We start from the raw sequence: 55,052 nt of genomic DNA on the forward strand, positions 1-55,052 counted from the left end.
GCGGGGCGGCCGGGGAGCTCGGGGTCGCGGAGGGCCAGGGGGGCGGGGGCTCGGAGGGGCGGGATGGGCATGGCAAGGGCTCCGGGGCGGGTGGGCGAGGGGGTGAGTGGAAGCTGGGGGGGGAGCGGTGGCTACTGTCAGATCTGACAGGGGTGGGCGGGATTCCGATGAGCGGCAGCGCAGCTCGTTTGCAAGCCGTCTGCGATGGCACATACCCGGATTGAAAGATCGCGCGCCCTTTTCGACGGGCGGGAGCAACTGTCTTGGCCCTGCCCTGCTGCCCCCCACTGACCGGGCAACGGCGCCTACGCCACCGGAATGTCCAGCTCCGCCGACATGAACTGGCTGATCCGCGACCGGAGCCAGCGTTCCGCCGGGTCGTTGTCGTGCACCCCGCTCCACGCCATCGACAGTTGCGCCGCGTCGATGGGGAACGGCGGATCCTCGGCCCGCAGCGCGCAGCCTTCCACCAGTGCGCACGCCGCGTAGTCGGGCACGGTGGCGATCATTTCGGTGCCGGCCAGCAAGGCGCGCAGGCCACTGAACTGCGGCACGCCCAGCACCACCCGGCGGGTGCGGCCGACCTTGGCCAGGTCCAGGTCGATGTTGCCGCTCAGATCGCCGGAGAACGACACCATCGCGTGGGGCCGCGCGCAGTACTCGTCCAAGGTCAACGGCCCCGGACGGTCGTCGCCGCGCAGCACCTTGCAGGGAATGTCGCGCAGTTTCTTGCGTTTGGCGTTGGCCGGCAGATCCGTGGTGTAGCTAACGCCCACGGAGATTTCCCCGGAGGCCAACAATGTCGGCATCAACAGGTAGTTGGCGCGGCGGACCACCACCACGATCCCCGGCGCCTCCTCCTGCAACTGGCGCAGCAGCGGCGGAAACAGGCCGAACTCGGCATCGTCCGACATCCCGATGCGGAACACGTCGCAACTGGTGGCGGGGTCGAAGGCCTTGGCCCGGCTGACCGCGCCGCTGATCACGTCCATGGCCGGCTGCAGCTCGTCCAGGATCGCCAGGGCCCGGGCGGTGGGCTCCATGCCGCGACCGTTGCGCAGCAGCAACGGGTCATCGAACAGATCCCGCAGGCGACCCAGCGCGGCGCTCACCGCCGGTTGGCCCATGAACAGTTTTTCGGCGACGCGGGTCAGGTTCCTTTCGAACATCAGCGCTTCGAAGATCACCAGCAGGTTCATGTCGACGCGGCGCAGATCGTTACGGTTCATGGACGTGTTTTCCTTATGGAGTCAGGCGCAAGTGCTGCGCACTTTACCCGAACGACGGTGACGGGCCATGCGCGTTTGCGGCGGAATTAACAACGTTTAACTCGCAAGCCTCCGCCCCGCCGCCGAACAATGAATCCCTCTGCGCAGCGTTGTTTTTTCGACCTGAGGGAAGGCGCTGACCGTGCGTTCCCCCCGACACGGATTCTGGCCATGGCTCACCTACAGCAAACGCTCGCCCGCATGCCTGCCGGCGATGCGCCCAAACCTCAGACCGGCGGCCTCAGCCCGCAGCGGGAACGGTTGGTCAAACAGCTGATTCTCGAACGCCTGGACCAAAGCCTCGAAGTCACCGAACTGGCCCGCGCCTGTGCGCTGTCGCGCAGCCACTTTTCCCGCGCCTTCAAGTGCAGCACCGGGCTTTCGCCCCAGGACTGGATCCGCGCCCAGCGCATCGCCCGGGCCAAGCTGCTGATCCAGCACACGGACCTGAGCCTGACCCAGATCAGCCTCGAATGCGGCTTCTGCGACCAGGCGCATTTCTGCCACATCTTCACCCGCAGCGAAGGGATCAATCCGTTCGCCTGGCGCTGCCGGGTGGTCAAAGGGCTCTGATCCCTGCTCAACGCAGCGCCATGCGCTGAGCCAGGCGCGCCACGCGTTCGCCCAGGTGGGCGGCGGTGCGGCGGTCCTCGACCGGCGGCACCTGCCCGGGCGGCCGTTCGACGCACGACTGGGACATGGCGCCCAACGAACTGCCGAGCCGGTTCAGTTGCCCGTCGAACGATCCTTGGCACGAACGCGCCGGCAACAGGTCCAGGCCGACCCAGATCATCGAGTGCTGCGCGGCGAACACGGCCATTTGCTGGAGGGTGCCGAGCTTGTCGCCGCACAGGCTGCCGGAGTTGGTGAAGCCCGCCGCCAGCTTGTCGCGCCAGGGCCTGGCCAGATAGAACGCGGCCGTGGCTTCCATGAACTGCTTGAACGCCGCCGACGCGCTGCCCATGTAGGTCGGCGCACCGAAAACGATCGCGTCGGCGCGGTGCAGCCATTCCCAATGCGCGTCCACGTCCTCCACGGCGATCAGCCGGCAGGTGCTGCCCGAGTGGCGCGCAACGCCCAAGGCCACCGCTTCGGCCATGACCCGGGTATGCCCGTAACCACTGTGATAGACCACCACCACTTCGCTCATCGCAGCGTCCTCCGGACGTATGCATTCCTTCGCCCGCAGTGTTGGGGCGAGGCCGGCCAGGGACGAGTTAATCGTTGTTAATTTTTTCCGGTCGTCGGACGGGCCGGTGCAGGTTTCGGCCTTTAAATACAGTGGGTGCGACCCCGGATCGCCGCCGGAGCCCTTCGCCAGCACATTGCGCTCGCGGGCAATCATGGGGAATATGCCCGGAAACAGCGGACTAGACGCCCCGGCAGACCCTGCCGGCCACCGTCCGCCCCGGCCCTCGCCCCGTGAACGCGTGCGGCCGGGATCACAAGAAAGCGGTACAGGAGTGAGCGGTTGAGTCTTTCCCCGGATCAGGCCATCGGTTTCGGCCCCTATCGGATCCACCCCGGCCAGCGGCTGGTGCTCGAAGGCGACCAGCCGTTGCGCCTGGGCCGGCGTGCGCTGGACATCCTGCTGATCCTGCTGGCCCACGCCGGCGAGGTGGTGAGCAAGCAGCGGCTGATCGCCGGGGTCTGGCCCGACAGCGTGGTGGAAGACATCAACCTGCGGGTGCACATGGCCGCCCTGCGCAAGGCGCTGGGCGACGGCCAGGCCGGGCAGCGCTACATCGTCACGGTGGCCCAGCGCGGCTACAGCTTCGTCGCGCCGATCATCCTGCAGGCCATCGAGCACACGCCATCACCGAGCGCGACCGGCCGGCACAACCTGCCGTTGCGCCGCACGCGGATGATCGGGCGTCAGGCGCTGGTCGACAACCTGATGGCCCAGCTGCCGCGCCAGCGCTGCATCACCCTGGTGGGGCCCGGCGGCATCGGCAAGACCACCGTCGCCCTGCGCGTGGCCGAACAATTGATCGGGCGCTACCGGGACGGCATCCGCCTGCTGGACCTGGCGCCGATCAACGATCCGCAACTGATCGGCTCGCACCTGGCCAATCTGCTGGACCTGTCGCTGCACGACAATGATCCGTTGAGTTGCCTGATCGCCAGCCTGCGCGACCGGCACATGCTGCTGGTGATCGACAACTGCGAGCACCTGATCGACGCCGTGGCCCTGCTCAGCGAAGGCATCCTGCGGGGTGCGCCCCAGGTGCACATCCTGGCCACCAGCCGCGAAAGCCTGAGGATCGAAGGCGAGTTCGTGCAGCGTCTGGAATCCCTCGACTGCCCGCCGCCGATCGCCGTGCCCGACCTTGCCCAGGCCATGAGCTTTTCGGCGCTGCAACTGTTCGCCGAACGGGCGATGGCCGGCCACGACAGCTTTGAACTGGGCGATGCCGACCTGCCGCTGGCCATCGGGATCTGCCGTCGGCTGGACGGCATTCCGCTGGCGCTGGAACTGGCGGCCGCGCAGGTCGCGACGCTCGGACTGGAAGGCTTGCTGATGCAACTGCAAGGCCGCTTGCCCGCCGGCGAGCGGATCGGCCAGAACCGGCACCAGACGCTGCGGGCCACGCTGGACTGGAGCTTCAACCTGCTCAGTGCCTGCGAACAGGCCTGCCTGCGCCGCCTCAGCGTGTTCCGCGGCGGCTTTACCCTGGAGTCGGCAGCAGCCGTGATCGTCGGTCGGCACATCGAACCGCACCACGTGTTCGGTTCGGTCACGCAACTGGTGGCCAAGTCGCTGCTCAGCGTCGAGGTCGGCGATGAAGAAGTGTTCTACCGCCTGCTCGACACCACCCGCCGCTATGCGCTGGAGAAGCTCGACCACGCCTTGGAACTCGACCAGACCCGCGAACGCCACGCCGAACGTTGCCTGGCGCTGATGCACCAGGCCCAGGCCGATTGGGAAATGACCCCCACCGTGCTGTGGATCGAACGTTACGCCCGTGGCCTTGAGGATCTGCGCGCGGCGCTGGGCTGGGCGCTGAACGGGGAAGGCCCGCAGGATCTGGGCGTACGCCTGACCGCGACCTCGGCGCCGCTGTGGCAAGAACTCTCGCTGCTCAAGGAATACGGCGGCCATGTGCGTCGGGCCCTTGAGTTGCTGGCGTCTGCCGCCTCGCCCTGCCCCCGCCTGGAAATCGCCCTGAAGCTGGCGCTCGGCAGTGCCTGCTACCACACCTTCGGCGGCACGCCGGAGACCATCGACGCCTTCGTCGGCGCCCATGCGCTGGCCCGGCAGCACGACGACATCGCCGGGCAACTGCGCGCCGTGTCCGGGCACATGGCGGTCAACCTCAGCTGCGGCCATTACCGGATGGCGCTGGAGCAGAGCGAGCAGTTCGAGAACCTGGGCCTGCACGGCGATCCGCTGTTGTCGTTGAGCACGCACCGCTTGCGGGTGCTGGCGCTGCATTACGCGGGGGATCAGCCGCAGGCCCGGATCCATGCCGAGCAGGTGATCCAGCGCATGGCCCAGAGCGGCCACCGCAACCGTTTCACCCATGGTTTCGGCGTGCAGTACGACCAGAGCGTCGCCTCGCTGACGGTACTCGCCCGGGTGCTGTGGCTGCAGGGCTTTCCCGAACAGGCGTGGCGCACGGCCCGGCAGGCGCTGGACATCGCCGTGCAGATCGACCATGGCACGTCGATCTGCTACACCCTGGCCCTCGCCACCTGCCTGATCGCCCATTACAACGGCGACCGGCAGAACGCCCGCGCCCTGCTGCGCCAGCTGCACGAACAGGCGCAGAAGCATTCGGTGCTGCTGTTCCACACCTGGGCCCGGCAGTATGCGCAAGTGATCGACGCCGACACCGCCGTCGCCGTGCCGCCGGCCGACAGCGGGCTGGTTCGCGAGATCATGGTGACGCTCGACAGCGGCTTCATTGACGATGCCTTGCTGGAGCGCGCTCAGAGCGGCGCGGCGGGATGGAGCACGGCGGAGATCCTGCGGGCCCGGGCCGAGCAGCTGTTGCCTGAAGAACCGCTGCGGCTGGACGGACGCCATCGCCAGCAGGCTGGCGATGGCGTCGAGACAGACACGGCCAGAACCGAAACCGCCGAAGCCGTTCTGCTGCAAGCGCTGGACATCGCCCGAAACCAGGGCGCGCTGGCCTGGGAACTGCGTAGCGCCACGTCGCTGGCCCGGCTGTGGCAGCGTCAGGCGCGCCACCACGAGGCGCTGGCGCTTCTCGATCCGGTCTATCGGCGCTTCACCGAGGGCTACGCGACGCCGGATCTGCGCAAGGTGCGCCTACTGCTGGACGAGTTGCGCAGCCAGACGGACGTCTGAGGCATCGTGCGTGCGCCCCCTGTAGCGGGCATGGCGCCGCTCCAGTTCAGCCAAGTCGCCGCTGTCCGCCGGCTGTTCGCCGAGGTAGCGCCGGGTGGTGTTGAGCAGGCGGTAGCGCACCACCCCGCTGCCCCGCTCCACCGTCAGCAACGATTTGGCCGCCAGCCGTTCAACCGCCGCCGCCAGCATCGACGGCGGCATTTGCGCACAGCTGATCACGGCCATCGCCGCGTCCAGGGTAAAGGCAGTCTTGAACACCGCCAGGCGTTGCAGCACGCGCCGCTCCTGGTCGCTCAGGTGCCGGCAGCCCCAGTCCAGCGCGGCGCTCATGGACTGATGGCGCGGCACCGCCGTGCGCCTGCCGAAACTCAGCCATTGCAGGCCGTTGTCCAGCTGGGCGTGCAGCCCGACCAGCGCCAGCGCATCGATCTGCGCAGCCGCCAGTTCGATCGCCAGCGGCAAGCCGTCGAGCCGCTGGCAGATCTCGCGCACCGCCGGCAGATCCTGCTCACGCAGCGCAAAGCCGTGCTGCCGTGCCCGGGCCCGGCTGACCAGCAACTGCACCGCCGAAAACGCCATGGCCTCAGCGACATGGCAGCACGCCGACACACCGGGCACGGCCAGCGGCGGCACGTTCTGCACGGTTTCGAGGTTGACCTGCAACGCTTCGCGGCTGGTGACCAGGATCACCAGCCGCGGGGCCGCCGCCAACAGCGTCTCCAGCACCTCGCGGCAGGCTTCACGCCAATGGTCGGCGTTGTCCAGCACCAGCAGGGCGTGGCGGGCGGTCAGGGTGCGATAGTCGGTGTCCAGGGCTTGCAGCAACGCGTCGAGCAAGGGGGCGCTGGCGTCGATCAGCGAAAGATCCACCCGCCACACCCCGTCGCGAAAGTGCTGCAGCAGCAGCTCGGCCGCGCGCAAGGCCACGGTGGATTTGCCGACGCCGGCGGGGCCCGTCACGGTCATCAGCCGGCACAGCGGCAATTGGCGGACCAGGCCACCCACCAGTGAATCCCGACCGGTCACCGGGGTCAGCCGCGCCGGAAGATTGTGCTGGGGGGCCTGCAGGCTTTCGAACACCACCTGCGCAACGCTGTCGCCCTGCACCGGGGCGACGAAGCTGTAACCGCACTGCGGCACGTTGACGATGTAGCGCTGGCCCTTCTCACCGTCGCCCAGCGCCCGGCGCAAGGCGGCGATGTGCACCCGCAGGTTGATGTCTTCGACCACTGACGTCGGCCACACCAGCGCGATCAGCTGCTCCTTGCTGACGACGCGGCCGGCGCGCTCGACCAGCACCTGCAGGATGTCCAGCGCACGGCCGCCCATGCGCAATTGCCGATCCCCTTCGAGGATCAGCCGCTGGCGCAGGTGAAAGGCAAACGGGCCGAACCGCAGGACCGATGCCGTGCTCAAATCAACGAGGCTGTTCATGCCCGCTATCTTGGCAGGCCCCCATGACGGCACAACCGCCACACGGGGCGCAGCACGGACATCCGGGTGCCCGGGACGGACAGAAACGCTCTAGCTGAACTGTTCGCGGTACTGCAGCGGCGTCAGGCCCAGCTTTTCGCCAAACAGAAAGCGCATGTGGCGCACGCTGCCGAAACCGCTTTTGAACGCCACGGTCTTGAGCGGAAGGTCGCTGGTTTCCAGCAGATTGCGCGCACGGTCGATGCGTGCGTTCTGCAGGAACTCCATGGGCGTCATGCTGACCTCCCGGGCGAACACCCGCGCAAAGTGCCGCGGGCTCATGTTCGCGATCCCGGCCATCCGCTCAACGCTGAAGGCCTCCTCCAGGTGTTCCAGCACATGGTTCTGCACCCGCGTGACCGGCGTCTCCTGAGGGGCCACCGCCGCCATCAGCGGACTGAACTGAGCCTGTCCGCCCTGACGCTTCATCACCACCAGCAGCACCTTGGCCACGTCCTGGGCGAGCTTCTTGCCGTGGTCCCGGGCGACCACCGCCAGGGCCAGATCGATGCCGGCGGTGACGCCGCCGGAGGTGATGAGGTTGCGATCCTCGACGTAGATCCGGTCTGTCGCGACGATGGCCTTGGGAAACCCCTTGATCAGCCGCTCGGTGTAGTTCCAGTGGGTGGTGACGCGATAGCCGTCGATCAGCCCGGCATGCCCCAGCACGAATGCCCCGGTGCAGATGGAGCCGTAACACCCCGCCCGACCGACCGCCCCCGGCAGCCAGGCCTGCAGCGACGGCAGCCTTTCGTTGTAGGCACCGGGCCCGCCGGGCACCAGCAGCAGGTCGTAACGCTCGTTGTCGTCCTCGATGCACCGGTCGGTGTGCATCAAGACGCCATTGGATGCACGCAACGGCCCGCGTTCGGTGCCCAGGGTGGTCAACCGATACTGGTTCTGGGGCTTCAGGTAGCGGTTGGCCACCGAAAACACTTCGAGGGGGCCTGCCATGTCCAGCAGGAGAAACTCGGGAAACAGCACCATTGCCACGCTTTTCATGGGAGACACATCACTGAAATCTATGATTCGGCATAAATTGCCGCATTTTGCCGCAGTACACCACGAGCGGCCCGAAAGACGCCGTGATCCGCAGCACAAAACTGTCAACTTGAGCAGGACAGTATTTCAATTTTCACCTACTTATTGCTCAAACCGGTAAATATTAATCTTCTCCTCAAGCGGACGAATCAACGTCCCGACAGGAGATTCCATCATGCTGACCCTTCGCAAAGCTTCCGACCGCGGGCTCGCCAACCATGGCTGGTTGAAGTCGTTCCACACCTTTTCCTTCGCCAGCTACCGTGACCCGCGCGAACAGGGTTTCTCGGACCTGCTGGTGATCAACGACGACCGCGTCGCCGCCGGCAAAGGTTTTGGCCAGCACCCGCACCGTGACATGGAGATCTTCTCCTACGTGCTCGAAGGCGCACTGGAACACAAGGACACCCTCGGCACCGGCTCGGTGATCCGCCCCGGCGACGTGCAACTGATGAGCGCCGGCAGCGGCGTGGCCCACAGCGAGTTCAACCATTCGACGAGCAAGCCCGTGCACTTTCTGCAGATCTGGATCGTGCCCGATGTGAGCGGCGCCAAGCCTCGGTATCAGCAGGAGCATTTCAGCCCGCAGAAAAAACGCGGCCGGCTGCAACTGATCATCTCGCCGGACGGCACCGACGGCTCGCTGAAGGTGCGCCAGGATGCACGGGTGTTTGCGGGACTGTTCGACGGCCACGAAAGCGCCACGCTGGAGCTGCCGGCCCATCGCTATGCCTACGTGCATGTCGCTCGCGGCAGCATTGAGCTGAACGGCGTGCAGTTGCAGGAAGGCGACGGCGTGCGAGTTCGTGAGGAACAGGCGCTGACCTTGAGCAACGGTGCTGATGCCGAAGTGCTGGTGTTTGACTTGAGGCCCCAAGAATTGCCAGAAATGCCTTGAGACAAACGCACCACCCAAAAACGGCCTTCATTTGAAGGCCGTTTTCATTGTTCCAAGGTGACCGGCGTGGCAACAGGCACGGGTGCGCTGGCCTCCTTGACCGACTGAACCGCCGCCAAGGTCGTCTGTATCGCGACCATCACGTTGGCCTGGTTGGTGTAGATGGCCCCCACCAGAATGGCCACTCCTGCCAGAAACTGCACGGCAACACCTGCCCAATAGCTGGTTCTGAAATTGATCACTTGCCTTGCCGCTTGCTGGGCCCCTTCGGCAGCCTTGAGCGTTTGCTCCGCGATCAGCTCCAGGCGCTTGTCTCTCTCCTGCTGGACCTTTTCACGCTCCAGCTGCGTTTTGTCCCGCTCCAACTGTGCCTTGTCTCGTTCCCGCTGTGCGACCTCCTGTGCCTTGTCTCGTTCCCGCTGTGCGACCTCCCGCGCCTTCTCCCGATCTTGCCGGGCCCTTTCCTGAGCGGCTTCCCACTCCTGCCTGGCTCGCTCCTGTGCGGCTTCCCGCTCCTGCCGTGCTCGTTCCTGCGCTTCGTCTCGCTCCTGCCTGGCTCGTTCCTGCGCTTCGTCCCTCTTCTGCCTGGCTCGTTCCTGAGCGGCTTCCCATTCTTGCCGTGCTCGTTCCTGCGCTTCTTCCCTCTTCTGCGTGGCCCTTTCCTGAGCGGCTTCCCATTCTTGCCGTGCTTTATCCTGTGCTGCGCCCTGCTCCTGCCGAGCCCTTTCCTGAGATCGCTCCCACCTCAGCCGTGCGCGCTCCCAGGATCGCTCCCGCTCCAACCGGGCTTTTTCCTGAAGCCGCTCACGTTCCAGACGGGTTTCCTCCCGGGCCCTTTCGCGCTCCAGGAACGCCTTGTCCCGTTCCGCCTGCACCGCGACGAACTCATCCAGTTTCGCGGACATGGATTCGATCCGGGCATCCATCCTGACTTCGATGGTCTCGATCCTGGCGTTGAATTCCTCTCGGCTGACGTGGTTCATGGATTCGGTCTTGTCGGTGGCTCTGGACATGTCGCATTCCTGAAACGGGCTGATTTCCCTTGCAATCAATTCCACACCTCTGCGGCTATCAATTCGTCCCTGATTGATCCCTTCAGAACGAGGGGTTTGTCTCGTCCGAGGTCTGGAAAACGATAGAGCCCGGCCCGAAAACCCACAAGCCGGCGAATTCCGCCCTTAATGTAGGCAATGTCGCCACCCGACGTAGCCTTGCCAAGTCCACGCATTCAGCGCGTCTGGCCTATCCGTTCTCCGGTGCGAACGCGTCCACGATCTGCTCGATCACCGCCCTGACCCGCGCCGTGTGACGCAGATCCGCATGGGTCACCAGCCACACTTCATAGGCTTGTGGCCGCGTGCGCTCCGGCCAGAGCCGAACCAGCCCGTCCCGCTCCCCCATGTAGACGGGAATTTCTCCTACACCGATGCCGGCGGCAATCGAACGCCGCACCAACAGGCTAGAACTCAGACCTGCCACGATACGCCCGCGCCCCACCGGTTCGGACGCCAGCGTCACCTCTTTTCCGGCCTTCACATAGGGTTGATACACCACCAGGTCATGGCCCTCGAATGCAGTGCCCGGCGACGGCACGCCTCGCGCGTCGACATAGGCCTGCGAAGCGAACAGCCCCACCGGCCAGTGCGCGATGCGGCGCGCGATGAGGTCGGGATCGTCAGGCCGAGCGTTGCGCACCGCGATGTCCGCTTCGCGTTTGGCCAGGCTCGAGAATTGCGTGGAGGCGTCCAATTGCACACGCACGTCAGGATGCAACTCATGCAAACGCGCGATGGCCGGAATCAGAAAGTCGATGGCCAGAGAGTCGGTGGTGCTGACCCGCACGTTTCCGCTCAGCCGCTCGTCCATGCCCTGGATCCGGCGCTCCAACTCCAGCGCCGAATGCTCCATTTTCTCCACGGACAAGAGCGCAGCCTCACCCACCGTCGTCAACGCATAGCCATCGGAGGTACGCAGGAACAGCTTGGCGCCCAACGACTGCTCGAGTGCCGTGACGCGCCGTCCCACCGTGGCTTGATCAACCCCCAGGACCCGCGCCGCACCACGCAAGGTCGACTCGCGGCAAACCGCCAGAAACACCTTGGCATCATCCCAGTTCATATTGCCTCCCCCACTGATGCACCAATGCATCATCACTCAGCAAAATCGCTGCGCATGTGCAGCGACCTTAGTCGATATGCTCAGCGCCATAAACCTTTTGAGCAAAGGAACCGCGCGACCGTTTCGTTCGCCACGTTTCAGGCGCTGGCCGGGTTCGCGTCATCGGCACTGTTCGAGGCCAGCGGAGGCAACCATGCGCTGCTGTGTTTGACGGCCGCCGGCTCATTGGCGGTGGCGCTGCTGCTGGAACTCGCCGCGATAGGGTTGCCTTACACCTTTGCGCGACACCGCTGCCTGAGTTGACCGACCTGTTTTCATCACCGAACCACACCTTGCGAGGCACCGAACATGACCCTGCCCACTGAAATGACCCGAATCGAGATCACCCGCCCCGGAGGTCCGGACGTCCTGCAACCCCGGCGCGTGCCGTTGCCGACCGTGCCGGAAGGCGAAGTGCTGATCCGGGTACGCGCGGCCGGCATCAACCGCCCCGATGCCCTGCAACGGGCCGGCCTGTATCCGATGAGGCCCGGGATGAACCCGATCCCCGGGCTGGAAGTGGCCGGAGAGATCGTCGCCCTCGGCGCCGGGGTGGATACGTTCGCCATCGGCGACAGGGTCTGCGCTTTGACTAATGGCGCAGGCTACGCCCAATACTGCAGCGTGCCTGCCGGCCAGACATTGGCGATGCCTGCGGGGCTGGACTGGGTGCAGGCGGCAGCGCTTCCCGAAACCTTCTTCACGGTATGGGCCAACCTGTTCGGCTTGGGCGGCGCCCGGCCAGGCCAGCGAGTCCTGATCCACGGCGGCACCAGCGGCATCGGCACTACCGCGCTGATGCTCTGCCGCGAATTCGGCATCGAGGCCTTCGCCACCGCCGGCAGCGCCGACAAGTGCGCGGCCATCCGCGAACTCGGCGGTGAACCGATCAATTACCGCGAGCAGGAATTTTCCGCGCTCATCGCCGAAAGAACCGCTGGCCAGGGCGTCAACGTGATTCTCGACATCATGGGCGGCTCTTACCTCAACGCCAACCTCCAGGCACTGGCGATGGACGGACGTCTGGTGATGCTCGGCTTCCTCGGGGGCGCCCGGGCCAACGACGTCGATCTGCTGGCGATCCTGGCGAAACGGGCGGTGGTCACCGGCTCGCTGCTGCGCGCCCGCACCGGCGACGAGAAAGCGGCCATCGCCGCGCAACTGCGTGAACACGTGTGGCCGACACTGGCGGCCGGGCGCTGCCTGCCGATCATCGACAAGGTCTACCCGCTCACCGAGGCAGCCTTGGCCCACGCCCACATGGAAGCGGGGAACCACATCGGCAAAATCGTGTTGACGGTGGACTGAGCCACCGTCGCATCTTGCAATCATTGCTGGTGCGCGGCGGTCGAAAATCTCGCGCGCGGACGAAGGCTTCTGGTACAAAGCGTTCTTTGTCCGCGCTCCGGTGAAACGCTTAATGCTCCCCGCTTTCATGACCCGTCTGCGACGCCGTCGGCTGACGTTCGCCTGCATGGCTGCCCTGATCATCGGCTTGCCGACAAGCTGCGCCGTGCTGGAGCATGCCGAGCGCAAGCTGCTGTTTCGCATCGAACCCGGCACCGCAGGCTGGTATCACGGCTTGCCCGACAGCGTGCAAGAACTCGACCTGCAGCCGAAGCGCTTCAGGGCCGGGCAAAGCATTCACGCCTGGTGGTGGCCGGCGGAACGGGCCAACGCTCCGGCCATCCTTTATCTGCACGGCGTTCGCTGGAACCTGACGGGCCAACTGTTCCGCATCGAACAATTGCGCGCGGCCGGCTATTCGGTGCTTGCCATCGACTATCGGGGTTTCGGCAAAAGCCAGGGCGACCTGCCGTCGGAAAGCAGCGTCTATGAAGACGCCCGAGTGGCCTGGGAACGCTTTCAACAACTGCAGCCCGATCCGGGCAAGCGCTTGATCTACGGCCACTCGCTGGGAGGCGCGGTGGCCATCGACCTGGCCGCCGAACTGGGCCGCAACGCCGCCAGGGACCATACCCCCCTGCCGGTGCGCGGGCTGGTCATCGAGTCCACCTTCACCTCCTTGGCGGACGTAGCCGCCGCCGTGGCCGACACCTCATTGCCGGTGCGCTGGCTGCTGTCGCAGAAATTCGACTCCATCGACAAGATCGCCGATATCCACATGCCGCTGCTGGTGGTGCATGGCCAGGCAGATGCGTTCGTGCCGCCCCGGTTCAGTGAGCAGTTGTTCGCTGCCGCCCGGCAGCCCAAACGGCTGTTGCTGGTGCCCGGTGGGACGCATAACAACAGCATGGCCCTGGGCGGGCAGAGCTATCGCAAGGCCATCGATGCCCTGATGCGTGCGCCTAGGGTGGCCGGTTCGGCGCCAGGGCAAATCGCCCGGGACTCCTGACGTCCGACCGGGCATACTGCCGCCCCCCGAACGTCACGAAAAGGATCGCGTGTGTTGCCCCGCCCCATTGCCCTGTGGTTTTACTATCCCGTCTGCTGGCTCGCCTTGCTGGCCTTGATGGCGCACATCGCCTTTTATGACTGGAGCCTGATCACGCCCATCGACGTCACCGGCACCTTCATGGGTGGCTTGGGTGGGCAACTGTTCGCCACCGGCTGGCTGATCGCAACCTCCGGGTTGCTGCTGACAGTGCTGCTGCGACTGCCCGGCTCGACCGCCGCCTGCATCGGCGCCGGACTCCTGCCCCTGTCCATCGGCGCCTGGTGGCTGGCGAACTACCCTGAAGATTCCGACAACCTCATCTACAGCACCAGCCCGCAGGAAATCAAAATCGCCATGCTCATCGGCGTGGGATTCTTGCTGCTGGGCGCGTTCCAGCGCTCACGGCGCGCCCCATCGCTTTCCCGCTTCAAGTTGATTGTCCGCAGCGGGGTAGCGATTCTGCTGTCGCTCCTCTTCATCAGCGCGCCACTGATGGTCGCCAAGCAACGCTCGCTGCCGTATTGCGCATTCGACAAGGACGGGCAGCAACTGACCGTGTGCCTGGGCGACGAAGATGAGCGGGTGATCGTGGACGGATAAGCCTGGCGCCAACCATGCGCAAAACATCTGGAAAAACACCGCCGCTCCCGATGTCCAACGCTTTGCTATGGTTCATGCGTCGAACGCGCTGCCGGGTGAACAATCGCCGCCGCCCGCGTTTCGACTTCCGGGAGCACTACCATGAAAATCAACCCTTACCTGATCTTCAACGGCGACTGCCGAGCCGCCTTCACGTTTTACGAGCAATGCCTGCAAGGCAAGCTTGAAGCGATGATGTCATTCGGCGAAACGCCTGCCGCCGAACACGTACCGAAAGACCATCACCACCTGATCATCCATACGTGCCTCAAGGTCGGCGACCAGATGCTCATGGCCTCGGACACCACTCCCGACCGCCCGACCCCGGGCATGAGCGGCTGCTCGGTGTCCCTGAACGTCGACAGCGTCGCCGAGGCGGAACGGGTCTTCAACGCTCTGGCCAAGGACGGACGCATCGACATGCCGCTGGAGGCGACCTTCTGGGCCGCTAGTTTCGGCATGTTGACGGACCGTTTCGGCGTGTCCTGGATGGTCAACTGCGAAAGCGACAAGTGACTTAGCACGGGCGCCAGGCATGAAAAAGCCCGCCCCTGAGGGCGGGCCGTGTGCTCAGCGCTGCGCCAGCTCATGCCGCACGCATTGCTCGTAATAGGTCTGCTTGACCGCCGCCGGCTTGAGCCGGGAAGTGCTGTTGTAGGTCTGCTCGGTAATGCCCATGGCCGTCATGCGCATCCATGGCTGCTGGAACTTGCGAACCTGCAAGCGCTTGCGCGCGCCATACAGGGAAATCCCCGACAGTTTCGATTGCTGTGCGCCTGCGGCGATGTCCGAGCCCCACGCGCATGCAAAACGATGGCTCTTGCTCAGTTCTTTCGCTTGAGCCCCCAGCGCAAGGGCAGCCAGGGAAAGCGTTGCAACGGTGATGACAATCGTCCGCATATAGCCCACCTAACCTTTTGAAAAAAGGCGAGTTTGCCGATACGGAGATCATCCGGGGGCCAGCAGTTTGCCGTCTGCTGGCACTTTGAAGGCAGGCGGTACGGTCAGCGCCGTCCGACGCTGCCTATCCCTTGACGCACACCACCTGACGCAAGGTATGCAGCACTTCCACCAGCTCACGCTGCGCATACATGACCTTCTCGATGTCCTTGTAGGCCATCGGGATCTCGTCGATCACGTCCGCATCCTTACGGCACTCGACATGAGCGGTGGCGCGAACCTGATCCGCGACGGTGAAGGTATTCTTGGCCTTGGTGCGGCTCATGGTTCGGCCTGCGCCATGGCTGCAGGAGCAGAACGACTCTTCGTTGCCCAGACCGCGCACGATGAAGCTCTTGGCCCCCATCGACCCTGGGATGATGCCCAACTCGCCCTTCTTCGCCGACACGGCCCCCTTGCGGGTGATCAATACGTCCTCACCGAAATGCCGTTCCTTCTGCACATAGTTGTGATGGCAGTTCACTGCTTCCAGGGCCACTTCGAACGGTTTGCGGATGACGGTCCGGGTCGCACGGACCACCGCGTCCATCATCATGACCCGATTCTGCCGGGCGAAGTCCTGCGCCCACCCGACTGCCTCCACATAGTCGTCAAAGTGCCGGCTGCCCTCTTCGAAGTACGCCAGATCGCGATCCGGCAAGTTGGCGATGTGCTGGCGCATGTCCTTCTGGGCCATCTGGATGAACAGGTTGCCGATGGCGTTGCCCACGCCGCGGGAACCGCTGTGCAGCATGAACCAGACCCGGTCGGCCTCATCCAGGCACACCTCGATGAAGTGGTTGCCGCTGCCAAGCGTGCCGAGGTGATTGCGGTTGTTCGTGTCGGCGAGCTTCGGGTATTTGTCGGTGATCGCCTTGAACCGCGGAAACAGCGCCGCCCAGGCCTGGTCTGCCTGTGGCGGTATCTGATCCCACGCCCCTGTATCGCGCCTTGAGCGGGTCAGGGTTCTGCCGTGAGGGACGGCCTGCTCGATGGCACTGCGCAGGCCATGCAGGTTGTCGGGCAGATCGGCAGCCCTCAGTGAGGTGCGCGCAGCGATCATGCCGCAACCGATATCCACCCCGACCGCCGCCGGAATGATCGCCCCGACCGTGGGAATCACGCTGCCGATGGTCGAGCCCTTGCCCAGATGCACATCCGGCATCACGGCCAGGTGCTTGAAAATGAACGGCATCTTGGCGGTGTTCAACAATTGCCGCCGCGCTTCCTCTTCCACCGGGACGCCCTCGGTCCACAGTTTGATCGGCTTGCCGTCAGCGACTTCCAGCAGTTGGTAGGTAGGTTCTTTCATCGTCTCTATTCTTCGTTTCGTCACCCGGTCGGGCTCAGGCTTCGTTCCCCCCCCCAGAAGCAGGAGTCTCCCTTCGGCATGGGCTAAGATAGACTGCTCCAGACACCTTCATGCATACAGAGTTGTATCAATGCTTAAGAAACACCCGGAAAGCAAAGCAGCCACCGCTGCCGAGATTGAACGCTCTATCCAGGCCTTGAACAAAATGGCTGAGCGTCTCTGGGGGGAGGGTCGGGAAGCTGAGGCAAAGGCCCTTCTGGATGCCTTGGATGCGCTGAACCGTGCCTTGGATCGAATCAGGATCGGAGAAAGTCGCAAGGTGGTGACGTTGCACTGAAATGAAGGTTTGTCGGGTGACAGTGACATTTTGCGCGCGTTTTGCGCAGGCACAAAAAAGCCGATCTGACTGATCGGCTTAAGTGTCTGATTTTACTCAGGAATAATGGTCGGGACGGAGTGATTCGAACACTCGACCCCTAGCACCCCATGCTAGTGCGCTACCGGACTGCGCTACGCCCCGACTAGGCGTGAATCTTGTTCCTAATCTCGAGGAACGCTCAAGAATATATCGCAAGCTTTTGAAAACTGGAAGTATTTAAAAGCAGTAATTTATTGCTTGAGTACCACCAGCACATCTTCAAGCTCGGCGATCATCTGGCGGATCATCTGTTTGTACTGCGTGGTGTCGTCTTTGGCCTCATCGCTGGATAGCCTTAGACGTGCACCACCGATGGTGAAGCCTTGATCGTAAAGGAGTGCGCGGATCTGCCGGATCATCAGCACGTCCTGGCGCTGATAATACCGGCGGTTTCCGCGCCGCTTGACAGGGTTGAGCTGAGGAAACTCCTGCTCCCAGTAGCGCAGCACGTGCGGTTTGACCGCACACAGCTCGCTGACTTCACCGATGGTGAAGTAGCGTTTGCCCGGGATGACGGGAAGTTCGTCGTTATGACTTGGTTCCAGCATAAGCCTCAACTCGGGCCTTCAACTTCTGCCCTGGACGAAAGGTGACCACACGGCGAGCCGTGATCGGGATTTCTTCCCCCGTTTTCGGGTTGCGGCCAGGCCGCTGGCGTTTGTCCCGAAGGTCGAAATTGCCGAAACCCGACAATTTGACCTGCTCGTTGTCTTCAAGAGCGTGCCTGATTTCCTCGAAAAACAGTTCGACCAACTCCTTGGCTTCCCGCTTGTTCAGGCCCAGCTCTTCATACAGACGTTCCGCCATCTCAGCTTTCGTCAAAGCCCCCATACGTCACTTCCTTAACGTGGCGTTCAACCTTTGTTCGAGCGAGGTGAGGATGTTTTGCGTCGTCGAATTCACCTCATCGTCATTAAGAGTGCGCGATGGATGCTGCCAGGTCAAGCCGACGGCAAGGCTTTTTCTATGCGGATCAATGCCTTTACCCTGATAGACGTCAAACAGCCTGAGATCTGTCAGCCATTCGCCTGCATTTTCACGGATTACGTCAAGCACAGCACTGGCGGCGACGTCTTTGTCGGCCAACAGCGCCAAGTCACGACGCACTTCAGGAAAGCGCGACAACTCACGGAATTCAGGCATTTTGCCCTGCGCCACTTCAGCCAGAACCAGCTCGAAAACAAAGACCGGACGGTCAAGACCCAGGGCCTTCGACAGTTCAGGGTGAATGGCACCGATGAAGCCGACTTCGCGGCCGTCTCGCTCGATGCGTGCGGTCTGACCCGGATGCAACGCAGGGTGCTTGCCCGGTACGAACGTGAAAGCACCCAATGCACCGGCAAAGCCCAGCACCGCTTCCACATCGGCCTTGACGTCGAAGAAGTCCACGGCGTCGCGACCTTGCGCCCAGCCTTCCGGCAGACGGCTGCCGCAGACCACACCGGCGAGCATCGGCTCTTGCTTGAGCCCTTCCAACTGACCGACGAAGCGCAGGCCGCTCTCGAACAGACGGACGCGATCCTGCTGGCGGTTCAGGTTGTGCTGCAGCACCTTGACCAGCCCCGGCCACAACGACGAACGCATGGCGGCCATGTCGTTGGAGATCGGGTTGGCCAGCAGCAACGGCTCGACACCTGGATTGAACAGTTCGAACTGTTTCGGATCGATGAAGCTGTAGGTGATCGCTTCCTGATAGCCGCGAGCCACCAGCAGACGACGCAGTTCCGGCAGGTCGCTGCGCGCTTCCGCCTTGGCCTGCGGAGCCAGACGGGCTTGCGGGTAACGGACCGGCAGGCGGTTGTAGCCATACAGACGCGCCAGCTCTTCGATCAGGTCGACTTCCAGGCTGATGTCGAAACGGTGGCTTGGCACCTCGACACGCCACTGCCCTGCTCCTTCAGCCGAGATCTTCAGGCCCAAGGCGCCGAGCAGACGCTCGACTTCGGCCGAGTCCATTTCCATGCCCAGCATCTGCGCGATGCGCTGCGCACGCAGGGTGATCGGCGCGATCGACGGCAGATGCTGCTCGCTGACCGTCTCGATGATCGGGCCGGCCTCGCCGCCGGTGATGTCCAGCAGCAGGCCAGTGGCGCGCTCCATGGCTTCACGGGCCAGTTGCCAGTCCACGCCACGCTCGTAGCGGTGAGAGGCATCGGTGTGCAGACCGTAGGAACGTGCCTTGCCGGCGACCGCGATCTGGTCGAAGAACGCGCTTTCAAGGAACACGTCGCGGGTGGTCGCGGAGACGCCGCTGTGCTCGCCCCCCATGACACCGGCAATCGCCAGTGCGCGAGTGTGGTCGGCAATCACCAGCGTATCGCTGCGCAGACTGACTTCCTGGCCGTCGAGCAGCACCAGTTTCTCGCCCTCTTCCGCCATGCGCACGCGGATTCCGCCATTGATCTCGGCCAGGTCGAAGGCATGCAGCGGCTGACCGAGCTCGAGCATCACGTAGTTGGTGATGTCCACGGCGGCATCGATGCTGCGCACGTCCGCACGACGCAGGCGCTCGACCATCCACAGCGGGGTTGGCCGGGACAGATCCACATTGCGGATCACGCGGCCCAGGTAGCGCGGGCAAGCGGCCGGCGCCAGTACGTCGACCGGACGCACCTCATCGTGAGCCGCCGGCACCGGGGCCACGACCGGGCGCACCACCGGAGCGTCGTACAGCGCACCGACTTCACGGGCCAGGCCGGCCAGCGACAGGCAGTCGCCACGGTTCGGGGTCAGGTCGACCTCGATGCTGGCATCTTCCAGATCCAGGTAAACGCGGAAATCCGCACCTACCGGCGCATCGGCCGGCAGCTCCATCAAACCGTCGTTGCCTTCACCGACCTGAAGCTCGGATTGCGAGCACAGCATGCCGTTGGACTCGACGCCGCGCAGCTTGGCCTTCTTGATCTTGAAGTCGCCCGGCAGTTCGGCGCCGATCATGGCGAACGGAATCTTCAGGCCAGGGCGCACATTCGGCGCACCGCACACGACCTGAAACGTTTCGCTGCCGTTGCTCACTTGGCAAACGCGCAGCTTGTCGGCGTCCGGGTGCTGCTCGGTGCTCAGCACTTCGCCCACCACCACGCCGCTGAATGCGCCGGCAGCCGGGGTGACGCTATCGACCTCCAGACCGGCCATCGACAGACGGGCAACCAGCCCGTCACGATCTACCTGCGGGCTGACCCAGCCACGCAGCCATTGTTCACTGAATTTCATCCTGCTCTCCTAAGAATTCGTTACGACTAGCGAAATTGCGCGAGGAACCGCAAGTCGTTGTCGAAGAACAGACGCAAGTCGTTCACGCCGTAACGCAGCATGGCCAGGCGCTCGACACCCATGCCGAAGGCGAAGCCCGAGAACTCTTCCGGATCGATGCCGGACATGCGCAGCACATTCGGATGAACCATGCCGCAGCCCATCACTTCCAGCCAGCCGGTCTGCTTGCAGACGCGGCAGCCTTTACCGCTGCACATCACACATTCCATGTCGACTTCGGCGGACGGCTCGGTGAACGGGAAGTAGGAAGGACGGAAGCGCACGGCCAGTTCCTTCTCGAAGAACACCCGCAGAAACTCTTCGATGGTGCCCTTGAGGTCGGCGAAGTTGATGTCGCGGTCGACCAGCAGGCCTTCGACCTGGTGGAACATCGGCGAGTGGGTGATATCGGAGTCGCTGCGGTACACGCGACCCGGGCATACGATGCGGATCGGCGGCTTTTTCGACTCCATGGTGCGGACCTGTACCGGCGAGGTATGGGTGCGCAGCAGCATGTTCGCGTTGAAATAGAAGGTGTCATGCATCGACCGGGCCGGGTGATGGCCTGGGATGTTGAGCGCCTCGAAGTTGTGGTAGTCGTCTTCGACCTCCGGCCCTTCGGCGATGCCGTAGCCGATGCGGGTGAAGAACTGTTCGACGCGTTCCAGAGTCCGGGTCACCGGATGCAGGCCACCCGAGGTCTGACCGCGGCCCGGCAGGGTCACGTCAATGGACTCGGCGGACAGTTTGGCGGCCAGCTCGGCCTCTTCAAACAGAGCCTTGCGCGCATTGAGAACCTCTGTGACACGCTCCTTGGCAACGTTGATCAGGGCGCCGACCTGCGGACGCTCCTCTGCCGGCAGGTTGCCCAGGGTCTTCATCACCTGAGTCAGCTCGCCCTTCTTGCCAAGGTAGTGAACCCGGATTTGCTCCAGGGCATTGATATCTTCAGCGCTTTGCACAGCCTCTAGTGCTTGAGAGACCAGCGCATCCAGGTTTTCCATGTACAGACTCCAGATACGAAATAGGGGAAGAGCTTGAAGGCTCTTCCCCTATTTATGACGTTTAACACCTGACCCCACAGATGCAGGGCCGGGTGACTGTCGGGGGTACTTAAGCCAAGGTGGCTTTAGCTTTCTCGACAATCGCAGCAAACGCCGCTTTTTCGTTCACTGCCAGATCAGCCAGAACCTTACGGTCGATCTCGATGGACGCTTTTTTCAGGCCGGCGATGAAACGGCTGTAGGACAGACCGTTGGTACGAGCACCAGCGTTGATACGAGCGATCCACAGAGCGCGGAACTGACGTTTTTTCTGACGACGGTCACGGTAGGCGTATTGGCCTGCCTTGATTACCGCTTGCTTGGCAACACGGAATACGCGCGAACGTGCACCGTAGTAGCCTTTAGCAAGTTTCAGAATTTTTTTGTGACGCTTACGGGCAATGACGCCACGCTTTACACGAGCCATGAGTTACTTCCTCTATTCTTGATCCAAAAATTAACGAAGGCGCAGCATGCGCTCGACTTTTGCCACGTCAGACGGATGCAGCAGGCTGCTTCCGCGCAGTTGACGCTTACGCTTGGTCGACATTTTGGTCAGGATGTGGCTCTTGAAAGCGTGCTTGTGCTTGATGCCGTTAGCAGTTTTCAGAAACCGCTTGGCAGCACCACTTTTGGTTTTCATCTTTGGCATGTTCGGATACTCCGCATTCAGTGGATAAACATAATCAGAAGGCCTGCCGTGCCCTGTTGATTACTTCTTCTTTTTCGGGGCGATGACCATGATCAGCTGGCGTCCTTCCATCTTAGGATGCTGTTCGACCGATCCGTACTCGAGCAGGTCTTGTTCGACCCGCTTGAGGAGATCCATCCCCAGCTCCTGGTGGGCCATCTCACGGCCGCGGAATCGCAAGGAAACCTTGGCCCTGTCCCCGTCACTCAGGAAACGTACCAGGTTGCGTAGTTTTACCTGGTAATCCCCTTCCTCCGTCCCTGGACGAAACTTGATTTCTTTGACCTGAATCTGCTTCTGGTTTTTCTTCGCCGCAGCAATCTGCTTCTTCTTCTCGAAGATCGATTTGCCGTAGTCCATCACCCGGCAAACCGGCGGGACTGCGTCGGCGGAGATTTCCACCAGATCAAGCTTGGCTTCTTCAGCTATACGAAGCGCTTCATCAATCGAGACGATGCCAATCTGCTCGCCGTCAGCGCCAATTAACCGAACCTCGCGTGCCGAGATATTCTCGTTGATCGGGGCCTTCGGTGCAGTTCGTTTATCCTGTCTCATTTCACGCTTAATAATAATTACTCCGAATCTTGGCGACCACGCCGGGAAACCGCTTGCGCGAGGAACTCGGCGAACTGGGCGACCGGCATCGAGCCGAGGTCAGCACCTTCACGAGTACGCACAGCGACAGTCTGCATCTCGACTTCCTTATCCCCAATAACCAAGAGATATGGAACCTTGAGCAAAGTATGCTCGCGGATTTTAAAGCCGATCTTTTCATTTCTCAAGTCAGACTTGGCACGAAACCCGCTTTCGTTGAGAGTTTTTTCGACCTGGGCGACGAAATCCGCCTGTTTGTCGGTGATGTTCATGATCACCGCCTGGGTCGGCGCCAGCCACGCAGGGAACGCCCCTTCATAGTGCTCGATCAGAATCCCGACGAAACGCTCGAAGGAACCGAGGATCGCCCGGTGCAGCATCACCGGATGCTTGCGGCTGTTGTCTTCGGAAACGTATTCGGCACCGAGGCGCACCGGCAGGTTGAAATCGAGCTGCAAGGTGCCGCACTGCCATACGCGGCCGAGGCAGTCCTTGAGCGAGAACTCGATCTTCGGACCGTAGAACGCACCCTCGCCCGGCTGCAGGTCATAAGGCAGACCCGCGCTGTCGAGCGCCGCCGCCAGCGCCGACTCGGCACGATCCCACAACTCGTCGGAACCGACGCGCTTTTCCGGACGGGTGGACAGCTTCATCTCGATGTCCTTGAAACCGAAGTCGGCGTAGACATCCATGGTCAGCTTGATGAACGCAGCGGATTCGGCCTGCATCTGCTCTTCGGTGCAGAAGATGTGCGCGTCGTCCTGAGTGAACGCACGTACGCGCATGATGCCGTGCAAGGCGCCGGACGGCTCGTTGCGGTGGCAGGCGCCGAACTCGGCCAGGCGCATCGGCAGCTCGCGGTAGCTTTTCAGGCCTTGGTTGAACACCTGCACGTGACAAGGGCAGTTCATCGGCTTGATCGCGTAATCGCGGCTTTCCGACTCAGTGGTGAACATGTTGTCGGCGTAGTTGGCCCAGTGCCCGGACTTTTCCCACAGGCTGCGGTCAACGACCTGCGGCGTCTTGATCTCGAGGTAACCGTTGTCGCGCTGCACCTTGCGCATGTACTGCTCAAGCACCTGATAGAGCGTCCAGCCGTTCGGGTGCCAGAACACCATGCCCGGCGCTTCTTCCTGGGTGTGGAACAGCCCGAGACGCTTGCCGATCTTGCGGTGGTCGCGTTTTTCGGCTTCTTCGATGCGCTGGATGTAGGCGGCCAGCTGCTTCTTGTCTGCCCAGGCCGTGCCGTAGACGCGCTGCAGTTGCTCGTTCTTGGCATCGCCGCGCCAGTAGGCGCCGGACAGCTTGGTGAGCTTGAAGGACTTCAGGAAACGGGTGTTCGGCACGTGCGGGCCGCGGCACATGTCGACGTATTCTTCGTGATAGTACAGGCCCATGGCCTGCTCGTTCGGCATGTCCTCGACCAGGCGCAGCTTGTAGTCTTCGCCGCGGGACTTGAACACTTCGATCACTTGCGCACGCGGAGTGACCTTCTTGATGACGTCGTAATCCTTGTCGATCAGCTGCTGCATGCGCTGTTCGATGGCGGCCATGTCTTCCGGCGTGAAAGGACGTTCGAAGGCGATGTCGTAGTAGAAGCCTTCGTCGATGACCGGACCGATGACCATCTTGGCGGTCGGGTACAGTTGCTTGACCGCGTGACCGACCAGGTGGGCGCAAGAGTGGCGAATGATCTCCAGCCCCTCTTCATCCTTTGGCGTGATGATTTGCAGCGTCGAGTCGCTGTCGATGATATCGCAAGCGTCGACCAGCCGACCGTTGACCTTGCCGGCCAGGGTGGCCTTGGCCAGGCCCGCGCCAATGGATGCGGCGACCTCGGCTACGGAAACCGGATGATCGAAAGAACGTTGACTGCCGTCGGGAAGAGTAATAGTTGGCATGGCGCCTCCTCTCCTAGTGGTGACCCCTACCAAAGGTCACGTGGGTTGGGATGAGCCAGTACAAGATCCGATCCAGGCCATTCAATGACGAACGCCTGCCTTACAGCGGCAGGAGCCTTGCGGCCAACCGGAAAACCGAACCAGAGTGACTGGGATTCAAACAGAAAACACGGGAGCCGCATGGGCCTTGGAGGCCTGCGGTCGCCCGAGCCCGGCATGCTAGCACAGATGAACGGCTGCGGACGCTTCAGGGTTGCATTCCAGAGCAGATCATCCGTTTTTATGCCAGAGTGATGAACTTGATCCGTCCTTCGCCCATCTGATGAAGGACATTGACCCACAAGGAGCATCTTCGCATGCGTCTGCACACCCTTTTCGCCGCTCTCGCCCCCGTTGTTCTGCTGCTGCCGCTGAGCGCCCATGCCGACTGGCCCAAAGGCGAACGCGAGAAATACATGGCGCAGTGCACCCAGGCGGCGACACCGCAGATCGGCGCTGCGGCCGCCAAGTCCCATTGCGCCTGCGGCGCCGATGCCATCAAATCCTACTCGGCCAGCGACATCCAGGCCCTGATGGACAACAAGGCCAGCCAGGAACTGCAACAGAAAGCCTTGGGCCAGATCGCCAAATGCAAGGCCAACGTCCCCGCGAAAAAGTGAGCGGACGGCACGCCTGAGGCCCCCGGACACGGGAAAAAGGCTGGCAAATGACGAATTCCCACCTGTTTCGTGCAGGTTTTACAGGTTTTTTACTGCAGCCCCAAAGCCCTTGAAAGCCTTTCAAACCGGGGCCTCCAGCCGAAACAACCTGCAAAGAAAACACGACTGATTGGCAAACAGCACCTGCGGGGGGCTACCAAAGCGAACATTTCGACTATGATACCCCGGTGTGCCCAGTTGGCCTGAGCAGCACAGCACTACTGAAAATATATGTTTCTTGGAGATACACCATGTCTAATCGCCAATCCGGCACCGTCAAATGGTTCAACGATGAAAAAGGCTTCGGCTTCATCACTCCTCAAGGTGGCGGTGACGACCTGTTCGTACACTTCAAAGCTATCGAAGTTGACGGTTTCAAAAGCCTGAAAGAAGGCCAAGCCGTATCCTTCGTGGCTGAGAAAGGCCAAAAGGGTATGCAAGCTGCACAAGTTCGCCCAGAGTAATCTCCCGGCGCACAAAAAAACCCCGTCCATGTGACGGGGTTTTTTATGCCTGCCGAAAAGCCCGCAGCGATCAGCCGCAACTGGCGCGGGTGACGATCAGATCGTTGTCGGTGTTCAGGTTCAGGCGATCGGAACGGTACTCCAGGGTAATCATGTCATTGGGCTTGAGGAACCTGGCGTTCTGCGCACCGGCACGGGTGCGGGCCTGATCCAGAAGCTGCGGCGAAGCCTTTTTGCCGATGGCGAATTGCGCAGCCGATGCCTCGCAGCGGCCATGACCGGCCTCGCTGGCCACAGGATCCTTCGCCGGCTCGCTCGAAGTCGAACTGCAACCGGCCAGCATGGCAATGGCCGCCAGCGCGCCCAGCGAGGTGAATTTCATAGGCATGAAGCCTCCTTTTCCAATGGTTGTTTCGAGATCGTGCGACCACCAATCCTGCGTTTGGTTTCACGGCGGGGCTGACACACCCCTCCTCCACGGACCCCAAAGGCGCCGAGTCTGCCTGAACAGCCGGTCATGCTTCATCACGCAATCGTGACTGAATATTAATCGGCCTCAGTAAACGTCGATGTAGTCGAACGGCGGATTCGGCCAGTTGCCCTTGAGTGCGTTGTAGATCTGCTGCACCCACACGTCATCGCTCGCCGCCACACGCCCGACGTACCCTGAACCCTTGGCCCAGGTCTCCAGACGGAAAGACAGGCCATCGATTTCCTGACCGCCCGTCACGCCAGAAGAGATATAGGCAATCCCGCCTTTGGTCACCCGCAACTGCGTATGCACATCGTCACTGGCCTCAGCCAGCAACCGGCGCACAGCCTCAAGCGTCAGGCCATCGGGGGCATTCAAATCAATCTGCACGGTGCAATCCTGGGTTCGGCCGAAAACGACCAAGTGTCGCACAGCCCTGCGCCCATGCCTAAGTCGCAGTGCCAAACGCCGGGCAACATGATTTACTCAAGGCTTCGACAGACCCGACCTCCAGAGCCCGCCATGACCACCGTAAGCATCACCGCCGACATCAAGGCCATCTGGCCCCAGGGGCACAGTTCCTACAGTCCGGGCAGCCCGGAAGAGCTTGCGCTGATCAGCGTCGACCTGCTGGTCCGGACGCTCGGCACGCAAGGCGCACGGTCATTCATCGACCAGGTCTTCGAAAGGTACCCCGACGACTTCCAAGGCACCCCGGACAGCGAAAGGGAATAGAAGCCCGCAAACTCGATGCCTGCGGGCGCATCACTCATTTCAAACGCTTCAGGCGCTCGGTCAGCAGATCGAAGAAGCCCTGGGCATCGCCGTTCTCCACCCAGAATGCGTTCTTCGGCTGTTTCAGGCCGTCGTACCAGTCAACGATGGTCTGACCGAAAGTCGGCCCTTCACGGCTGTCCACCACCACATTCACCGAACGGCCGGTGAACAGCTGAGGCTTGAGCAGGTAAGCGATCACCGTGGCGTCATGCACCGGGCCGCCCGGGATCCCGTAGTGCTCCATGTCGCCTTTGATGTATTCGTTGAGGATGTCGCCGACGATCTTGCTGGCATTGTTGTTCAGCGCCGCGATCTGCTTGAGCCGCGCGTCGCTGGTGAGCACCTTGTGGGTGACGTCAAGCGGCAGGTAGGTCAGCTTCACGCCGCTCTTGAGCACCACCTCGGCCGCTTGAGGGTCGGCGAAAAGGTTGAACTCCGCCACCGGGGTGATGTTGCCGCCGTTGAAGTGCGCACCGCCCATGATCACCACTTCCTTGATGCCCTGGACGATCTCCGGCTCCTGGATCAGCGCCAACGCCAGGTTGGTCTGCGGGCCGAGCATGGCGATGGTGATGCTGTGGGGCTTGGCCTTCTTCAGCGTGTCGATCAGGTAGTTGACCGCATTGCCTTCGGCCAGGCCTTTTTTCGGCTCGTGGACGGTGACTCCCGACAGGCCTTCCTTGCCATGGATGTTTTCGGCATAGATCGGCGTGCGCATCAGCGGCTTGGGCGCGCCGGCATACACCGGCACGTCTTCGCGCCCTGCCCACTCGCGGGCCAACCGGGCGTTGCGCGAGGTCTTATCCAGGCGCACATTGCCCGCCACGGTGGTCAAGGCGCGGATGTTCAGCTCATCCGGCGACGCCAGGGCGAACAACAGGGCGACCACATCATCGGCGCCCGGGTCGGTGTCGATGATCAGGTCGATCTTTTCCGCCGCCTGGGCGCCGGTCGCGGTCAGTAGGGACAAAAGCAGCAGGCTCCGGAACAGTTGAGGCAGTTTTTTAGCATAGCGGCGCATGGCGCACTCCTTGTGCATGTGAAATCGAATGGGTTCGCGACCCGTCAGAAGGTGACGCCGGCCACCAGCACGATGTTGCAGTACGGCTGGCATTCGCCGGTACGGACAATCGCCCGCGCCTGGCGGCTGAGCGCCTTGAATTGCTCATGGCTGAGCAGGTCGCGCCGACCGAGCGCCCCTGAGCCGTTCAGCTCATCGAGGACGGCCAACGGCGCGGGACGTCTCTCGAGAATCTCCTGGGCCAGCACGTGGCTTTCCACCTGCATCTCGCTGAGCACGACCTTGAGGGTGTCGATGAACGCCGGAACACCGTGGGTCAGCGCCAGGTCGATCAGCTCGACGCCGGGCGGCACCGGCAGCCCGGCGTCCCCGATCACGAGCATGTCGCCGTGACCGAGGGAGGCTATCAGGCGCGACAGGGCGACATTGAGCAATGGGGTCTTTTTCATGAGGATTTGAATGCCTGCACTTCGGAACGTGTGGGAATGGACGGCTGTGCGCCGGCGCGGGTGACCGACAGCGCCGCGGCGACCTGACCGTAGCGAATGGCCTGCGCTTCAGACTCGCCGCGCGCCAGCGCCGCGGCGAAACCGCCGACGAATGTGTCGCCCGCCGCCGTGGTGTCGACGGCTTTGACCTTGGGCGCCGGGAAATGCTCGAAGCCTGTGCCGCTGGCGAACAACAGCCCTTGGGCGCCCAGGGTGATGAGCACTTTGCCCGCGCCCAGGCCGATCAGATGGCTGGCCGCCCGTTCTGCCGACGCCCGTGAATCCACGGGCAGCCCGCTCAGGGTCGCCGCCTCGCTTTCGTTGGGAATCAGGTAATCGATGGCGGCGTACCAGTCCGGCGGGAGCGCCCGACCGGCAGGCGCCGGATTGAGGATGACGGTCTTGCCGAGCGCCCGGGCACGCTTGAGGGCGTGACCGACCGTGGCGTCCGGAACCTCGAGCTGGCAGATGACTACATCCGCCGCCTGCAGCACGTCATCGAACCGATCCACTACAGCGCAGGTCAGCGCACCGTTGGCACCGGCCACGATCACGATCGCGTTCTGACTGTTGTCGTCGACCACGATCAGCGCCACACCGCTGGAATCCTCGACCGTGCTGACTGCGCGGCAATCGATCTGTTCGGCCAGGAGCGCATCACGCAATTGCGCGCCATACGCATCGTTGCCGACGCAGCCGACCATCGCCACAGCCGCTCCCAAACGGGCAGCCGCCACTGCCTGATTGGCGCCCTTGCCGCCGGGCACGGTGGTGAACGAATGGCCGATCAGCGTCTCGCCGCCAAGGGGCAGCCGAGGCGCACGGGTCACCAGATCCATGTTCAGGCTGCCTATTACCACTACATTTGCTGACATACGTCGCTACTCATCAATTCGGTTTCAGCGGTATTCGGTGAACACGCCGAACAGGGGGGCCGTCGACTCGCGCAAGACGATGCTCGGCGTGACGATCCGTTGGTCGGTGGCCAGGCTCGGGCTGGCGATCCTGCGCAACAGCACTTCCGCCGCCATTTCCCCCAACTGCAGGATCGACTGACCGACCGTGGTCAGCGCAGGGTAAACGTACCGGCTCATCTGGATATCGTCGAAACCGATCACCGACAGTTCGGTGGGCACGCGCACGTTGCGTTCCGCTGCAGCCCGCAGCACACCGATGCCGATCATGTCGTTGCCGGCGAAGATCGCCGTGGGCGGATTGCCCTCGAGCAGCAGGGCCGCCGCGTTGTAGCCGCCGGTGCTGGTGAAGTCGCTTTCCAGCACACGACCGGGCGACACGGCCACCCCCGCTTCATCCATTGCCCGGCGGAAACCGGCCAGACGCATCTGCGCGACGCTGGTGCTGACCGGCCCGCCGATGGTGGCAATGTCGCGATGCCCCAGTTCCAGCAAATGGCGAGTGGCCAGGTAGGCGCCGTACTCATGGTCGATGCGCACCAGATCCGCATCCACGCCGTCCAGGCCACGGTCGACAATCACCATGGGGGTCTTCACCCCGGTCAGGCCCTGGACAAGGCCGTCGTCCCCGCCGGCGGAGGCGACGATCAGACCGTCGATGCGTTTTTCCAGCAGCACCCGCAGATAATTGCGCTGTTTTTCCGGATCGTCATCGGAGTTGCAGAGGATCACGCAGTAACCGTTGCGCTCGCAGTAGTCCTCGATCCCCCGCGCCAACTCGGCAAAGTACGGATTGAGGCTGTTGGGCACCAGCAGGCCGATGGTCGCTGTGGTCTTGGCCTTCAGCGAACGCGCCACCGCGCTGGGCACATAGTCGAGGCTCTTGATCGCCGCCTCGACCTTCAGGCGCACTTCTTCGCTGACCGGCCGGGTCTTGTTCACGACATGGGACACGGTCGTGTAGGAAATCCCCGCGAGCGCCGCCACATCCTTGATCGTTGCCATGCGTCAGCCCCGCCGTGCAGCGCGTTGGCTGCGGTAGGTGTCCAGCACCACGGCGATGACGATCACGGCCCCGGTGATGATGCGCTTGGTCGGCTCGGTCGCACCGATCTGAGCCAGACCGGCCGCCAGCACGGAAATGATCAGCACGCCAAAGAAGGTGCTGATCACCGAACCGCGTCCGCCCATCAGGCTGGTGCCGCCGATCACCACAGCTGCGATGACTTGCAGTTCCAGCCCGGAACCGGCGTTCGGATCCGCCGCCTCCAGGCGGGAAATCTGGAACAGCGCAGCAATGCCCGCCAACAGACCCATGAGGCTGAACACCAGGATCTTGTAAGGCTTCGGATTGATGCCCGCCAGGCGCACGGCCTCCTCATTGGTACCGATGCCGACCAGGTAACGGCCGAACACGGTGCGCGTCAGCACTGCCTGAGCGATGAAGATCACCAGCAAGGCGATGATGAACGACGGCGAAATGCCGAAGGCGATGGGGTTCGACAGCCAGGCGAACGCATCGCCGATGTAGGCGGTGCGCGAACCGGTCATCTGATACGCCAGGCCACGGGCCATCTCCAGCACACCGAGCGAGACGATGAACGACGGGATCCTCCAGGCCACGGTGATCGATCCGGTCACCGTGCCCGCCAGCGCGGCCACCGCCATGCCCAACACGGCGGCCGGCAATACGCTCCAGCCCCAGCCGAGGATCGCGACGCTGACGGTGGATGCCGACAGGGCCAGCACCGAACCGACCGACAGATCGATGCCGCCGATGATCAGCACGAAGGTCATGCCCACTGCCAGCACCATCAGGTCGGGAATCTGGTTGGCCAGCGTGGTGAAGGTGTTATAGGACAAAAAGTGGCTGCTCATGACCGAGAACAGCGCGACCATCGCCAGCAAGGCCCCGGCCAACCCCAGATAGGTGCCCAGGCCATAAAGATTGCCACTACGGATACCGGCGGGAGATGCAGTTTTCATGGGAGATCCCTAGGCGCCGCTTCGTTGAGCAACGCATCACGTTTTTGGTAGCCGGCGAACGCGGCGGCAAGCAAGTCATCCTGGGTCCAGCTGTCACGCTCGAAGGTGTCGATCAGACGGCCGGCCGACAGCACACCGATGCGGTCGCAGATCAGCATCAGTTCGCGCAGGTCGCTGGAGACCACCACCAGCGCCTTGCCTTGGCGCGTCAGCTCGCCGAGCAAGGCGTAGATGTCGAACTTGGCGCCGACGTCGATGCCGCGGGTCGGCTCGTCGAACAGCAGCACGTCACAGTCGCGCTCCAGCCAGCGGCCGATCACCACCTTTTGCTGGTTGCCGCCCGACAGCTCGGACACCCGTTGCGCGGGGCTCGAGCTGCGGATGCGCATGGCGCCGATCTGTCGTTGCGCCAGCGAGATTTCCTCGCCGTCATTGAGGACGCCGCCCCGGGAAATCTTCGGCATGTTGCCCAATGCGATGTTGGCGCTGATCGACTGAGTGAGCAGCAGCCCCTCGCCCTTGCGGTCTTCGGTGATCAAGGCAATGCCGTTGCGCACCGCATCCACCGGCGAGCGGATGCTCACCACTTGCGCCGGCGTGCCGAGCGCGACCGTACCGCTGTCTGCGGCATCGGCGCCGAAGATCAGGCGCAGCAACTCGGTGCGCCCTGCCCCGATCAGCCCGGAGATCCCGAAAATCTCGCCGGCCCGCACCTCGAAGGACACGTCCTGCACCTTGTCGGAACGGCTCAGGCCGTTGACCGTCAGCAGCGGCGCGCCGATCTGGCGCGGCCCCATGTCGATGTGTTCGCCCAACTCCCGGCCGACCATCAGGGTGACCAGTTGCTCGCTGTTGTAGTTGGCCATCGGCTCGACACAGACCAGATTGCCGTCACGCAACACGGCGATGCGCTGGGCGACACGGGCCAGCTCTTCGAGGCGATGGGAAATGTAGATGATCGAGACGCCACGGGCCTGCAGGCGGGTGATCTGCTCGAACAGCATCTCCACCTCGCGTGCCGTCAGCATGGCCGTCGGCTCATCGAGGATCAACACATGGCAATCGCCGATCAGGTTGCGGGCGATCTCGACCATCTGCTGGTGACCGATGCCCAGCTCGCCGACCGGCGTGTCCGGGTCGATGGCCTCCAGCCCGACCTGGGCCATGGCCTCGATGGCGGCCTTGCGCAGTTGCTTGCGGCTGATCCAGCCGCCGTGGCTGGGCAGGTTGTCGAGAAACAGGTTTTCCGCCACCGACAAGGTCGGCAACAGATTGAGCTCCTGCATGACCATGCGCACACCCAGTTCTTCAGCCTGAGTTCGGCTGCCGGGGCTGTAGGCCTTGCCCTGGAACTGCATCTGGCCGGCGGTCGGCGTCACCAGGCCGCCGATGATCTTCGACAGCGTGCTTTTTCCGGCACCGTTTTCGCCGGTCAGCGCCAGGACTTCGCCTCTCATCAGCGTCAGGTCGATGCCGGCAAGCACAGGTTGCGCGTAGGTCTTGCCGATGCCGCTGACCGTGAGGACAGCGTTCGGGGCGGAAACAGACATAAGGAATCTCCATGCGCCTGCCGGAGCCGGCAGGCGCCGTTGTGTCGCCGGAAAACTATTGGGTGACCAGTGCGACCGGCGTTTCGATCACGCCGTTGGCGCTGTCGACTTTCTCGCCCTTGAGGGCCTTCAGCGCGGTCTCGATGCCGAACACGGCCTGCTTGGCCGCGAACTGGTCGGCGGTCGCCAGGACGCGACCGTCCTTGAGCATCGGCTTGATGGCATTGATGTTGTCGTAGCCGACCACTTTCACCTGCCCGGCCTTGCCTGCGGCCCGCACGGCCGACACCGCACCGACGGCCATGCTGTCGTTGCCGGCCAGCAGCGCCTTGATTTCCGGGTATTCGCTGAGCATCGAAGCGGCGACCTTGTTGCCCTTGTCGATTTCCCAGTCACCCGACTGCAGCGACACCACCTTGATCTGCGCCGCGCCCATCGCATCCTTGAAGCCTGCGGTGCGGGCCTGGGCGTTGGTCGTGGTGGGGACGCCTTCGATGATGCCGACTTCGTCGCCGGCCTTCAGTTGCTTGGCCAGGTACTCGCCCACCAGGCGAGCGCCCTTGCGGTTGTCGGGCCCCACGAACGGAACGTTGATGTCCTTGCTTTTGACGACGGCTGGATCCAGCTGATTGTCGATGTTGATGACCTTGATGCCGGCATCCACGGCCTTCTTGATCACCGGCACCATGGCCTTGGAGTCAGCCGGGGCAATGACCAGGGCGTCGACCTTGGCGACGATCATCTGCTCGACGATGCGGATTTGGTTGGCGGTGTCGGTTTCGTCCTTGATGCCGTTGGAGAGCAGGTCGAAATCGGCGGCGTGTTCTTTCTGGTAGGCCTTGGCGCCGTCTTCCATGGTCAGGAAGAACTCGTTGGCCAGGGATTTCATGACCAGCGCGACCTTGGGTTTTTCGGGAGACTCGGCGAAGGCCGAAGAGACGGGCAGTGCGGCGGATGCGGCAGCCAGCATGGCGACAGCGAGAAGGCGTCCGGCAAATGGCAGCTTCATGGGTTCACTCCGATCTTATGATTATTGTGAGCAACGCTTGCGCTGACGTAAGCTTCGCGGCATTCCAGAAGCCGAATACGCTACCGGGAATGCCGCGCAAACGTTTGCGTAGACCGAACTATGCGAACCCTGCCGAGATTTGTCAACGACTGGGAATCTGCTTTTTTTGTAGGGCGATTAACCGCAACCGCCCGCGACGTCACACCGTCGTGTTGACCAGATTTCCGCTTCCCGTCGCTTTCGCCAGCTCTTTGGCCAGTTCTTTGGCCAGATCGCCGGCGACCTGCGCAATCGCAGCAGCAGTGCCGGAGATCTGCCCCTGGATAGCCATCACGGCAGTGGATTTGGCTTCAGGCGTGGGATAGCTGGCGGCTTGCGCGGCGGCCAGTTGCTGTTGCTGCTGCTGCATTTGCTTCTGCAGTTCCTGCATCCGCTTGAGCAGCATCTTGACGACAAGGCTGTGGGTGTCGCCGGCGTCTTCCTTGTCCTCGCTCGGCGCTGCGCCGCCGGTTCTGACCTTGCCGTCGTCTTCAACCTGCCCCAGCGCCTCATCTGAATTTTCGGCCGTCGCCTCGTTCAGGCTGGCGATCATGGCCGGGGTTTTCCCGCCGATGGTGACTGCGCCGGGATTTGAGAAACCGATGGTCATCGACATGTGAGCTCCTGAGAGAAATGGATTCCTTTGAAAGCAGCATCGGCCAACCGGCCTGTTTCTTTAATCCGGATCGCCGGAGTGGCCATTCCTCTGATTCGATCTGTTGCGTAGTACCTTTCGGAGAGCCGAACGCGAAATCGGGAACCGTTCGGAAAACCGGATCCAACATCCCGGCCATTTTTCACGCATCAAAAAATTATTGATGTAAATCATCAGGTTAAACGTTTCTCTCAAGCAGAGTGTGGCTGGTACAGATCCTGCTCCCCTCCTGAACCCCCGGCTTTCAGATGGGTCTGGGGCGCATCTAGATGAACCTGCATCCGCACCGTCTCACTACTAGAGAGAAAAACAATGAAGTCTGCTTTCAATACCCTGGTTCCGGGCGCCTTGGCGCTTCTCATGCTCCTGCCGACCGCCCTCCAGGCCAAAGAAGTCGAAACCCAGGCCAAGCTGGCCAACGTCGTGGTGCTCGCCACCGGCGGCACCATCGCCGGCGCCGGTGCCAGCGCGGCCAACAGCGCCACCTACCAGGCCGCCAAGGTCGGCGTCGAACAGCTGATCGCCGGCATTCCGGAACTGAGCAAACTGGCGAACGTGCGCGGCGAACAGGTCATGCAGATCGCATCGGAAAGCATCAGCAACGAAAACCTGCTGCAACTGGGCCGGCGCGTTTCCGAACTGGCCGACAGCAAGGATGTCGACGGGATCGTCATCACCCACGGCACCGACACCCTCGAAGAGACCGCCTACTTCCTGAACCTGGTCGAGAAGACCGAGAAGCCGATCATTGTCGTCGGCTCGATGCGTCCGGGCACCGCCATGTCAGCGGACGGCATGCTCAATCTCTACAACGCCGTCGCCGTCGCGAGCAGCAAGGAAGCCCGCGGCAAAGGCGTGCTGGTGACGCTGAACGATGAAATCCAGTCCGGCCGCGACGTCAGCAAAATGATCAACATCAAGACCGAAGCCTTCAAGAGCCCTTGGGGCCCGCTGGGCATGGTGGTCGAAGGCAAGTCCTACTGGTTCCGCCTGCCGGCCAAGCGCCACACGATGGACTCGGAATTTGACATCAAGAACATCAAGAGCCTTCCTGACGTAGAGATCGCCTATTCCTACGGCAATGTCGGCGACACCGCCTACAAGGCCCTCGCCCAGGCCGGCGCCAAGGCGATCATCCATGCCGGCACCGGCAACGGCTCGGTCTCTTCCCGCGTGGTTCCGACCCTGCAGGCCCTGCGCAAGGACGGTGTGCAAATCATCCGTTCGTCTCACGTCAACGCCGGCGGTTTCGTCCTGCGCAACGCAGAGCAGCCCGACGACAAATATGACTGGGTCGTCGCCCATGACCTGAACCCACAGAAGGCCCGCATCCTGGCGATGGTCGCACTGACCAAGACCAACGACAGTAAAGAGCTGCAGCGGATGTTCTGGGAATATTGATACACCCTCGCCCGACCGGTTCCGGCTCGGACAGCCACCACCCGTCATCCGTGACGGGTGGTTCCCCGGCAAAAAAATATCGCGCAATCCCTGCCAAAAACGGAAAACCGTTGTCAGAGGATCCTCTTGTTTTTTAAGCAGTTGCGAAATCGCCTACAGTTAAATACTGTATGCACGTACAGCTTAATAAGGATAACCTCGTGGCCACCTCCCCTGATGCTCCTGACGCTTACGAACGCATGGGCATGCGCATTCAAAAAATCATCAACGCCCCCACCGCACAAAAAGCCAGAGCCGCACTGATCTTTCGCCTGCCGGACGAACCGGAGGACGCCTGGGAGCGCTTGCTGGAAGAGATCGACGAGAACGACAACGTCACCCTCGCCTACCGCGACGACGGTGGCGTGCAGATTTTCTGGGTTGTACCGAAGGAAGACTGATCCAATGAGTGTCCGCTGCTTTGCCTTGCTGTTGCTGTTCATCTCCCTGGGAGCCCAGGCCGGTGCCCCGCGCACCTTCACCGAAGCCAAGAAGGTCGCCTGGAAGCTCTACGCCCCGCAATCGACCGAGTTCTACTGCGGCTGCAAGTACACCGGCAACAAGGTCGACCTTGCCGCGTGCGGCTATGTGCCTCGCAAGAACGCCAAACGCGCATCGCGCATCGAGTGGGAGCACATTGTCCCGGCCTGGGAATTCGGCCACCAGCGCCAGTGCTGGCAGGAAGGCGGACGCAAGAACTGCACCCGCTACGACCCGTCCTACCAAAAGGCCGAAGCCGATCTGCACAACCTGGTGCCGAGCATCGGCGAGGTCAACGGCGACCGCAGCAACTTCAGCTACGGATGGCTGCCGGAAGAGAAAGGCCAATACGGCGCCTGCCTGACCCAAGTCGACTTCAAGGCCAAGAAAGTCATGCCCCGCCCCTCTATCCGCGGCATGATCGCCCGAACGTACTTCTACATGAGCAAACAGTACGGCCTGCGGCTGTCAAAACAGGACCGCCAATTGTATGAGGCGTGGGACAAGACCTACCCGGTGCAGGACTGGGAACGGCAGCGCAACCAGAGCGTGGCGTGCGTGATGGGACGCGGCAACGACTTCGTCGGGCCGGTGAACCTGAAAGCGTGCGGCTGACCGCTCACTCAATACAAAAGGCCTCGCGCTTGATGCCCGAGGCCTTTTTTGTGCTCAACTGCCGGCCTTGTCGTAACGCCAGTAGCCCATCAGGTTGAGCGACTCGCGAGGAATGCCGCGCTCCTTGATCAGATGCCGACGCAGGCTCATGACGGCGGCAGATTCACCGGCGACCCAGCCGTAGAAACCTTCGGCGGACGCTTCAGCGATTTCCCAAAGGATCTCCTTGTCGATATCGACGTCGGCCAACTCGACCGCCCGCCCCGCCGGCGACGAATCGACAGGCAATGCCGCCCCCTTCACCGCCTCCACCATCAGCGCTCCCGCCACGGCGCCACCCGCCTGCTCCCGGACGAGCCACTGCACCGAAAGCCCGGGCCAGTCGGGAACCGGGAGCATGTCCTGCGCACTGTCGACCTCGAAGTAGGCCTGAACCTGCGGCGGCTCCGCGAGCGGCGCCAGGGCTTCGAGAATCCCCATGGCCGCCGGCAACGCTGTCGGATCGGCGACCAGCAGAACATGCCTGAGCGTCTGCGGCGGCCTCCATTCGAAGCCCCCGGCTTCCTCGGCCGAAAAACGCCGGTCGGGCGCCAGCATCTGCATGGACGCCCCCGGCTGCGCCCTCAACGCCCAACGGGAAGCCGGCCCGGTTTCGCCATGCAGGACAAAATCGACGTCCACCTCGCCAAGCTCCGCACGCAGTTGGCGAATGGTGTAGGTGCGCATCGCCGGACGCCGGTCGGCCAGCATCGCCCGGAAACGGCTGTACCAGCCTTCCCCCTGCGACAGCTTCGAGGGCGAGCCGTCAGCCGCCGGAAAGAACAGCTTCACCCGCTGATCAGGCGCCCATGTCGCCATGTCCGTGACGGCGGAACCGGCCAGCGTGATCCTCATCAGATGCGGCGTCAGCTGGACTTTGCGGTGCAATACGACATCGAACAGCTTGTAGGGGGTGGCGGAGGCCATGGATCGCTCCTTCTGGAAATCGTCGGTGACTCTCAAGAAAACGAGTCAGACAGGACTTCCTTTACCCGGCTCCGCCGAACGGACGTGTCACTGCGCCGTATTGCGCTCGATGACCAGCGATTCGATGTTCTGCTTTTTCGCCCGCACCAACGCAGCGCTCAGATCGGCCTGGCGCGCCTCGGCTTCGGCCTTGGAGTTGAACGGCCCCAGCAGGATGCGGGTGTTGCCGGCGGCATCCTTGATGACGTTGGGCACGAAGGCATGCTCGATCAGCCAGCCGCTGAGGTCGCTGACCGCCTGCGTGGTTTCACCGCGCACTTCCAGATCCCACTGGGCAGCAGGAACGACAGCGGATGACGTCACCGCAGCCGGCTGCGGCTTTTGCCCCGCGACATTCTTGCCCTCTCCACAACCCGCCAATGCCAATGCCGCGACGACCCAGACCAGTTTGCGCACAACGCTTCCCTCGAAAATCACAAAGGCGGCATCTTAGCATTCGCGAATACTTCACGAACGCCGCAAAATCACCACAAAACAACGAGATTGATGATTGCGGCCCCTGTATAGTGACGCGCTGGGAATTAATGCCTCGTCTGCGCGTCAGAAAGATGCACCCAAACCGCGAGACTTCGCACTAATCTATACGTACCACCGACTCTGCACTGTCCGAATCAGGTGCCCTACAAAGCAATCAAGGAGAACACCATGCTGATACTCACCCGCAAAGTCGGTGAAAGCATTAACATTGGCGATGACATTACGATCACCATCCTCGGTGTCAGCGGCCAGCAGGTCCGAATCGGCATCAACGCTCCAAAGAACGTTGCGGTGCACCGTGAAGAGATCTATCAGCGCATCCAGGCCGGCCTGACCGCTCCGGACAAGCCGCAAACCCCTTGAGCCCTGCCGCAGTCGCTAGCCAGTCCGCTGCCTTCGTGTGATGGCTGGCTAAAGATTCAGCGCCGTATTGCCTCTGCTTCATTGGTCACGGCGCCTGCCATGCCCCCTTCCTTTGCCCCGCCCAATACTAACCACACCGCCCAAGGATGGCTGTCAGACATTTCCCTTAAGCAGCAGGGAATTGCACCCTCCTAAGCGAAGACCACCCCTCGCGCCATCCCGGTAGCCGCCACCACCATCAGCACCAGCAACAGCGCCTCGGCATGACTGATGCGCGCAAACAGCCTGGCGCGGCTCATATCGGGCACTCCGCCGCGCGCCAAGGCGATGCGCCACTTGATCAACGTCACCATCGGCGCAAGCTCCAACAGCAGGATCAGCACGAACAACGTCATCTTCAGGTGGAACAGCGGCTGATGCAGATAGTAGTCGGTGCCCTTCTCATAGCCCCCAAAGGCGCGCATTCCTCCGCTGACCAACAGAATCAACGCCGAGATCCCCCACAGGTTGTCGGCCAGCAGCACACGCCCCACAGCCCCCTCTCCAACGGCAAGACGGCTGAACGCCGTCCCTCGGGTCAGCACAGCCCAGAACCCCAAAGAGACAGCCAACAAATGAACCGCAGCAAGAATCCAGTGAACCAGCATCGATGCACTCCCGTCAGGCAGCCTTGTCGTTCGGCCAGACAGTAGTAGCTGAAAAAGCGCGAACTCGCCCGATGCAGGCGCACATGCAAGGGCGCCCGGGCGCTTTCTGAAGGAAGGAGGCAAATCGCAGGCAAAAAAAATCCCAAGCAGCTGATGGAAGCTTGGGATTTAAAAATGCATAAACCGTGGTGGTGAACGCGGGGCGAATGTTACTGAATTATACGAGCTGTAACAACGTATTTTTGATAACCGGTCAGTTAAAAAAAATCGTAACCCATTAAATATCCACATATTTTTCAGGGTCGCTCAAAGAAAAGGCACAGAGGCGGTGCACATTCCTGCGAATTGTATGCAAAGGAAAAGGAGTCGCGAGGAAGCTTCAGAAATTCGGATTCGTCGAGGTCAACGACTTGCCGATTGAAGTGGGGTTTGCAAAAGTTTTGCAAAAGCTTTGCAAATGACAGAAAGCAAAAAGGGGTCACCGTTTCCGGTGACCCCTTCTAGACCGCCCAGCAGAGCGGATTTTGTTTGGTAGGCACGATTGGACTCGAACCAACGACCCCCACCATGTCAAGGTGGTGCTCTAACCAACTGAGCTACGTGCCTGCTGTGAGGCGGCATTCTACGGAATTCCGGAGGGGTGTCAACACCTTTTTTTTCACCTAACCCTATGAATATGCAAAATTTTTAATTTCACCCCGATAAAGAAGATTTTCCGGTGGCTGGCGGAGGTTTTTCAAACCGGGTAGGATCGTCGCACTCGTAAAATATATTAAACAGAGGCAGCAGGATGGCGAACACCCCTTACCCAGAGTCTTATTACGCTGCGTCGGCCAACGCCGCACCGGCCCGCCCGGCCCTGCAGGATGACGTGGAGACGGATGTCTGTGTGATCGGGGCTGGCTATACGGGGCTGTCCTCTGCCCTGTTCCTGCTGGAGAACGGTTTTCGCGTGACGGTGCTGGAAGCCGCCAAGGTCGGTTTCGGCGCGTCGGGCCGAAACGGCGGGCAGATCGTCAACAGCTACAGCCGCGACATCGATGTGATCGAACGCACCGTCGGCCGGAAACAGGCGCAACTGCTCGGGCAGATGGCCTTCGAGGGCGGCCGGATCATCCGCGAGCGCGTCGCCCGGTACAACATTCAGTGCGACCTGAAGGACGGCGGCGTGTTCGCCGCGCTCTCGGCCAAGCAGATGGGCCACCTGGAGTCGCAGAAGCGCCTGTGGGAGCGTTTCGGCCATACCCAGCTGGAACTGCTCGACCAACGCCGCATCCGCGAAGTGGTGGCTTGCGATCAATACGTCGGCGGCATGCTCGACATGAGCGGCGGCCACATCCACCCGCTGAACCTGGCACTGGGCGAAGCGGCCGCCGTGGAGTCCCTGGGCGGCACTATCTACGAGCAGTCGCCTGCCGTGCGCATCGAACGCGGCGCCAATCCGGTGGTGCACACACCGCAAGGCAAGGTCAGGGCGAAGTTCATCATCGTCGCGGGCAACGCCTACCTTGGCAACCTGGTGCCGGAGCTGGCGGCCAAATCGATGCCGTGCGGCACTCAGGTGATCACCACCGAACCGCTGGGCGAGGAACTGGCCAGGTCACTGCTGCCGCAGGACTACTGCGTCGAGGACTGCAACTATCTGCTGGACTACTACCGCCTGACGGGCGACAAGCGCCTGATCTTCGGTGGCGGCGTGGTGTACGGCGCCCGGGATCCGGCCAACATCGAGGCGATCATCCGCCCGAAAATGCTCAAGGCTTTCCCGCAGCTCAAGGATGTGAAGATCGATTACGCCTGGACCGGCAACTTCCTGCTGACGCTGTCGCGCTTGCCGCAGGTGGGGCGCCTGGGCGACAACATCTATTACTCCCAAGGGTGCAGCGGCCACGGCGTGACCTACACGCACCTGGCGGGCAAGGTGCTGGCCGAGGCATTGCGCGGCCAGGCCGAGCGCTTCGATGCGTTCGCCGACTTGCCGCACTACCCGTTCCCCGGCGGCCAGATGCTGCGCACGCCGTTCGCGGCGCTGGGCGCCTGGTATTACGGATTGCGCGACAAGTTGGGCGTCTGACCACCATTACCTGACGGCAGAAACACTTGCGGCGAGGGCATCTGCTCCCTCGCCGCAATTGTTTCAGAGGCTGTCCCGAGCGATGCCGCTGCGGATCCGCAAGATATCGGCCAGCACCGCCAAGGCAATTTCGGCAGGCGTCTTGCTGCCCAGGTTGAGCCCGATGGGCGCATGGATCCGCGCAAGCTGCGCCTCGCCCAAGCCGCCGATCCGGCGCAAGCGCTCGAAACGCTTCTGAGAGGTCTGCACCGACCCCATCACGCCGATGTAGAACGCCTCGGTGCGCACCGCCTCCATCATCGCCAGGTCATCGATGCGCGGATCGTGCGTCAGGGCTACCACTGCAGTGTCACGATGGCAGCCGCCTTCGGCGATGAACACCGACGGCAGTTGCCGACGGATCTCCACACCCTCCAGTACCACCCCCTCCAGCACCTCGTCCCGCGGATCGCACAGGATCACCTCGAAGCCGAGGCCCAGCGCAAACTCGGCACACGCCTGCGCCACGCTGGAGTAGCCCGCCAGCAGCAAGCGCTGCGCGGCGCCGATACGGATCCTGACCCGGTCGATTTCACGTTCGATCCGCGCGCCTTGCTCGGCATCGGCCAACACTGCACGGGCACCGCTGGCCAGGTCGACCTCACGGATCAGACGGGAATGCCCCAGCAGTGCCGACTCCAGTTCGCGCAAATGCGCCTGCACGTCGCAACCGGCGTCAAATTTCTCTACCAGCACATCGAGAATGCCGCCGCAGGGCAGGCTGACCCGCGAACGCGGGTCCTCGCCCTCCCCGTAGCGCACCACATTCACCGCCTCGAAAAACGCACCTTCGGCAACCCGTTCGAGAAAGTCTTCCTCGACGCATCCGCCGGACAACGAACCGATCCACTGCCCGCTGTCGTTGACCGCCAGCAGCGAGCCCGGCGCACGGGGCGCCGAGCCATAGGTGGCCAGCACCGTGCACAACCACAGGCGCTGGCCGGCGACGGACCACTCCAGCGCCCGACGCACGACTTGCAGGTCCAGATGCTGCATGTCAATGCGCCTTGTGCTCGACGGACGGCGCATCGGCCCGCAGCTTCTGCACGTCGCCCACGGCCAGATCCCCGGCCTGACCGCCCCAGCCTTCGCGCAGGTAGTTAAGCAGGTCGGTCAGTTGCTCGGCACTGAGCTTGTCGGCGAAGCCCGGCATCGGCTGCATGTGTTCGAAGCCGGCGAACTTCTGCTCGCCGATGCCGTCATCGATCACCCGCAGCAGGTTGCGTGGATCCTCCAGCCGCAGCGTGGTGTTGCCGCGCATGGCCACCGCGATGTGCGGTTTGCCTTCGCCGCCGGCGGCATGGCAACCGGCGCAGACGTTCAGGTATTCCTGACGGCCGCGCTGGGCGCTCGGGCTGAGCTTGTCCAGCGGCACCTCAGCCAATTCTTTTGCCTTCGGCGGTTGATCGCCGAGCAGGAACGTCGCCATCGCCGCCAGGTCCGGATCGTTCAGGCCCTGGGTGCTGTTGTGGAACACCGGGAACATCTCGTTGAACATCGTGCCCTGAGCGCTCATGCCGTGCTTGAGGAACGCGCTCAGGTCCTGGTGATTCCAGCCACGCGCCGCCAGGTCGGTGGCCAGCAGGCTCGGCGCCAGATAGCCGTTGAGAATGCCGCCGGTCATGCGTTTGTCTTGCTGCATCGCGCCCGGCAGGCCGCGCGGCGTGTGGCATTCGCCGCAGTGGCCGAGGACGTCGACCATGTACTGGCCGCGCTTCCAGGCCTCGCTTTTGCCTTCACCGGACTCCAGCTTCACGTCCTTGCCGTAAAGCATGTTCCAGCCCATCAGGCCCAGGCGCACGTTGAACGGGAAGCTCAGGCTGGTCACCGGTGCCGGACGCTCGATCGGCTCGATGGTCTTCAGGTACGCATGGATCGCGTCCGAGTCCGCACGCGGCATCAGGTGATACGAGGTGTACGGCATCGCCGGATACAGGTTGGCGCCGTCACGGCGCTTGCCTTCGGTGAGCGCAGCGAAGAACTCGTCATCAGTGTAGAGACCGATGCCATGCTCCTTGCTCGGCGTGATGTTGGTGCCGTAGATCGTACCGAACGGCGACACGATCGGCAGCCCGCCGGCAAACGGCGCGCCGCCCGGCGCGGTATGGCAGGCCATGCAGTCGGCGGCGCGGGCGAGGTATTCGCCGCGCTTGGCCTGGTCGTCCGCATGGGCCAGGAACGCCGGCGCAGCCAGCCCGACCGCCAGGGCCAGACGGGTCAATGTACGCTTCATGCTCAACCCTCCTTGACCAGGCCGAGATCGGTCAGCACGTTGCGGGTGGCGTTGTAGTAACGCACGTACCCGGTGCAGCGGCAGACGTGATGACCGAGGCTGTCCTCGATGACTTGTTCCAGCTTGCTTTTGGCCACTGGCTGGCGCTGAAGCTTTTCCACCAGCACCGTCGCGGCGTTGACGAAGCCCGGTGCGCAGTAGCTGCACTGGAAGGCGAACTCATCGACGAAACGCTGCTGGATCGGGTTCAGCTCGCTGACGCGCCCTTGCTCGTCACGCTTGGCGTGGCCTTCGATGGTGCGGACTTTCTTGCCCTCGAAGTAATGCGCACCGGTGATGCAGGTGCGCACTTCCTCGCTGGTGCCGTCCGGGTTGTCGACGATCACCACGCAGGCATGGCAGATGCCCTGGCCGCAGCCCAGGCGCGAGCCGGTCAGGTTTTCGTGCTCGTGCAGGTAGTCGATCATCGGCAGGTCATCAGGGATGTCCACTGGACCTACGGGTTGACCGTTGAGGGTCAGTTGAAGCGGACGGTTAGCCATTGAGGGCCTCCTTGATGCGGGCAGCGGTGATAGGCAAGTCGCGGACACGTTTACCGATGGCATGGGCCACGGCGTTGCCGATGGCGCCGACCACGGGGATCATCACCACCTCGGCGATGCCCTTGGACGGGTCGCTCGGCGACAGCGGCGGCAGGATTTCCGCCGTCTGCTTCCAAACAGCCACGTGACGCGCCATCGGCAAGCGGTAGCGGTTGAAGTTCCAGTCGCCCTCCCCCGGCCCGCCTTCGTACAACGGCATCTCTTCCATCAAGGCGTGACCGATGCCCATGGCGATGCCGCCTTCGAGCTGCCCCTTGACCAGTTCCTCCACCAGCACCCGTCCGCATTCCAGCCACGAATGGTGGTTGAGCACTTCGACTTCAGCCGAACCTTTGTTGACCTTCAGCTCCACCAGCGTCGCCACCGGGCTGTAGTAGGTCACGGCCGCGTTGTTCAGTTGAACGACCGGATAGGCGACGTTCTGCCGATCCAGCAGGTGGAAACCGGCGCTGGTCATCTGCGCCTGTTTCGCCTTCGGCGCGCCGTCGCCGTACTTCACCGCCAGGCCGTCGAGCGGCAGGCGCTCACGCACGCCGTCAATACTGAATTCGGCCTCGGCCCAGCTCCAGCGGTTGAAGCCGTGCACCGTGGCGCCGGTCACCAGGCCGCGCTCGTGGGCGCGCCGGGCCAGCTCTTCGAAACTCAACGGCTGCATGCCGTTGGCGGTCAGCTTGCCGTCGACCCAATGCGCATCTTCACGGCGCACCACGTAAGGGTTGGCCTGGCCGCCGTACGGGCCCTGACGCCAGATCTCCAGCGCTGCCGGCCACAGGCCATGGTTGAACAGCACACGCGCCGCTTCACGGGTGGCATGGCTGAAGTAGTACGCGGAGTTGGTCGCCGAGGAGGCCGACGCCAGCTTGCCGACCCAGCGCGGGTTGCGCAGGAAGTTGTCCTGCTCGGCCTGGCTCATGATGTAAGGGTTGCCGGCGGTGACCAGCTGCATTTCCTTCCATTCGGTTTCGCCGGTCTTCACGTCGTGGGCCGGGCTGCCGAGGAAATCGGCCACCACCAGCGCCTGCGAAGTGGACATGCCGGTGCCGATCTCGATGCCGATGTGGCGCAGGGAAATGCGCCCGTCGGCCGTGAACTCGATGCTCGCCATCGGCGCCTCGGAACCGGTGCCGAAGTCTTTCTGGCAGATGGCGAAACCGACGCCGTACCAGTTGTCCGGATCCGCCGCCTCGCGCTGTTTCTTGATCGCGTCGCGGTTGCGCCAGACTTCGTGCAGCGAGGCCTTGTCGAGAATCTCGTGCAGGCGCAGCGCACCGGCCGGGATCGCGCCCTGGGTGTTCTTCATCCCCGAGCGCAGCGCGTTCTTGCGGCGCAGGTCGATGGCGTCGACACCGAGACGGCCGGCGATTTCATCGACCATCATTTCGGTGGAGGCCATGCTCTGCAGGGTGCCGTAACCACGCATGGAGCCGGCCTCGACGGCGCGGGAATGGTAAGCGGTGACCTGCAGGTCGTTCTGCGGCATGTAGTAGATCGACTGCGCCGCCGTGGCGCCCACCGCCGCCACCGAAGGGCTGTAGTTGATGCGGCCGCCGCCGTCGACGCTCATCTCGGCGCGGAAGATCTTGAAGCTGTGGTCGTCCTTGTCCACCGCCAGCTGATAGCGGATGTCGAACGGATGGCGCTTGATGCCGCTCTGGAACTGCTCGTAGCGGTCGTTGGCCAGGCGCACCGGCACACCGGCGCCGTACAGCGCGGCCAGGGCTGCGTAGTAGACGAAAATGTTGTGGTCCTTGGAGCCGTAACCCACCGTGTAGCCCGGGTGCAGGTTGAGATGGGCCAGGCCGAAGCGCGACGGCGCGATCATCTTCGCGGTCTCGGTGGCGGTTTCCAGCGGGCATTGGGTAGCGACCACGAAGTGCAGGGTCTTGGTCGCCGGGTCGTACCAGCCGTTGCCGTTGTCCGGCTCCATGGCGGCCGGCTCGATCGACGGTGTCTTGTAGCGTTCGTCGAACACCAGCCAGTTGTCCGGCGGCGTGTCGATCTGCTGCTTCATGCGCTCGGCGTAGAACAGGCCGCGCTCGGTCAGGTTGCCGTGCAGGTTCGGCTGAGCGTTCCAGACCGGACGGCGGTTGCGCAGCATCGGGAACAGGATCGAATCCTTGAGGCTGGCGAACTCGTCCTCGTCCGCCGAGGTCGGGCCGCCGACGCGCACGTAGCGGAAACTGCCGTAAGGATCGCCTTCGTAGAACGGCACCTGGGCGCCGTAGCGGATCGCTTTGTCATTGAACTTGAGTTTGGCCTTGGCCCGACGGAAGCGCTCGAAGTCGTTCCAGATCAGGATCGCCACGGGGTGACCGATGAACATCGGCACCTTGCCCGGCGGCAGCAGCGGATCCGGAGCGTGCTCTTCCGGGAACACGATGCCGTCCTTGTCCAGGTCGGCGGCGGTGACGATGCGGTCAGGCTGCAGTTCGGCACCCAGCCACGACAGGTCGTAACCGTCATAGATGCGGTCGGCCTTGATGGTCTTCAGCAGCATGGCGTGGCCCTGCTGGCCGGGCCAGCCCGGCATGTCCTTGGCACGGATGTCGCGGGCAAAGACCTTGCTGCCGCAGACCTTGGACAAGGCATCGTTGCGTTGGCGCGCCTTGCCGTTGTGGCCGAGCCACTGCTCGGACGGCACGGTCACGCTGTTTTCCATCAAGGCGGCCAGCGCCGGGCTGCCGATCGGCGCAAGCGTGACGCTCACGCCGGCTACGAGCCCGCCCTGAAGGAACGAACGCCGGGATATTTCACGGTTGGACATGGATCATCCTTTGGGCGGTTATGAATCCGCCCTTCTGGTTATCTACGGGGAATCTCGAGTCTTGCTGAAGCCCTTTCTGGCGAAGCGAAGGGCTGCGATGAGCATGCAAAGCTGACCGAAAGGTTAACTTTAAAGGTTTCTGCGCCAGCAGCAAACAACTGGACACAAAAATTTGACTAAAGAATCAAAAATTTTGCTTGCGAAGTCTTCGGACTTTTCCGCATCTGCATCGACTGAGAGAACGCTATCGCGAGCAGGCTCGCCCCCACCGGGATTGGTGTTGAATGCGGGCGGCATGAGGGAGGGAATGGAGGAAGGACAAATTTCAGGCACAAAAAACCCCGGTCTTTCGACCAGGGTCTTTGTTATCGATCCGAATCAGCCAGTTGGCTTGCTTCGGCGCTTCGAGGCGTTCAGTAGTCCTCGAAACAGATATGGCGCAGCGGACGGGACTCGAACCCGCGACCCCCGGCGTGACAGGCCGGTATTCTAACCGACTGAACTACCGCTGCGTATCGCTGTGGACTTGCGTCCGGATAACTCGTTTTGATTGAAAGCTTCGGTGCTTTGCAATCGCGAACCAGGCATTGCCTGACTCGTTAAAAATGGCGCAGCGGACGGGACTCGAACCCGCGACCCCCGGCGTGACAGGCCGGTATTCTAACCGACTGAACTACCGCTGCGCGTCGGTGGAGGCATTTCAGCCTTCCATCTTGCTTTCGCAAGACTCTCGGGAGTGGTGGGTGATGACGGGATCGAACCGCCGACATTCTGCTTGTAAGGCAGACGCTCTCCCAGCTGAGCTAATCACCCGTTTGCATCTCCGAGGCCGCGAAATTTACGCAGGTGCCGAAGCTAAGTCAATACCCTGCTTGAAGTTTTTCTGAAAAAGACGAAATCGTTTCAATCAGGGCACCGCAAACCGCTGCTCAAACCCGCCACCTATTCGGAATAGATCATCTTCTTGGTCATGCCGCCATCGACCACAAACTCCTGGCCCGTGACGAACCCGGCGTTCTTCGACAGCAGCCAGGACACCATCGCCGCCACATCTTCGACCGTCCCTACCCTGCCCGCCGGATGCTGAGCGTGATCGGTGTCGGTCAACGGCTCGGCGCGACGCACGGAAGGATCCCGCGCATCGATCCAGCCGGGGCTGACGGCATTGACGCGGATCTCCGGCCCGAGGCTGATGGCCAGCGCATGGGTCAGGGCCAGCAGGCCGCCCTTGCTCGCCGCATAGGCCTCGGTGTCCGGTTCCGATTGCCGCGCACGGGTCGACGCCAGATTGACGATGGCGCCGCTGTGCGCGCGCAGGTACGGCGCACAGTGCTTGGCCAGCAGCATCGGGCCGCTGAGGTTCACCGCCAGCACCCGGTTCCACCAGGCCAGATCGAGGCTTTCCAGGGTGATGTTGTGCGGATCGGCCACCGCCGCGTTGCACACCAGCGCGTCCAGCCGGCCGAACTGCCCCAGCACCTCGGCCACGCCCGTCGCCACCTGCCCCTCGTCCGCCACGTCCATGGCGATGAACCAGGCGTTTTCGCCCAGCACCTTGGCCACTTTGGCGCCGCGCACGCGATCCAGGTCGGTCAGCACCACCCGCCAGCCTTCGCTGATGAGCCAGGCCGCGATACCCAGACCGATGCCGCGCGCCGCGCCCGTGACCAGTGCGACACGGCCATGGGCGCCTGCGACCTGAGCCGGCAGCTCGATCACAATGCCGCCAGCCCGCGGGACAGATCGGCCTGCAGGTCCGCCACGTCTTCCAGGCCGACCGCCACGCGGATCAGGCTGTCGCGGATGCCCGCCGCCTCACGCTCCTGCGGCGCCAGGCGACCGTGGGACGTGGTGCTCGGGTGGGTGATGGTGGTCTTGCTGTCACCCAGGTTGGCCGTGATCGACACCAGCCGGGTCGCGTCGATGAAACGCCACGCCCCTTCCTTGCCGCCCTTGACCTCGAAGCTCACCACCGCTCCGAAACCCTTCTGCTGACGACGGGCCAGCTCATGCTGCGGATGGCTTTCGAGGCCGGCGTAGTGCACTTTCTCGATGCCGTCCTGCTTCTCCAGCCATTCGGCCAGTTGCTGGGCGTTGGCGCAGTGCGCCTTCATCCGCAGGTTCAGGGTTTCCAGGCCCTTGAGGAAGACCCAGGCGTTGAACGGGCTCAGGGTCGGCCCTGCGGTGCGCAGGAAACCGACCACTTCCTTCATCTGCTCGCTGCGGCCGGCGACCACGCCGCCCATGCAACGGCCCTGGCCGTCGATGAACTTGGTCGCCGAATGCACGACGATGTCCGCGCCCAGCTTCAGCGGCTGCTGCAAGGCCGGGGTGCAGAAGCAGTTGTCGACCACCAGCATCGCGCCCTTGGCATGGGCGATTTCCGACAGCGCGGCGATGTCCACCAGTTCCGCCAGCGGGTTGGACGGCGACTCGACGAACAGCAACTTGGTGTTGGCCTTGATCGCCGCGTCCCATGCCGACAGGTCCGCCAGCGGCACGTAATCGACTTCCACGCCGAAGCGCTTGAAGTACTTCTCGAACAGGCTGATGGTCGAGCCGAACACGCTGCGCGAGACCAGCACATGGTCGCCCGCGCTGCACAGACTCATCACCACCGCCATGATCGCGGCCATGCCGGTGGCGGTGGCGACCGCCTGTTCGGCGCCTTCCAGCGCGGCGATGCGCTCTTCGAACGCGCGCACGGTCGGGTTGGTGTAGCGCGAATAGACGTTGCCCGGCACTTCCCCGGCAAAGCGCGCCGCCGCATCGGCCGCGGTGCGGAACACGTAGCTGGAGGTGAAGAACATCGGATCGCCGTGCTCGCCTTCCGGCGTACGGTGCTGACCGGCACGTACGGCCAGGGTATCGAACGCTACGCCTTCGAGGTCGCTGTCCAGCCGACCGGCATCCCATTCCTGACTCATGCTGTCACTCCTTGCCCTGATCCTGATAAATGAACGTCTTGCGACAGATGCAAAACCGGCCCCTCAGGGCCGGTGGAAACTCAGTTGTTGTACAGATCGATGATCGCGCTGACCGCCTGGGTCTTGGCCTTGGAGGCATCGTTGCGCGCCTGCTCGATCTTGTTCAGGTACGCCTCGTCGACGTCGCCGGTGACGTACTTGCCGTCGAACACCGCACAGTCGAACTGTTCGATCTTGATCTTGCCGCCGCCGACGGCTTCGATCAAGTCAGGCAGGTCCTGGTAGACCAGCCAGTCGGCGCCGATCAGGTCGGCCACGTCCTGGGTCGAACGGTTGTGGGCGATCAGCTCGTGGGCGCTCGGCATGTCGATGCCGTACACGTTCGGGAAGCGCACGGCCGGGGCCGCGGAGCAGAAGTAGACGTTCTTCGCGCCGGCTTCTCGGGCCATCTGGATGATCTGCTTGCAGGTGGTGCCGCGCACGATGGAGTCGTCCACCAGCATCACGTTCTTGCCGCGGAACTCCAGTTCGATGGCGTTGAGCTTCTGGCGCACCGATTTCTTGCGCGCGGCCTGGCCGGGCATGATGAAGGTACGGCCGATGTAGCGGTTCTTGACGAAGCCTTCGCGGAACTTCACGCCCAGGTGGTTGGCCAGCTCCAGGGCGGCGGTGCGGCTGGTGTCCGGGATCGGGATGACCACGTCGATGTCGTGGTCCGGACGCTCGCGCTGGATCTTCTCGGCCAGCTTCTCGCCCATGCGCAGACGGGCCTTGTACACCGACACGCCGTCGATGATCGAGTCCGGACGCGCCAGGTAGACGTGCTCGAAGATGCACGGGGTCAGGGACGGGTTGGTCGCGCACTGACGGGTGTGCAGCTTGCCGTCTTCGGTGATGTATACAGCCTCGCCCGGCGCCAGGTCGCGGATCAGGGTGAAACCGAGCACATCCAGGGAAACGCTTTCGGAGGCGATCATGTACTCGACGCCTTCGTCGGTGTGACGCTGGCCGAACACGATCGGGCGGATGCCGTGCGGATCGCGGAAACCGACGATGCCGTAGCCGGTGATCATCGCCACCACCGCATAACCGCCGACGCAACGGTTGTGCACGTCGGTCACGGCGGCGAACACGTCCTCTTCGGTCGGCTGCAGCTTGCCGCGCTGGGCCAGCTCGTGGGCGAACACGTTGAGCAGCACTTCCGAGTCGGAACTGGTGTTGACGTGGCGCAGGTCGGACTCGTAGATCTCCTTGGCCAACTGTTCGACGTTGGTCAGGTTGCCGTTGTGCGCCAGGGTGATGCCGTAAGGCGAGTTCACATAGAACGGTTGGGCTTCGGCCGAGGTCGAGCTGCCGGCGGTCGGGTAACGGACGTGGCCGATCCCCATGTGGCCCACCAGACGCTGCATGTGACGCTGCTGGAACACGTCACGCACCAGGCCATTGTCCTTGCGCAGGAACAACCGGCCGTCATGGCTGGTCACGATACCGGCAGCGTCCTGGCCGCGGTGCTGGAGCACGGTTAGCGCGTCATACAGCGCCTGATTGACGTTCGACTTACCGACGATACCGACGATGCCACACATGCGACGCAACCCCTACTTAATGGATCTGAACTGAACAACACTCACTGCGGCGTTTTGGCCGACGGCAAGAGCTGCTCCTTGAACGGTATTTCAGCGGGTACGCTGATACCGCTGGCAAGCCACTGACTGCTCCACCCGAGAATCAGGTTCTTGGACCAGTCGGCGACCAATAGAAACTTTGGCACGAGCTGTGATTCTTTCCACCACCCGTCCTGCTGCACCGGCCCCAGGCTCAAGAGCCCGACGGCCACGACCACCAGCAGCACGCCACGCGCCGCGCCGAAAGCCATGCCCAGGAACCGGTCGGTACCGGACAGTCCGGTGACGCGAACCAGTTCGCCGATGAGGTAATTGATCATTGCGCCCACGATCAGCGTGGCGACAAACATGATGGCACAGCCCGTGATCACACGGGCCGACGGAGTCTGGATGTATCCGGCGAGGTATTCGGACAGTGAGCCACCGAACATCCAGGCAACCGCTCCTGCGATGATCCAGGTCACCAGCGATAGCGCTTCCTTGACGAAGCCGCGGCTCAGACTGATCAAAGCGGAGATGGCGACGATTGCAACGATCGCCCAGTCAACCCAGGTAAATGGCACAGTGCAGCCTACAGACGGATAAGGCGGCGCATTTTAGCAGAGCCCAGGGCTGTCGGTAAGCTGCGATTGTCAGTGCATTTCAATCGGGACGATAGTTTTCAGCCGCGCTCAGGCTGGAAACGCACGACGAACCCCTTGAGGTTCTGCTGGCGGCTGAGCAGATCCCGCAGACGGTCGGCCTCGGCGCGCTCGATCAGCGGCCCCACGAACACCCGGTTCTTGCCGTCGGCGGAACGGATGTAGGCGTTGTAGCCCTGGCTGCGCAGGGTTTTCTGCAGGCTTTCGGCACTGGCGCGACTCGACAGGCTGGCCAGTTGCACCGACCAGCTCACCGACAGGCCGTTCGCATCGACGCGGCTTGCGCTGGTGTCCGGTTTGGCCGCTGCCGCGGCAATCGGCTGGGCCGGAGCGGGGGCCGGCTTCACCACCGGCGCCGGCGCAGGGGCCACCGGCTTCGCCGCCGCGACCGGCGCGGCCGGTGCAGGGGCTGGTGCAGGCGCGGCCGGCGCAATCGGCATCGCAGGCGCCGATTGCTCGGCGACGTCTTCATCGCTCGGCACCGGCTCTTGCGGCAAGGCTTGCGGCTCAGGCACCGCCACCGGCTCCATCTGCACTTGCGCCACGGCAGGCGCCTGCGGCGCGGACGGGGCATCGACGGTCACCTGACGCTGCTCGTCCTGACGGGAAAACAGCATCGGCAAAAAGATCACCGCCAGCGCCACCAGCACCAGGGCGCCGACCATGCGCTGTTTGTACGCCTTATCCAGCAATGCCATCTGCCGCTTCCTCCGTGGAGCGCCGGGCCAGCCATTCGAGGGCCTCGGCAACACAATAAAATGATCCGAACAACAGAATCTCGTCTTCGTCCGTGGCCACGGCGCACTGCCCTTCCAGGGCGGCCGCCACGCTGTCGTAGGACGTGACCGACGCACCGAGCCCCTGCAACGCCGCATGCAGTTCGGCGACCGGACGGGCCCGCGCCGAATCCAGCGGTGCCACGGCCCAGTGCTGGACACTAGCATTCAACGCGCCGACGACGCCATCCAGATCCTTGTCCGCCAGCAGGCCGAACACCGCCAGGCGCTTGCCGACCGGTGGCCGCGCCGCCAGGCGCTGGGCCAGGTACTCCGCCGCATGCGGGTTGTGGCCCACATCCAGCAACAGGTTCAGACGCTTGCCGTGCCAGTCGAACGAGCGCCGGTCGAGCCGGCCGACCACGCGGGTCGCCTGCAACGCACTGACGATCCGCGCAGAATCCCACGGCAGACCCGACACGAGATAGGCCTGCAGCGCCAGCGCGGCGTTTTCCATCGGCAGGTCGAGCAGCGGCAAGTCTCGCAATTCGACAGCCTGCCCCTGGGCATCCGTACCGCGCCATTGCCAGTTCCGCTCGGTCACGCCGAGATCGAAATCGCGCCCGCGCAGGAAAAACGGGCACGCCAGCTCACGGGCCTTGTCGAGCAACGGCTGCGGAGGATTCAGGTCGCCGCACAGCGCCGGCTTGCCTGGGCGGAAGATGCCGGCCTTTTCGAAGGCCACGGATTCGCGGGTATCGCCCAGATAATCGGCATGATCGACGCCGATGCTGGTGACCAGCGCGAGATCGGCGTCCACCACATTGACCGTATCCAGGCGCCCGCCCAGGCCGACTTCCAGCACCACCGCATCGAGCCCCGCGCGCTGGAACAGCCAGAACGCCGCCAGGGTGCCCATTTCGAAGTAAGTGAGGGAAGTGTCGCCGCGCCCTGCCTCGACCGCCGCAAAGGCTTCGCACAGCTGCGCGTCGGTGGCTTCGACGCCGTTGAGCTGCACCCGCTCGTTGTAGCGCAGCAGGTGCGGAGAATTGTAGACACCGACGCTCAGGCCCTGCGCCCGCAGCAGCGAGGCCACGAATGCGCAGGTCGAACCCTTGCCGTTGGTGCCGGTGACCGTGATCACCCGAGGCGCCGGCTGGCCCAGCCCCATGCGGGACGCTACCTGTTGCGAACGCTCAAGGCCCATGTCGATGGCCGAGGGATGCAACTGCTCAAGGTAGGCGAGCCACTCGCCAAGGGTGCGCTCGGTCATACGTTGGCAGGCACCGGCGGAACGACGATCGGCTCGACCGGAGCGGCGACGTAGGTCGGCGTCGGCTGGCCGGTCAGTTGCGCCAGCAGGTTGCCCAGGCGCGGACGCAGCTCGCGGCGGTCGACGATCATGTCGATGGCGCCGTGCTCCAGCAGGAACTCGCTGCGCTGGAAGCCTTCCGGCAGTTTTTCGCGCACGGTTTGTTCGATCACGCGCGGGCCTGCGAAGCCGATCAGGGCCTTCGGCTCGCCGACGATCACGTCGCCGAGCATCGCGAGGCTAGCGGAAACGCCGCCGTAGACAGGGTCGGTCAGTACGGAGATGAACGGAATGCCTTCTTCGCGCAGGCGCGCCAGCACCGCCGAGGTCTTGGCCATCTGCATCAGCGAGATCAGGGCTTCCTGCATGCGCGCGCCACCGGAGGCGGCGAAGCAGATCATCGGGCAACGGTTTTCCAGGGCGTAGTTGGCGGCGCGCACGAAGCGCTCACCGACGATGGCGCCCATGGAGCCACCCATGAAGTTGAATTCGAACGCCGACACCACCACCGGCATGCCCAGCAGGGTGCCGCTCATGGAGATCAGGGCGTCTTTTTCGCCGGTCTGCTTCTGCGCAGCGGTCAGGCGGTCCTTGTACTTCTTGCCGTCACGGAACTTCAGGCGGTCGACCGGTTCCAGGTCGGCGCCCAGTTCGCTGCG

The 55,052-nt window shown here is 63.0% G+C and carries 57 protein-coding genes and 5 tRNA genes (1 of these 62 running past the window's edge); 17 read left to right on the forward strand and 45 right to left on the reverse strand.

Annotated features, from left to right (window positions below; all coding sequences use genetic code 11):
- Positions 1-305: 305 nt before the first annotated feature.
- A complete protein-coding gene (locus CAG29_RS19725) occupies positions 306-1,229 on the reverse strand; it encodes a LysR family transcriptional regulator (protein ID WP_085577436.1) in 924 nt (307 codons plus the stop codon).
- Positions 1,230-1,439: 210 nt separating this feature from the next.
- Between CAG29_RS19725 and CAG29_RS19730 the strand changes: the two genes are divergently transcribed.
- Positions 1,440-1,841 (forward strand): helix-turn-helix domain-containing protein, encoded by a 402-nt coding sequence (locus tag CAG29_RS19730; RefSeq protein ID WP_085577437.1) that lies wholly within the window; start codon positions 1,440-1,442, stop codon positions 1,839-1,841.
- 7 nt (positions 1,842-1,848) lie between these two features.
- On the opposite strand, the gene CAG29_RS19735 is transcribed toward CAG29_RS19730, so the two are convergent.
- A complete protein-coding gene (locus CAG29_RS19735) occupies positions 1,849-2,418 on the reverse strand; it encodes a flavodoxin family protein (RefSeq protein ID WP_085577438.1) in 570 nt (189 codons plus the stop codon).
- A 321-nt stretch (positions 2,419-2,739) separates the two neighbouring features.
- Here CAG29_RS19735 and CAG29_RS19740 point away from each other — a divergent pair, with 321 nt between their 5' ends.
- Positions 2,740-5,583 (forward strand): winged helix-turn-helix domain-containing protein, encoded by a 2,844-nt coding sequence (locus tag CAG29_RS19740; RefSeq protein WP_085577439.1) that lies wholly within the window; start codon positions 2,740-2,742, stop codon positions 5,581-5,583.
- Here CAG29_RS19740 and CAG29_RS19745 read toward each other — a convergent pair.
- On the reverse strand, positions 5,545-7,017 hold the full coding sequence (locus CAG29_RS19745) for a winged helix-turn-helix domain-containing protein (protein WP_085634094.1): 1,473 nt from the start codon (positions 7,015-7,017) through the stop codon (positions 5,545-5,547). The two genes, CAG29_RS19740 and CAG29_RS19745, sit on opposite strands and share 39 nt — an antisense overlap.
- Before the next feature lie 90 nt (positions 7,018-7,107).
- A complete protein-coding gene (locus CAG29_RS19750; protein WP_085695014.1) occupies positions 7,108-8,058 on the reverse strand; it encodes a GlxA family transcriptional regulator in 951 nt (316 codons plus the stop codon).
- A 214-nt stretch (positions 8,059-8,272) separates the two neighbouring features.
- On the opposite strand from CAG29_RS19750, the gene CAG29_RS19755 reads away from it, so the two are divergent.
- Positions 8,273-8,995, forward strand: a complete 723-nt coding sequence (locus tag CAG29_RS19755; protein ID WP_085695015.1) for a pirin family protein — start codon at positions 8,273-8,275, stop codon at positions 8,993-8,995.
- Positions 8,996-9,039: 44 nt separating this feature from the next.
- Here CAG29_RS19755 and CAG29_RS28810 read toward each other — a convergent pair whose 3' ends face one another.
- Together CAG29_RS28810 and CAG29_RS19765 are read right to left on the reverse strand one after the other, a co-directional pair.
- Positions 9,040-10,008 (reverse strand): hypothetical protein, encoded by a 969-nt coding sequence (locus tag CAG29_RS28810; RefSeq protein WP_256576799.1) that lies wholly within the window; start codon positions 10,006-10,008, stop codon positions 9,040-9,042.
- Between the two features lie 229 nt (positions 10,009-10,237).
- Positions 10,238-11,113, reverse strand: coding sequence for a LysR family transcriptional regulator (locus tag CAG29_RS19765; RefSeq protein WP_085577443.1), 876 nt, complete (start codon positions 11,111-11,113; stop codon positions 10,238-10,240).
- 24 nt (positions 11,114-11,137) lie between these two features.
- Here CAG29_RS19765 and CAG29_RS19770 point away from each other — a divergent pair, with 24 nt between their 5' ends.
- From CAG29_RS19770 to CAG29_RS19790, 5 genes are all read left to right on the forward strand, one after another.
- A complete protein-coding gene (locus tag CAG29_RS19770) occupies positions 11,138-11,416 on the forward strand; it encodes a hypothetical protein (protein WP_371916638.1) in 279 nt (92 codons plus the stop codon).
- Positions 11,417-11,461: 45 nt separating this feature from the next.
- Positions 11,462-12,460: an NAD(P)H-quinone oxidoreductase gene (locus tag CAG29_RS19775; protein WP_085695016.1), complete on the forward strand. Its 999-nt coding sequence runs from the start codon at positions 11,462-11,464 to the stop codon at positions 12,458-12,460.
- 112 nt (positions 12,461-12,572) lie between these two features.
- Positions 12,573-13,508, forward strand: a complete 936-nt coding sequence (locus CAG29_RS19780) for an alpha/beta hydrolase (RefSeq protein WP_085577445.1) — start codon at positions 12,573-12,575, stop codon at positions 13,506-13,508.
- Between the two features lie 51 nt (positions 13,509-13,559).
- Positions 13,560-14,150 (forward strand): hypothetical protein, encoded by a 591-nt coding sequence (locus CAG29_RS19785; RefSeq protein WP_256576800.1) that lies wholly within the window; start codon positions 13,560-13,562, stop codon positions 14,148-14,150.
- 141 nt (positions 14,151-14,291) lie between these two features.
- Positions 14,292-14,705, forward strand: a complete 414-nt coding sequence (locus tag CAG29_RS19790) for a VOC family protein (protein ID WP_085577446.1) — start codon at positions 14,292-14,294, stop codon at positions 14,703-14,705.
- A gap of 54 nt (positions 14,706-14,759) precedes the next feature.
- Here CAG29_RS19790 and CAG29_RS19795 read toward each other — a convergent pair whose 3' ends face one another.
- A complete protein-coding gene (locus tag CAG29_RS19795) occupies positions 14,760-15,089 on the reverse strand; it encodes a hypothetical protein (protein ID WP_085577447.1) in 330 nt (109 codons plus the stop codon).
- Between the two features lie 124 nt (positions 15,090-15,213).
- Positions 15,214-16,440 carry an RtcB family protein gene (locus tag CAG29_RS19800; RefSeq protein WP_085695017.1) on the reverse strand — a complete coding sequence of 409 codons (1,227 nt, stop codon included), beginning with the start codon at positions 16,438-16,440 and terminating at the stop codon, positions 15,214-15,216.
- Positions 16,441-16,570: 130 nt separating this feature from the next.
- Between CAG29_RS19800 and CAG29_RS19805 the strand changes: the two genes are divergently transcribed.
- On the forward strand, positions 16,571-16,777 hold the full coding sequence (locus CAG29_RS19805; protein WP_085577449.1) for a hypothetical protein: 207 nt from the start codon (positions 16,571-16,573) through the stop codon (positions 16,775-16,777).
- A 106-nt stretch (positions 16,778-16,883) separates the two neighbouring features.
- Here the strand turns inward: CAG29_RS19805 and CAG29_RS19810 are convergent.
- From CAG29_RS19810 to thrS, 9 genes are all read right to left on the reverse strand, one after another.
- Positions 16,884-16,960: transfer RNA gene (locus CAG29_RS19810), tRNA-Pro, on the reverse strand.
- An 89-nt stretch (positions 16,961-17,049) separates the two neighbouring features.
- Positions 17,050-17,406 (reverse strand): MerR family transcriptional regulator, encoded by a 357-nt coding sequence (locus tag CAG29_RS19815; RefSeq protein WP_085638052.1) that lies wholly within the window; start codon positions 17,404-17,406, stop codon positions 17,050-17,052.
- A complete protein-coding gene (gene ihfA, locus CAG29_RS19820) occupies positions 17,387-17,689 on the reverse strand; it encodes an integration host factor subunit alpha (RefSeq protein ID WP_002553164.1) in 303 nt (100 codons plus the stop codon). Before ihfA ends, CAG29_RS19815 begins: the two co-directional genes overlap by 20 nt.
- A 3-nt stretch (positions 17,690-17,692) precedes the next feature.
- The gene (gene pheT, locus CAG29_RS19825; RefSeq protein ID WP_085577451.1) at positions 17,693-20,071 is read right to left on the reverse strand and encodes a phenylalanine--tRNA ligase subunit beta; all 2,379 of its coding nucleotides are present in this window, start codon (positions 20,069-20,071) and stop codon (positions 17,693-17,695) included.
- A 26-nt stretch (positions 20,072-20,097) separates the two neighbouring features.
- Positions 20,098-21,114 carry a phenylalanine--tRNA ligase subunit alpha gene (gene pheS, locus CAG29_RS19830; RefSeq protein ID WP_085577452.1) on the reverse strand — a complete coding sequence of 339 codons (1,017 nt, stop codon included), beginning with the start codon at positions 21,112-21,114 and terminating at the stop codon, positions 20,098-20,100.
- A 109-nt stretch (positions 21,115-21,223) separates the two neighbouring features.
- Positions 21,224-21,580, reverse strand: a complete 357-nt coding sequence (rplT, locus tag CAG29_RS19835; protein ID WP_085577453.1) for a 50S ribosomal protein L20 — start codon at positions 21,578-21,580, stop codon at positions 21,224-21,226.
- 30 nt (positions 21,581-21,610) lie between these two features.
- Positions 21,611-21,805 carry a 50S ribosomal protein L35 gene (gene rpmI, locus CAG29_RS19840; RefSeq protein ID WP_002553160.1) on the reverse strand — a complete coding sequence of 65 codons (195 nt, stop codon included), beginning with the start codon at positions 21,803-21,805 and terminating at the stop codon, positions 21,611-21,613.
- A gap of 60 nt (positions 21,806-21,865) precedes the next feature.
- Positions 21,866-22,417 (reverse strand): translation initiation factor IF-3, encoded by a 552-nt coding sequence (gene infC / locus CAG29_RS19845; RefSeq protein WP_170929973.1) that lies wholly within the window; start codon positions 22,415-22,417, stop codon positions 21,866-21,868.
- Positions 22,417-24,339, reverse strand: a complete 1,923-nt coding sequence (thrS, locus tag CAG29_RS19850; protein WP_085631469.1) for a threonine--tRNA ligase — start codon at positions 24,337-24,339, stop codon at positions 22,417-22,419. Before thrS ends, infC begins: the two co-directional genes overlap by 1 nt.
- Before the next feature lie 356 nt (positions 24,340-24,695).
- Here thrS and CAG29_RS19860 point away from each other — a divergent pair, with 356 nt between their 5' ends.
- Positions 24,696-24,998: a hypothetical protein gene (locus CAG29_RS19860; RefSeq protein WP_085577456.1), complete on the forward strand. Its 303-nt coding sequence runs from the start codon at positions 24,696-24,698 to the stop codon at positions 24,996-24,998.
- Between the two features lie 290 nt (positions 24,999-25,288).
- A complete protein-coding gene (locus tag CAG29_RS19865) occupies positions 25,289-25,501 on the forward strand; it encodes a cold-shock protein (RefSeq protein ID WP_085577457.1) in 213 nt (70 codons plus the stop codon).
- Between the two features lie 70 nt (positions 25,502-25,571).
- On the opposite strand, the gene CAG29_RS19870 is transcribed toward CAG29_RS19865, so the two are convergent.
- Positions 25,572-25,889 (reverse strand): I78 family peptidase inhibitor, encoded by a 318-nt coding sequence (locus CAG29_RS19870; protein ID WP_085577458.1) that lies wholly within the window; start codon positions 25,887-25,889, stop codon positions 25,572-25,574.
- Positions 25,890-26,057: 168 nt separating this feature from the next.
- Positions 26,058-26,363, reverse strand: coding sequence for a hypothetical protein (locus tag CAG29_RS19875; protein WP_085577459.1), 306 nt, complete (start codon positions 26,361-26,363; stop codon positions 26,058-26,060).
- Positions 26,364-26,495: 132 nt separating this feature from the next.
- Here CAG29_RS19875 and CAG29_RS19880 point away from each other — a divergent pair, with 132 nt between their 5' ends.
- Positions 26,496-26,708 carry a hypothetical protein gene (locus CAG29_RS19880; RefSeq protein ID WP_085577460.1) on the forward strand — a complete coding sequence of 71 codons (213 nt, stop codon included), beginning with the start codon at positions 26,496-26,498 and terminating at the stop codon, positions 26,706-26,708.
- Between the two features lie 34 nt (positions 26,709-26,742).
- Here CAG29_RS19880 and CAG29_RS19885 read toward each other — a convergent pair whose 3' ends face one another.
- The 8 genes from CAG29_RS19885 to CAG29_RS19920 form a co-directional block, all read right to left on the reverse strand.
- Positions 26,743-27,771 carry a nucleoside hydrolase gene (locus CAG29_RS19885; protein ID WP_085577461.1) on the reverse strand — a complete coding sequence of 343 codons (1,029 nt, stop codon included), beginning with the start codon at positions 27,769-27,771 and terminating at the stop codon, positions 26,743-26,745.
- Positions 27,772-27,815: 44 nt separating this feature from the next.
- Positions 27,816-28,220, reverse strand: coding sequence for a D-ribose pyranase (gene rbsD / locus CAG29_RS19890; RefSeq protein WP_085577462.1), 405 nt, complete (start codon positions 28,218-28,220; stop codon positions 27,816-27,818).
- Complete coding sequence (gene rbsK / locus CAG29_RS19895; RefSeq protein WP_085577463.1) at positions 28,217-29,134, reverse strand: ribokinase; 918 nt, start codon at positions 29,132-29,134, stop codon at positions 28,217-28,219. The genes rbsD and rbsK overlap by 4 nt, the downstream gene beginning before the upstream one ends.
- Positions 29,135-29,158: 24 nt before the next feature.
- The gene (locus CAG29_RS19900) at positions 29,159-30,178 is read right to left on the reverse strand and encodes a LacI family DNA-binding transcriptional regulator (RefSeq protein ID WP_085577464.1); all 1,020 of its coding nucleotides are present in this window, start codon (positions 30,176-30,178) and stop codon (positions 29,159-29,161) included.
- A 3-nt stretch (positions 30,179-30,181) separates the two neighbouring features.
- Entirely contained in the window at positions 30,182-31,159 is a 978-nt protein-coding gene (locus tag CAG29_RS19905) for an ABC transporter permease (RefSeq protein WP_085631463.1), read from the reverse strand.
- Positions 31,156-32,709: a sugar ABC transporter ATP-binding protein gene (locus tag CAG29_RS19910; protein ID WP_085631461.1), complete on the reverse strand. Its 1,554-nt coding sequence runs from the start codon at positions 32,707-32,709 to the stop codon at positions 31,156-31,158. The genes CAG29_RS19905 and CAG29_RS19910 overlap by 4 nt, the downstream gene beginning before the upstream one ends.
- Before the next feature lie 55 nt (positions 32,710-32,764).
- Complete coding sequence (locus CAG29_RS19915) at positions 32,765-33,718, reverse strand: sugar ABC transporter substrate-binding protein (RefSeq protein WP_085577467.1); 954 nt, start codon at positions 33,716-33,718, stop codon at positions 32,765-32,767.
- 199 nt (positions 33,719-33,917) lie between these two features.
- The gene (locus CAG29_RS19920) at positions 33,918-34,373 is read right to left on the reverse strand and encodes a hypothetical protein (protein WP_085631459.1); all 456 of its coding nucleotides are present in this window, start codon (positions 34,371-34,373) and stop codon (positions 33,918-33,920) included.
- A gap of 351 nt (positions 34,374-34,724) precedes the next feature.
- Between CAG29_RS19920 and CAG29_RS19925 the strand changes: the two genes are divergently transcribed.
- The 3 genes from CAG29_RS19925 to CAG29_RS19935 all read left to right on the forward strand — a co-directional run bounded on the left by CAG29_RS19925 (position 34,725) and on the right by CAG29_RS19935 (position 36,947).
- Positions 34,725-35,813: an asparaginase gene (locus CAG29_RS19925; protein ID WP_085631456.1), complete on the forward strand. Its 1,089-nt coding sequence runs from the start codon at positions 34,725-34,727 to the stop codon at positions 35,811-35,813.
- 170 nt (positions 35,814-35,983) lie between these two features.
- Positions 35,984-36,253: a DUF1654 domain-containing protein gene (locus CAG29_RS19930; protein ID WP_085577470.1), complete on the forward strand. Its 270-nt coding sequence runs from the start codon at positions 35,984-35,986 to the stop codon at positions 36,251-36,253.
- Positions 36,254-36,257: 4 nt separating this feature from the next.
- Complete coding sequence (locus CAG29_RS19935; RefSeq protein ID WP_085577471.1) at positions 36,258-36,947, forward strand: endonuclease; 690 nt, start codon at positions 36,258-36,260, stop codon at positions 36,945-36,947.
- 54 nt (positions 36,948-37,001) lie between these two features.
- Here the strand turns inward: CAG29_RS19935 and CAG29_RS19940 are convergent, their stop codons facing one another.
- Both CAG29_RS19940 and CAG29_RS19945 read right to left on the reverse strand, forming a co-directional pair.
- Complete coding sequence (locus CAG29_RS19940; protein ID WP_085695018.1) at positions 37,002-37,913, reverse strand: siderophore-interacting protein; 912 nt, start codon at positions 37,911-37,913, stop codon at positions 37,002-37,004.
- Positions 37,914-38,000: 87 nt separating this feature from the next.
- Positions 38,001-38,369 carry a penicillin-binding protein activator LpoB gene (locus CAG29_RS19945; RefSeq protein ID WP_085577473.1) on the reverse strand — a complete coding sequence of 123 codons (369 nt, stop codon included), beginning with the start codon at positions 38,367-38,369 and terminating at the stop codon, positions 38,001-38,003.
- 249 nt (positions 38,370-38,618) lie between these two features.
- Here CAG29_RS19945 and csrA point away from each other — a divergent pair, with 249 nt between their 5' ends.
- A complete protein-coding gene (gene csrA, locus CAG29_RS19950) occupies positions 38,619-38,813 on the forward strand; it encodes a carbon storage regulator CsrA (RefSeq protein ID WP_003179932.1) in 195 nt (64 codons plus the stop codon).
- A 191-nt stretch (positions 38,814-39,004) separates the two neighbouring features.
- Here the strand turns inward: csrA and CAG29_RS19955 are convergent, their stop codons facing one another.
- Together CAG29_RS19955 and CAG29_RS19960 are read right to left on the reverse strand one after the other, a co-directional pair.
- Positions 39,005-39,460, reverse strand: a complete 456-nt coding sequence (locus CAG29_RS19955; protein ID WP_085577474.1) for a DUF2214 family protein — start codon at positions 39,458-39,460, stop codon at positions 39,005-39,007.
- Positions 39,461-39,989: 529 nt separating this feature from the next.
- Positions 39,990-40,066: transfer RNA gene (locus CAG29_RS19960), tRNA-Val, on the reverse strand.
- Positions 40,067-40,250: 184 nt separating this feature from the next.
- Between CAG29_RS19960 and CAG29_RS19965 the strand changes: the two genes are divergently transcribed.
- Positions 40,251-41,534, forward strand: coding sequence for an FAD-binding oxidoreductase (locus tag CAG29_RS19965; RefSeq protein WP_085695019.1), 1,284 nt, complete (start codon positions 40,251-40,253; stop codon positions 41,532-41,534).
- Positions 41,535-41,597: 63 nt separating this feature from the next.
- Here CAG29_RS19965 and CAG29_RS19970 read toward each other — a convergent pair whose 3' ends face one another.
- The 14 genes from CAG29_RS19970 to accD all read right to left on the reverse strand — a co-directional run.
- Positions 41,598-42,569 carry an XdhC family protein gene (locus tag CAG29_RS19970; RefSeq protein ID WP_085577476.1) on the reverse strand — a complete coding sequence of 324 codons (972 nt, stop codon included), beginning with the start codon at positions 42,567-42,569 and terminating at the stop codon, positions 41,598-41,600.
- A gap of 1 nt (position 42,570) precedes the next feature.
- The gene (locus CAG29_RS19975) at positions 42,571-43,806 is read right to left on the reverse strand and encodes a cytochrome c (RefSeq protein WP_085577477.1); all 1,236 of its coding nucleotides are present in this window, start codon (positions 43,804-43,806) and stop codon (positions 42,571-42,573) included.
- Between the two features lie 2 nt (positions 43,807-43,808).
- Positions 43,809-44,348 (reverse strand): (2Fe-2S)-binding protein, encoded by a 540-nt coding sequence (locus CAG29_RS19980; protein ID WP_085656944.1) that lies wholly within the window; start codon positions 44,346-44,348, stop codon positions 43,809-43,811.
- Positions 44,341-47,172, reverse strand: a complete 2,832-nt coding sequence (locus CAG29_RS19985; RefSeq protein WP_085631450.1) for a xanthine dehydrogenase family protein molybdopterin-binding subunit — start codon at positions 47,170-47,172, stop codon at positions 44,341-44,343. The genes CAG29_RS19980 and CAG29_RS19985 overlap by 8 nt, the downstream gene beginning before the upstream one ends.
- A 435-nt stretch (positions 47,173-47,607) precedes the next feature.
- Positions 47,608-47,684: transfer RNA gene (locus CAG29_RS19990), tRNA-Asp, on the reverse strand.
- Positions 47,685-47,778: 94 nt separating this feature from the next.
- A tRNA-Asp gene (locus CAG29_RS19995) sits at positions 47,779-47,855 on the reverse strand.
- Between the two features lie 54 nt (positions 47,856-47,909).
- Positions 47,910-47,985, reverse strand: a tRNA-Val gene (locus tag CAG29_RS20000).
- Between the two features lie 129 nt (positions 47,986-48,114).
- Positions 48,115-48,882 carry an SDR family oxidoreductase gene (locus CAG29_RS20005; protein WP_371856081.1) on the reverse strand — a complete coding sequence of 256 codons (768 nt, stop codon included), beginning with the start codon at positions 48,880-48,882 and terminating at the stop codon, positions 48,115-48,117.
- Positions 48,883-48,887: 5 nt separating this feature from the next.
- A complete protein-coding gene (locus tag CAG29_RS20010) occupies positions 48,888-50,099 on the reverse strand; it encodes an O-succinylhomoserine sulfhydrylase (RefSeq protein WP_085577481.1) in 1,212 nt (403 codons plus the stop codon).
- Between the two features lie 80 nt (positions 50,100-50,179).
- Positions 50,180-51,685, reverse strand: coding sequence for an amidophosphoribosyltransferase (gene purF, locus CAG29_RS20015; RefSeq protein ID WP_085577482.1), 1,506 nt, complete (start codon positions 51,683-51,685; stop codon positions 50,180-50,182).
- A gap of 41 nt (positions 51,686-51,726) precedes the next feature.
- Positions 51,727-52,287: a CvpA family protein gene (locus tag CAG29_RS20020; RefSeq protein WP_085577483.1), complete on the reverse strand. Its 561-nt coding sequence runs from the start codon at positions 52,285-52,287 to the stop codon at positions 51,727-51,729.
- A 98-nt stretch (positions 52,288-52,385) separates the two neighbouring features.
- Positions 52,386-53,063 carry an SPOR domain-containing protein gene (locus tag CAG29_RS20025; protein WP_085577484.1) on the reverse strand — a complete coding sequence of 226 codons (678 nt, stop codon included), beginning with the start codon at positions 53,061-53,063 and terminating at the stop codon, positions 52,386-52,388.
- Complete coding sequence (gene folC / locus CAG29_RS20030; protein ID WP_085695020.1) at positions 53,047-54,354, reverse strand: bifunctional tetrahydrofolate synthase/dihydrofolate synthase; 1,308 nt, start codon at positions 54,352-54,354, stop codon at positions 53,047-53,049. The genes CAG29_RS20025 and folC overlap by 17 nt, the downstream gene beginning before the upstream one ends.
- Positions 54,351-55,052 carry the 3' portion of an acetyl-CoA carboxylase, carboxyltransferase subunit beta gene (gene accD, locus CAG29_RS20035; protein WP_085577486.1) on the reverse strand. The gene runs 219 nt beyond the window's last position, so the window shows 702 of its 921 coding nt (coding positions 220-921); the start codon falls outside the window, past its right edge; it ends in the stop codon at positions 54,351-54,353. Before accD ends, folC begins: the two co-directional genes overlap by 4 nt.

This window comes from Pseudomonas sp. B7(2017) (genome assembly GCF_002112745.1).
Classification (GTDB): domain Bacteria; phylum Pseudomonadota; class Gammaproteobacteria; order Pseudomonadales; family Pseudomonadaceae; genus Aquipseudomonas; species Aquipseudomonas ekonensis.

Bases quoted from the DNA above. Each gene is read 5' to 3' on its own strand.
- CAG29_RS19725 (WP_085577436.1), bottom strand. From the start codon at position 1,229: ATGAACCGTAACGATCTGCGCCGCGTCGACATGAACCTGCTGGTGATC.
- CAG29_RS19730 (WP_085577437.1), top strand. From the start codon at position 1,440: ATGGCTCACCTACAGCAAACGCTCGCCCGCATGCCTGCCGGCGATGCG.
- CAG29_RS19735 (WP_085577438.1), bottom strand. From the start codon at position 2,418: ATGAGCGAAGTGGTGGTGGTCTATCACAGTGGTTACGGGCATACCCGG.
- CAG29_RS19745 (WP_085634094.1), bottom strand. From the start codon at position 7,017: ATGAACAGCCTCGTTGATTTGAGCACGGCATCGGTCCTGCGGTTCGGC.
- CAG29_RS19750 (WP_085695014.1), bottom strand. From the start codon at position 8,058: ATGAAAAGCGTGGCAATGGTGCTGTTTCCCGAGTTTCTCCTGCTGGAC.
- CAG29_RS19755 (WP_085695015.1), top strand. From the start codon at position 8,273: ATGCTGACCCTTCGCAAAGCTTCCGACCGCGGGCTCGCCAACCATGGC.
- CAG29_RS28810 (WP_256576799.1), bottom strand. From the start codon at position 10,008: ATGTCCAGAGCCACCGACAAGACCGAATCCATGAACCACGTCAGCCGA.
- CAG29_RS19765 (WP_085577443.1), bottom strand. From the start codon at position 11,113: ATGAACTGGGATGATGCCAAGGTGTTTCTGGCGGTTTGCCGCGAGTCG.
- CAG29_RS19770 (WP_371916638.1), top strand. From the start codon at position 11,138: ATGCATCATCACTCAGCAAAATCGCTGCGCATGTGCAGCGACCTTAGT.
- CAG29_RS19775 (WP_085695016.1), top strand. From the start codon at position 11,462: ATGACCCTGCCCACTGAAATGACCCGAATCGAGATCACCCGCCCCGGA.
- CAG29_RS19780 (WP_085577445.1), top strand. From the start codon at position 12,573: ATGCTCCCCGCTTTCATGACCCGTCTGCGACGCCGTCGGCTGACGTTC.
- CAG29_RS19790 (WP_085577446.1), top strand. From the start codon at position 14,292: ATGAAAATCAACCCTTACCTGATCTTCAACGGCGACTGCCGAGCCGCC.
- CAG29_RS19795 (WP_085577447.1), bottom strand. From the start codon at position 15,089: ATGCGGACGATTGTCATCACCGTTGCAACGCTTTCCCTGGCTGCCCTT.
- CAG29_RS19800 (WP_085695017.1), bottom strand. From the start codon at position 16,440: ATGAAAGAACCTACCTACCAACTGCTGGAAGTCGCTGACGGCAAGCCG.
- CAG29_RS19805 (WP_085577449.1), top strand. From the start codon at position 16,571: ATGCTTAAGAAACACCCGGAAAGCAAAGCAGCCACCGCTGCCGAGATT.
- CAG29_RS19815 (WP_085638052.1), bottom strand. From the start codon at position 17,406: ATGCTGGAACCAAGTCATAACGACGAACTTCCCGTCATCCCGGGCAAA.
- ihfA (WP_002553164.1), bottom strand. From the start codon at position 17,689: ATGGGGGCTTTGACGAAAGCTGAGATGGCGGAACGTCTGTATGAAGAG.
- pheT (WP_085577451.1), bottom strand. From the start codon at position 20,071: ATGAAATTCAGTGAACAATGGCTGCGTGGCTGGGTCAGCCCGCAGGTA.
- pheS (WP_085577452.1), bottom strand. From the start codon at position 21,114: ATGGAAAACCTGGATGCGCTGGTCTCTCAAGCACTAGAGGCTGTGCAA.
- rplT (WP_085577453.1), bottom strand. From the start codon at position 21,580: ATGGCTCGTGTAAAGCGTGGCGTCATTGCCCGTAAGCGTCACAAAAAA.
- rpmI (WP_002553160.1), bottom strand. From the start codon at position 21,805: ATGCCAAAGATGAAAACCAAAAGTGGTGCTGCCAAGCGGTTTCTGAAA.
- thrS (WP_085631469.1), bottom strand. From the start codon at position 24,339: ATGCCAACTATTACTCTTCCCGACGGCAGTCAACGTTCTTTCGATCAT.
- CAG29_RS19860 (WP_085577456.1), top strand. From the start codon at position 24,696: ATGCGTCTGCACACCCTTTTCGCCGCTCTCGCCCCCGTTGTTCTGCTG.
- CAG29_RS19865 (WP_085577457.1), top strand. From the start codon at position 25,289: ATGTCTAATCGCCAATCCGGCACCGTCAAATGGTTCAACGATGAAAAA.
- CAG29_RS19870 (WP_085577458.1), bottom strand. From the start codon at position 25,889: ATGCCTATGAAATTCACCTCGCTGGGCGCGCTGGCGGCCATTGCCATG.
- CAG29_RS19880 (WP_085577460.1), top strand. From the start codon at position 26,496: ATGACCACCGTAAGCATCACCGCCGACATCAAGGCCATCTGGCCCCAG.
- CAG29_RS19885 (WP_085577461.1), bottom strand. From the start codon at position 27,771: ATGCGCCGCTATGCTAAAAAACTGCCTCAACTGTTCCGGAGCCTGCTG.
- rbsD (WP_085577462.1), bottom strand. From the start codon at position 28,220: ATGAAAAAGACCCCATTGCTCAATGTCGCCCTGTCGCGCCTGATAGCC.
- rbsK (WP_085577463.1), bottom strand. From the start codon at position 29,134: ATGTCAGCAAATGTAGTGGTAATAGGCAGCCTGAACATGGATCTGGTG.
- CAG29_RS19900 (WP_085577464.1), bottom strand. From the start codon at position 30,178: ATGGCAACGATCAAGGATGTGGCGGCGCTCGCGGGGATTTCCTACACG.
- CAG29_RS19905 (WP_085631463.1), bottom strand. From the start codon at position 31,159: ATGAAAACTGCATCTCCCGCCGGTATCCGTAGTGGCAATCTTTATGGC.
- CAG29_RS19910 (WP_085631461.1), bottom strand. From the start codon at position 32,709: ATGTCTGTTTCCGCCCCGAACGCTGTCCTCACGGTCAGCGGCATCGGC.
- CAG29_RS19915 (WP_085577467.1), bottom strand. From the start codon at position 33,718: ATGAAGCTGCCATTTGCCGGACGCCTTCTCGCTGTCGCCATGCTGGCT.
- CAG29_RS19920 (WP_085631459.1), bottom strand. From the start codon at position 34,373: ATGTCGATGACCATCGGTTTCTCAAATCCCGGCGCAGTCACCATCGGC.
- CAG29_RS19925 (WP_085631456.1), top strand. From the start codon at position 34,725: ATGAAGTCTGCTTTCAATACCCTGGTTCCGGGCGCCTTGGCGCTTCTC.
- CAG29_RS19930 (WP_085577470.1), top strand. From the start codon at position 35,984: ATGCACGTACAGCTTAATAAGGATAACCTCGTGGCCACCTCCCCTGAT.
- CAG29_RS19935 (WP_085577471.1), top strand. From the start codon at position 36,258: ATGAGTGTCCGCTGCTTTGCCTTGCTGTTGCTGTTCATCTCCCTGGGA.
- CAG29_RS19940 (WP_085695018.1), bottom strand. From the start codon at position 37,913: ATGGCCTCCGCCACCCCCTACAAGCTGTTCGATGTCGTATTGCACCGC.
- csrA (WP_003179932.1), top strand. From the start codon at position 38,619: ATGCTGATACTCACCCGCAAAGTCGGTGAAAGCATTAACATTGGCGAT.
- CAG29_RS19955 (WP_085577474.1), bottom strand. From the start codon at position 39,460: ATGCTGGTTCACTGGATTCTTGCTGCGGTTCATTTGTTGGCTGTCTCT.
- CAG29_RS19965 (WP_085695019.1), top strand. From the start codon at position 40,251: ATGGCGAACACCCCTTACCCAGAGTCTTATTACGCTGCGTCGGCCAAC.
- CAG29_RS19970 (WP_085577476.1), bottom strand. From the start codon at position 42,569: ATGCAGCATCTGGACCTGCAAGTCGTGCGTCGGGCGCTGGAGTGGTCC.
- CAG29_RS19975 (WP_085577477.1), bottom strand. From the start codon at position 43,806: ATGAAGCGTACATTGACCCGTCTGGCCCTGGCGGTCGGGCTGGCTGCG.
- CAG29_RS19980 (WP_085656944.1), bottom strand. From the start codon at position 44,348: ATGGCTAACCGTCCGCTTCAACTGACCCTCAACGGTCAACCCGTAGGT.
- CAG29_RS19985 (WP_085631450.1), bottom strand. From the start codon at position 47,172: ATGTCCAACCGTGAAATATCCCGGCGTTCGTTCCTTCAGGGCGGGCTC.
- CAG29_RS20010 (WP_085577481.1), bottom strand. From the start codon at position 50,099: ATGAGTCAGGAATGGGATGCCGGTCGGCTGGACAGCGACCTCGAAGGC.
- purF (WP_085577482.1), bottom strand. From the start codon at position 51,685: ATGTGTGGCATCGTCGGTATCGTCGGTAAGTCGAACGTCAATCAGGCG.
- CAG29_RS20025 (WP_085577484.1), bottom strand. From the start codon at position 53,063: ATGGCATTGCTGGATAAGGCGTACAAACAGCGCATGGTCGGCGCCCTG.
- folC (WP_085695020.1), bottom strand. From the start codon at position 54,354: ATGACCGAGCGCACCCTTGGCGAGTGGCTCGCCTACCTTGAGCAGTTG.